Raw genomic sequence first — 56,367 nt, 5'->3', positions numbered from 1 at the left:
GCGGTCTACACCACGAGAGCGGAACCACCGGAGGAATAGTCCGATGGTTCACAGCGTCCTCGCTGTGTTTTTCTTCAAAGGAACCTCGTCCCGATCGTGATGACCGGAGACGGGGTATCAACATATCTGGCGTTGATTTTTGGCACGCTGTTGAGTTCTCAAGGAACGGTCGCTTCCTTTGTACTCACCCTCTCGGGCTTTCCTCCGGGCGCTTCCCTTCGATCTTGCGTTTCCGACTCTATCAGATCTTTTCTCGACCTGATTTCCTCGGTGCTTTCCAGGTTTCCGCTCTCGCGGTTTCCTTTCCGGCGGTTCCGACTTTATCAGAAGTTCTGAGTCGGTTTTCCCGTCCGATCCGGGCACCGGAGTCCAGCGCATGAAGCACTGGGGGTTCCCGCTCGGGCGGAGCCGTAAACGTACTGGAGCGGGGCGCCCCGATGCAAATCGAGGTGCCCCGCTCCCTGTTGGCCTGGTAGAGCGGTCGTGGGACCGTCAGACCTCCACGACCACCGGCAGGATCATCGGCCTGCGGCGATACGTGTCCGAGACCCACTTGCCGAGGGTCCGGCGGATCAGCTGCTGGAGCTGGTGGGGCTCCACGACACCGTCCTGCGCGGAGCGCTCCAGGGCCTCGGTGATCTTCGGGATGACGGCCGCGAAGGCCGAGTCCTCGATGCCGGAACCGCGCGCCTGCATGTGCGGACCGCCGGTGATCTTGCCGGTGGAGGAGTCCACCACCACGAACACCGAGATGATGCCTTCGTCGCCGAGGATCTTGCGGTCCTTCAGGGCCGGCTCGCCGACGTCGCCGACGGACAGGCCGTCGACGTAGACGTAGCCCGCCTGGACCTTGCCGGAGATCTTCGCCTTGCCCTGGACGAGGTCGACGACCACGCCGTCCTCGGCGATCACGATCCGGTCGTGCGGGACACCGGTCAGGGCGCCCAGCTCGGCGTTGGCCCGCAGGTGACGCCATTCGCCGTGGACCGGCATCAGGTTCTTCGGGCGGCAGATGTTGTAGAAGTACAGCAGCTCGCCCGCGGACGCGTGGCCGGAGACGTGCACCTTGGCGTTGCCCTTGTGGACGACGTTGGCGCCCCAGCGGGTCAGGCCGTTGATGACCCGGTACACGGCGTTCTCGTTGCCGGGGATCAGGGACGACGCCAGGATCACCGTGTCGCCGTCGACGATCCGGATCTGGTGGTCGCGGTTCGCCATCCGGGAGAGGGCCGCCATCGGCTCGCCCTGGGAGCCCGTGCAGACCAGGACCACCTCGTGGTCCGGGAGGTCGTCCAGGGTCTTGACGTCCACGACCAGGCCCGGCGGCACCTTCAGGTAGCCGAGGTCCCGCGCGATGCCCATGTTGCGGACCATGGAGCGGCCGACGAAGGCGACCCGGCGGCCGTACTCGTGGGCGGCGTCCAGGATCTGCTGGATGCGGTGGACGTGGCTGGCGAAGCTCGCCACGATGATCCGCTTGCCGGCGGCGGCGAAGACCTGGCGCAGCACGTTGGAGATGTCCCGCTCGTGCGGGGTGAAGCCCGGGACCTCGGCGTTCGTGGAGTCGGAGAGCAGGAGGTCGATGCCCTCCTCGCTCAGCCGGGCGAAGGCGTGCAGGTCGGTGAGACGGCTGTCCAGCGGGAGCTGGTCCATCTTGAAGTCGCCGGTGTGCACGACCATGCCGGCCGGGGTGCGGATGGCGACCGCCAGGGCGTCCGGGATGGAGTGGTTGACCGCGACGAACTCGCAGTCGAAGGGTCCGATGCGCTCGCGGTTCCCCTCGGCCACCTCCAGGGTGTACGGGCGGATGCGGTGCTCCTGGAGCTTGGCCTCGATGAGGGCCAGGGTCAGCTTGGAGCCGATCAGCGGGATGTCCGGCTTCTCGCGGAGCAGGAAGGGGACGCCGCCGATGTGATCCTCGTGGCCGTGGGTGAGGACGATGCCCTCGATGTCGTCCAGCCGGTCACGGATGGACGAGAAGTCCGGCAGGATCAGGTCGATTCCGGGCTGCTCCTCCTCGGGGAAGAGCACCCCGCAGTCGACGATCAGCAGGCGGCCGCCGTACTCGAAGACCGTCATGTTCCGGCCGATCTCGCCGAGACCGCCGAGCGGCGTGACCCGCAGGCCGCCCTCGGGGAGCGGCGGCGGGGAACCGAGTTCAGGATGCGGATGACTCAAAAGACTCTCCTCACCACACACGCCACGTACCGGTGGGCACGTGGCGCGCGTGACGTTCGTGCAGAAGCAGTTGTCGTTGTGGGTGTGGGCACCGGTGGCCCCTGTATGCGGTTGTGGATTCAGTTGTGAAGTCCGGGTGGTGCCAAGTCTGTTGTCAGAGCTCTACCCCGCCGGCGGCAAGATCGATCTTGAGCTGGGCGATCTCCTCGGGCGAGCACTCGACCATGGGGGCGCGCAGCGGCCCGGCGGGCAGTCCGCGCAGGGCGAGCGCGGCCTTGGCGGTCATGACGCCCTGGGTGCGGAACATACCCGTGTACACCGGCAGCAGCTTCTGGTGGATCTCGGTGGCCTTGACGACGTCGCCCGCGGCGTACGCGTCGATGAGCGCGCGCAGGTCGGGGGTGACGAGGTGGCCGACGACCGAGACGAAGCCGACCGCGCCCACGGAGAGCAGGGGCAGGTTCAGCATGTCGTCGCCGGAGTACCAGGCGAGACCGGACTGCGCGATGGCCCAGCTCGCGCGGCCGAGGTCGCCCTTGGCGTCCTTGTTGGCGACGATCCGCGGGTGCTCGGCGAGCCGGACGAGCGTCTCGGTGTTGATCGGGACGCCGCTGCGGCCGGGGATGTCGTAGAGCATGACCGGCAGCCCGGTGGCGTCCGCGACGGCCGTGAAGTGCCGGTACAGGCCCTCCTGAGGGGGCTTGTTGTAGTACGGCGTGACCACCAGCAGGCCGTGCGCGCCGGCGCGCTCCGCCTCACGCGCGAGTTCGATGCTGTGGCGGGTGTCGTTGGTGCCGACTCCGGCCACCACGTGGGCGCGGTCGCCGACCGCCTCCAGTACGGCTCGTACCAGGTCCGATTTCTCCGCGTCGCTGGTCGTGGGCGACTCGCCGGTGGTGCCGTTGACGATCAGGCCGTCGTTGCCTGCGTCCACCAGGTGGGCGGCGAGCCGCTGCGCGCCGTCGAGGTCGAGTGCGCCGTCCGCCGTGAAGGGCGTGACCATGGCGGTGAGGACCCGCCCGAAGGGGGTCTGCGGAGTCGAGGTCGGAGCCATGGGTAACACGCTACTCGGTGCGCCCTGGGTGGTCTGCCCACGGGGGCGGGGAAAGTCAGGACAAAGGGGGGACCCGGCACTGCCTGCTCGGGGGTTCAAGCAGTGCCGGGTCCGTTTGATCAGGCTAGATGAACTTCTCTAAATGCTGCAATACGGACACTTCACCAGGCTGATGCGTACATCCGTTCCGCGTCAGGGGGCGACCCGGCCGTTCGCGTTGAAGGCCGCGTACGTCAGCGGCATGAGCTTCGCCCACTCCGCCTCCATCCTCTCGCCGACCATCTCGATCTCCCGCTGCGGGAAGGACGGCACCTTGGCCAGCTCGTGCTGGGTGCGCAGGCCGAGGAAGTGCATCAGGGAGCGGGCGTTGCAGGTGGCGTACATCGAGGAGAACAGGCCGACGGGCAGGACCGAACGGGCGACCTCGCGGGCGACCCCCTCGGCCAGCAGCTTCTGGTACGCCGCGTACGCCTGCTCGTAGGACTCCTCAAGGGTGCCGCGCACGGCCTCGTGCTGGGCCGGGGTGCCCTCGACGAAGACGTACTTGCCCGGGCGGCCCTGCTGCACGAGCTTGCGGGAGGCGCCGGGGACGTAGAAGACGGGCTCCAGCTCCCGGTAGCGGCCCGACTCCTCGTTGTACGACCAGCCGACCCGGTGCCGCATGAACTCGCGGAAGACGAAGATCGGGGCGCTGATGAAGAACGTCATCGAGTTGTGCTCGAACGGGCTGCCGTGCCGGTCCCGCATCAGGTAGTTGATCAGGCCCTTGGAGCGCTCGGGGTCCTTCTTCAGCTCGTCCAGCGACTGCTCGCCGGCCGTGGAGACGCGGGCGGCGAAGAGGACGTCGGCGTCCGAGGCGCTGGATTTCACCAGCTCGACGGTGACATCGCTGCGGAACGTGAGCGACTCGGGGGTGGTCACGGGGGTCCTTCCCATCACTGCTTGCGGTTCGCGCCCACTGTACGGGGCACCCCTGACAGTCCCGGACAGTGACCTTGCCGCACGATTTTTTCTGACATGGGCACCTTTTGCGCCACTCGAGCGTCTGTATCGGCGAGGCCTGCTCGTTCGACCCGAATGGAGACGTACCCGCGATGTTCGGTCGGCTCAAGTCCGTGCCCTCCGTCCTCCCGGCCGAGGCCGACAGGTTCCCCAGCAATGTCGCTCCCCCGCCCCGGCCGCGGGCGTCCCTGGCCGAGGTGGCCGGGCGCTGGCTGCTGGGCCTGACCCTCGTCGCCGGGCTGGTGGGGTCACTGATCCTCGGCATGCCGGCGCTGTCCACGCCGTCCGGTACGCCGGCCCAGCAGTCCCAGGCCTCGCAGGCGCACCTCCCGGGGCACGCGCAGGGGGCCCGGGGGCACGCGCAGGGCCGCTGACCCTTCCGGACTCCCACGGGTGGTGGGCTCGAACACGGCCGGATAGCCTCACCGGGCACAGCCCGCGCAAGGATTGAGTGAGGACCAGCCGTGCCCCTGCCCTTCCTGACGGCCGACCGCAGCGCCGGGACGGCATCCGAGAGCCCTCTTCCGTACGACGACCGGGACCGCTGGCGGCGTCCCTACCGGCCCGGGCCGTGGCGGGTGGGCGGTGCCGCCCTCGCGCTGCTGCTGGCCTCGTTCGTGCTGTTCGGTACGGTCCTCATCGCCCTGACCGGCTCGCCGGACTCCGCCGTCGTGGTGCTCGCCGTGGCCCTGGCGGTCATCGCGGGGGCGCTGCGGATGCTGCGCATGGGCGTGTGGGTGAGCGCGCGCGGGCTGCGCCAGGTGGGCTTCCTGCTGACGCGCACGGTGCCCTGGCAGCGGGTGGCCGAGGTGCGCACCGCGCAGCAGCCGGTCCGCTGGCTGGGGTGGCCGCGCACGGTGCAGGGGCAGGCGCTGCGGCTGGTGCGCACGGACCGGGCTCCGGCGGACACCCCGCCGCTGCTGACCACGCACGGCCTGGACTTCCTGAACCGTCCCATGGCCTTCGACCGGGCGGCGGACACGGTGGAGGCCTGGGCGGCGGAGTACCGGCGCGGCTGACCGCCGCCGTACGCCGAAGGGGCCGGTCCGCGGGAGTGCGGGCCGGCCCCTTCGGCGTACGGCTCGGTCCGGACGGTACGGCCCGGTCCGGCCGGCTCAGGTCCGGACGGGCCTGCCGTCGTGCAGGGCGATGGCGCGCTGCATGGCCTTGCGGGCGCGCGGGGTGTCGCGGGCGTCGTGGTAGGCGACGGCCAGCCGGAACCAGCTGCGCCAGTCGTCCGGCGCGGCCTCCGTCTCGGCTCGCCGCCTGGCGAACACCTCGTCGGCCGAGTCGCGGTCGACGCGGCCGCTGGGCAGCCGCTTCAGCTCGTCGACGGGCAGGCCGCCCTCGGCGTCGAGTTCGGCGGCGAGCTGGTTGGCGCGGCGGACGAACTGGGTGTTCTTCCACAGGAACCACAGGCCGATGACCGGCAGGATCAGCACCGCCACGCCGAAGGTGACGGTGAGGAGGGTGCCGGCCTGGATGAGCATGACGCCGCGGCTGCCGACCAGGACGAAGTAGAAGACGAGGACGGCGGCCGTGACGAGGTAGGAGATCTTCGCGCGCATCGGGAGGGGTGTCTCAGCTCAGGTCCAGGAAGTGCTCCAGGCCGAAGGTGAGGCCCGGAGTCGACACCACGCGGCGGGCGCCGAGCAGGATGCCCGGCATGAAGCTGCTGTGGTGCAGGGAGTCGTGGCGGATGGTGAGGGTCTCGCCCTCGGCGCCGAGCAGCACCTCCTGGTGGGCCAGCAGGCCGCGCAGCCGGACGGCGTGCACGGGGACGCCGTCGACGTTCGCGCCGCGGGCTCCCCCCAGGGCCGTGACGGTGGCGTCCGGCGCCGGGGCCGTACCGGCGGCGCGGCGGGCCTCGGCGATGAGCTGGGCGGTGCGGGTGGCCGTGCCGCTGGGGGCGTCCACCTTGTTCGGGTGGTGCAGCTCGACGACCTCGACCGACTCGAAGTACGGGGCGGCGATCTGCGCGAACTTCATGGTCAGCACGGCGCCGATGGAGAAGTTCGGCGCGATGAGCACACCGGTCTGCGGGGACTGGGCGAGCCAGCCCTTCAGCTGCGCGAGGCGGTCGTCGGTCCAGCCGGTCGTGCCGACGACGGCGTGGATGCCGTGGCGCACGCAGAAGTCGAGGTTGCCCATGACGGAGGCCGGGGTGGTCAGCTCGACGGCGACCTCGGCCCCGGTCTCCGCCAGCGTCTCCAGCTTGTCGCCCCGGCCGAGGGCGGCCACCAGCTCCATGTCCTCGGCGGCCTCGACCGCCCGTACCGCCTCGGACCCGATGCGGCCCCCGGCACCGAGGACCGCCACGCGCAGCTTGCTCATCTCTTGCTTCCTTACGGGAGGGGATCAGGCGACGGCGTCGTGCAGCCGCGCGGCCTGCTTGTCCTTCAGCGGGCCGATGACCGACAGCGACGGGCGCTGTCCCAGGATGTCGCGGGCGACCGACCGGACCTCGTCCGGGGTGACCGCCGCTATCCGGGCCAGCATGTCGTCGACGGACATCTGCTCGCCCCAGCACAGCTCGCTCTTGCCGATACGGTTCATCAGCGCGCCGGTGTCCTCCAGGCCCAGGACGGTGGAGCCCTGGAGCTGGCCGATGGCGCGGCCGATCTCGTCGTCGGACAGGCCGTCGGCGGCGACCTGGTCGAGTTCGTCCCGGCAGATCCTGAGCACGTCGTGCACCTGGCTCGGCCGGCAGCCGGCGTACACCCCGAACAGGCCGCAGTCGGCGAAGCCGGAGGTGTACGAGTAGACGCTGTAGGCGAGGCCGCGCTTCTCCCGGACCTCCTGGAAGAGGCGGGAGGACATGCCGCCGCCGAGGGCGGTGTTGAGGACGCCCATGGCCCAGCGGCGGTCGTCCGTGCGGGCGAGGCCCGGCAGGCCGAGGACGACGTGCGCCTGCTCGGTCTTGCGGGCCAGCAGCTCGACCTTCCCGGCCGTGCGGATCGCCCGGCTGCCCTCGCGGGGCCCGATGGGCGCGGTGCCGGCGCCGTCGAGGGCGCCCGCCTTCTCGAAGGCGGCGCGGACCTGCCGTACGACCTTGTTGTGGTCGATGTTGCCGGCGCAGGCGACCACGAGGTGGGTCGGGTCGTAGTGCTTCCTGTAGAAGCGGCGGATGCGGTCGGCGGTGAGGGCGTTGACCGTGTCGACCGTGCCGAGGACCGGGCGGCCGAGGGCGGTGTCGCCGAACATGGTGTGCGCGAACAGGTCGTGCACGCAGTCGCCCGGGTCGTCCTCGGTCATCGCGATCTCCTCGAGGATCGCGCCCCGCTCGACGTCGACGTCCTCCTCGAGGATCAGGGAGCCGGTCAGCATGTCGCAGACCACGTCGATGGCGAGCGGCAGGTCGGTGTCGAGCACGCGCGCGTAGTAGCACGTGTACTCCTTCGCCGTGAACGCGTTCATCTCGCCGCCCACCGCGTCGATGGCGGCGGAGATGTCCAGGGCGCTCCGCTGCCGCGTGCCCTTGAAGAGCAGGTGCTCCAGGTAGTGCGTGGCGCCGTTCAGGGCCCGGGTCTCGTCGCGCGAGCCGACGTGGGCCCAGATGCCGAAGGTCGCCGAGCGCACCGAGGGCAGGGTCTCGGTGACGACGCGCAGGCCTCCCGGGAGGGTGGTCTTACGGACCGTGCCGATGCCGTTCTGGCCCTTGATGAGGGTTTGGGTACGGGCGACGGCCCGCGCCTCCGAAGAGGTGCGGGCCGTCGCCTCGGAGCCACGGGACGTCACTGCTCGGCGTCGTCCTTCGTCTCGTCGGTGGAGCCTTCCTCGCCCTCGATCACCGGGATGAGGGAGAGCTTGCCGCGGGAGTCGATCTCGGCGATCTCGACCTGGACCTTGTGGCCCACGCCGAGCACGTCCTCGACGTTCTCCACGCGCTTGCCGCCGGCGAGCTTGCGGATCTGCGAGATGTGCAGCAGACCGTCCTTGCCGGGCAGCAGGGAGACGAACGCGCCGAAGGTGGTCGTCTTCACGACCGTACCCAGGTAGCGCTCGCCGACCTCGGGCATCGTCGGGTTGGCGATGCCGTTGATCGTGGCGCGGGCGGCCTCGGCGGAGGGGCCGTCGGCGGCACCGATGTAGATCGTGCCGTCGTCCTCGATGGTGATCTCGGCGCCGGTGTCCTCCTGGATCTGGTTGATCATCTTGCCCTTGGGGCCGATGACCTCACCGATCTTGTCGACCGGGATCTTGACGGTGATGATCCGCGGGGCGTTCGGGGACATCTCGTCGGGCCGGTCGATGGCCTCCATCATCACGTCGAGGATGTGGAGACGCGCGTCGCGGGCCTGCTTGAGGGCCGCGGCCAGGACGGAGGCCGGGATGCCGTCCAGCTTGGTGTCGAGCTGGAGGGCGGTCACGAACTCCTTGGTGCCGGCGACCTTGAAGTCCATGTCGCCGAAGGCGTCCTCCGCACCGAGGATGTCGGTGAGGGTGACGTAGTGCGTCTCACCGTCGATCTCCTGGGAGATCAGGCCCATGGCGATACCGGCGACCGGGGCCTTGAGCGGCACACCGGCGTTCAGCAGCGACATGGTGGAGGCGCAGACCGAGCCCATGGACGTCGAGCCGTTGGAGCCGAGGGCCTCGGACACCTGGCGGATCGCGTAGGGGAACTCCTCGCGCGCGGGCAGCACCGGCACGAGCGCGCGCTCGGCGAGGGCGCCGTGGCCGATCTCGCGGCGCTTGGGGGAGCCGACGCGGCCGGTCTCGCCGGTGGAGTACGGCGGGAAGTTGTAGTTGTGCATGTAGCGCTTGCGGGTCACCGGGGAGAGGGTGTCCAGCTGCTGCTCCATGCGGAGCATGTTGAGGGTGGTGACGCCCAGGATCTGGGTCTCGCCACGCTCGAACAGCGCGGAGCCGTGCACCCGCGGGATGGCCTCGACCTCGGCGGCCAGGGTGCGGATGTCGGTGACACCGCGGCCGTCGATGCGCTTCTTCTCCTTGATGACGCGCTCGCGGACCAGGGTCTTGGTCAGCGAGCGGTACGCGGCGGAGATCTCCTTCTCGCGGCCCTCGAACTCCGGCAGGAGCTTCTCGGCGGCGAGCGCCTTCACGCGGTCCAGCTCGGCCTCGCGCTCCTGCTTGCCGGCGATGGTGAGCGCCTGCGCGAGCTCGGGCCGCACGGCGGCGGCCAGGGCCTCGAGGACGTCGTCCTGGTGGTCCAGGAAGATCGGGAACTCGCCGGTGGGCTTGGCGGCCTTCGCGGCGAGGTCGGCCTGGGCGCGGCACAGGACCTTGATGAAGGGCTTGGCGGCCTCCAGGCCGGCGGCGACGATCTCCTCGGTCGGCGCCTCGGCGCCGCCCTCGACGAGCTTGATCGTCTTCTCGGTGGCCTCGGCCTCGACCATCATGATCGCGACGTCGCCGTCCTCCAGGACGCGGCCGGCGACCACCATGTCGAAGACGGCGTCCTCGAGCTCGGTGTGCGTCGGGAACGCGACCCACTGACCGCGGATCAGGGCGACGCGGACGCCGCCGATCGGGCCGGAGAAGGGCAGGCCGGCCAGCTGCGTGGACGCGGACGCGGCGTTGATCGCCACGACGTCGTACAGGTGGTCGGGGTTGAGCGCCATGACGGTGCAGACGACCTGGATCTCGTTGCGCAGGCCCTTCTTGAAGGACGGGCGCAGCGGACGGTCGATGAGGCGGCAGGTGAGGATCGCGTCCTCGCTCGGCCGGCCCTCACGGCGGAAGAAGCTGCCGGGGATCTTGCCGGCGGCGTACATCCGCTCCTCGACGTCCACCGTCAGCGGGAAGAAGTCGAGCTGGTCCTTGGGGTTCTTGGAGGCGGTGGTGGCCGACAGCACCATGGTGTCGTCGTCCAGGTACGCCACGGCGGAGCCGGCGGCCTGCTTGGCCAGGCGGCCCGTCTCGAAACGGATGGTGCGGGTGCCGAAGGCGCCGTTGTCGATAACGGCCTCGGCGTAGTGGGTCTCGTTCTCCACTAGCGTTTTCTCCTCGTCCTCGTCCCTCGGCTGCCCGTGTGGCAGGGGGACGGTGGCGGAGAAGCGCGCCGTCTGGTGCGGGCCGGTCTTCGATCGAAGCACCCGGGGCTCGCTTCCCCCCGGGGGCCACTACCGAGGACCGGCGGCGGCGAGGTGCGCTTCTCCTCGTTCTGTGTCGTGCTGTGTCGTGCGTACTGCGTTGTGCTACCACACTACAAAGCGTGTGTGACACTCCGCACGTTTCCGTACGTACGGCAAAGGGAGCGGTCCCCGAGTCCTACCGGGAACCGCTCCCCTCACGGCGTCTTACTTGGCACCGCCGGCCGCACCGCGGCGGATGCCGAGGCGGTCGACCAGCGCACGGAAACGCTGGATGTCCTTCTTCGCCAGGTACTGCAGCAGCCGGCGGCGCTGGCCGACCAGGATCAGCAGACCACGGCGGGAGTGGTGGTCGTGCTTGTGGGTCTTGAGGTGCTCCGTCAGGTCGGAGATCCGACGGGAGAGCAGAGCGACCTGGACCTCGGGGGAGCCGGTGTCACCCTCCTTGGTACCGAACTCGCCGATGATCTGCTTCTTCGTAGCGGCGTCGAGCGACACGCGTACTCCTCATAGTCTGTGATTGCCGCCGAGTGCCCCCGGTCTGCGTCTCGGGAGAGCTTCCTTTACTCGGAAGGCGGGATCCGCTGGGCGCGGCCTCCAGGGCGCGCAGTGCTACCTGCGGGGGCTCCGGGGGTGCGTACACAAACGGCCGTCACTCAGAGTACCAGGGTCGCCGGACGCCCCTCACCAGGCCTCGTCGTTTGCCGTTGCGGCCCTGTGACGGCGGCATCGCGCTTCGTCACCGCCCCGTGTGGGCAAACCGCTGACCAGCGACAACCCCGGCCAGTAGGGTGACTGCGCAGATCGCCGGCCGACAGGGAAGGACCACAGCCGCGATGACCGAGGCCGATGACAGGGAACTCAGGGCGCGCAAGGAGCGGGAGCGGGACGAGCTGTACGCGCTCGACATCTCGGGCGTGGAGTGGCACTGCGCGCCGGGCACGGAGGAGCACGAGGAGCGGGTCGAGATCGCCTACCTACCGGGCGGGGCGGTGGCGATGCGCTCCTCCCTCGACCCGGACACCGTGCTGCGCTACACGGAGGCGGAGTGGCGGGCCTTCGTCCTGGGCGCCCGGGACGGGGAGTTCGACCTGACGCCGATGCCGCACAACGGGGGGTCGGCGGCGGAGTGACGGGGAGTGGGAGCGGGCTGCCTCCGTGCGGCTCCCCCGGCTCCCACCCCTCCCCCTCGCGGAGTGCTCCGGCTCCCGCCGGACGGCCCCGGCTACTTGCTGGTCATCGCTCGGGCCGTCGCGTACACGTCGAAGACGGCCAGGGTCAGGGGGATCAGCGTCAGCAGGACGAAGCCCTCGGAGATCTCCAGGAAGCGGCCCCAGAACGGGGTCAGGCCCCCGCGCGACAGGATCAGGCCCAGGGTCGTGACCAGGGCGGTGGCCGCGGCGATGACCGCGATCAGCCAGACGGTGCGGATGTCCAGGTCGGTGCGGTCGCCGGCCAGCGCCGCGCGCATCACCGACTGCGGCGGGTTGAGCGCGAGGCCGAGACCCAGCAGGACCAGCGCGCCGAGGCCCGCCGCCAGGACGGAGGCCACCTGGGCGGTGTAGCGGAACAGGCCGGCCCGCATCAGCATGCCCACGCCGGTGGCGAGGGCGAGCAGCTGGGCCCAGACGTCGTCGGAGAACCCGAGCACGGCCGCGGCGCCGACCGCCAGGAGCGCGCAGCCGCCGACGAGGCCGACGAGGAGTTCGTGCCCGCGCCGGGCCTGGGCCTCGATGCGCTCGATGTCCACGGGCTCCGGCGCGGCCTCGGTGCCGTAGGCGGAACGCGGCGCGTTGCTCGGGGACTCGAAGCCGATCGGCAGCCGGGCGAACCGCATCGACATGCCCGGCAGGAAGGCGAGCCCGCCGACGGCGATCGGGGCGCACAGGCCGGCCATCTCGGTGGGGGTCCAGTGCACCAGGGTCGCGACGAAGACGACGACCAGGGCGACGGCCGAGGCGAACACGAAGGCGACGAACGGGCCGTCACCGTGCGGGGAGCACAGGGCGAGGACCAGTGCCGCGACGAGGACGGCCGCGCAGGCCAGCAGGAACTGCAGCCTGCCGATGCCCTCGCCGGCGGTCAGCGGCAGCAGCCCGCTGCCCGCGACGCCCACGCCGGGCAGGGCGCCGAGACCGAGGGCGACGGCCGAGGCGCGGTCGTCGTAGACGCGGGCCCGGATCGCGGACAGGACGACCAGCAGGATGCCGGTGACGGCGGCGAGGACGCCGGCCAGGCCGTGCATGTCGTGGCGCGGATCGGCGGTCCAGGCGACGAAGGCGAGGAGAGCCGGCAGCACTCCGCCGCCGACGAGGCCCGCGGCCCGGGTGAGGTCGCCGCTCCACAGCGTGTGCTGCCTGGTGACGGCGGTCGCGACGGCCTCGGCGACGTCGTCGAAGACGGCCGGTGGCAGGGACTCCGCGAAGGGCCGCAGGGTGAGCAGTTCGCCGTCGAGGATGTGCTGGGCGGCGAACGAGCGGGAACTGTCCAGCACGGTGCCGTCGGTGCGGACGAGGTGGTAGCCGACCGGGGCGCCCGACTCGGGGCTCTGCTGGGACAGCCGGAGGATCTCCGGGTAGAGGTCGGCGACCGGGACGTCGTCGGGCAGTGCCACGTCGATGCGACTGTCCGGCGCGACGATGGTGACCCGGCAGAAGCCGAGTCCGGTGCCGGACCCGGAAGGGGCTCCCGTTCCGGATCCGCCGGTGGCGGCGGCCGTCATGCTCACCTGCTGCTCCCCCTCAGTGGTGGTGGTGCGTCTACTTCGTGAAGGTCTCGTGCCGGTGCACTTCCTGCCCCGTCGGCACGGGTGCCGCGCCCCGGGCTCCCGGGGTCCTCCCCTCTCGAAATCGAGGGGTTCGGCCCGGTAGGTCCGGCCTGCTCGGCGTGTGCTCACGCGAACATCCGGCACCCTACCGCTCACCCGCGTCCGGCGAACTCAGTAGGATCGCGCGGCGGCCTGCGCTCGCCGGACACGGGGCGGTGGGCGGAACGCCTGGGTCGGGCAAGGGAATTGGTGAGCTGTGAGCCAGATTGTCGTCAAGCGCCCCCCGCGGGCGCTTCCGTCCGAAGTGCCCACGGAGGAGGTCGCTGTCCAGCCGCCGCCCGAGCTGCCCCGGGGGCACCAGGACAGCGTGCTCATGCAGTTGCTGCCCACGCTGGGCATGGGCGGCTCGGTGGTCTTCTTCTTCACGAACGGTCAGCCGTTCATGAAGATCATGGGCATGATCATGATCGCCTCGACGGTGGCGATGTCCATCGCGATGGTGGTCCGGTTCCGTCGCGGCTCCCAGGGCCAGCTGGCCGACATGCGGCGCGACTACCTCAGCTACCTCTCGCAGACCCGCAAGTCCGCCGTGGCGACGGCGCGGGCGCAGCGCGACGCGCAGTACTACCTGCACCCCTCGCCCGAACAGCTGTGGGCGCTGGTCGCCGAGGGCAGCCGGGTGTGGGAACGGCGCCCCGGCGACGAGGACTTCGCCCACGTCCGCGTCGGCCTCGGCCCGCAGCCGCTGGCCACCCCCCTGGTCCCGCCGGAGACGGGCCCCGTCGAGCAGCTGGAGCCGCTGACCGCGGGCGCGATGCAGCGCTTCCTCGCCACCCACAACACGATCGGCGACCTGCCGATGGCGGTCTCGCTGCGCGCCTTCTACCACGTCACGGTCAGCGGTGAGCCGCAGGCGGTACGGGCCTCGGCGCGGGCGCTGGTCGGTTCGCTCGCCTCGCTGCACTCCCCCGAGGACCTGGTCGTCGCGGTGGCCGCGGGACGGAAGGCGCTGGCGCACTGGGACTGGGCGAAGTGGCTGCCGCACGTGCAGGCGCCCGGCGCCCTGGACGGCGCGGGCACCCGCCGGCTGATCGGCACCGATCCCCGTGAGCTCGAGGACCTGCTGGCCGCCCGGCTGTCCGGCCGGCCGCGCTTCCACCCCGGCGCGGCGCCGCTGCTGGACGAGCCGCACATCGTGCTCGTCCTGGACGACCTGTCGCTGCTGCCCGACTCCGTGCTCGCCAACCCGGAGGGCCTGCAGGGCGTCACCGTGCTCGAGGTGGTGCCGGGCGAGCTGACCGGAGCGGGCGGCGACCTGTCCGTCGTCGTCCAGCCGGGCGCCCTGCGGCTGGAGTCCGGGCACGGCGAGGTCTACGAGGGCACCCCGGACGCCCTGTCCTACGAGTCGGCCGAGGCGCTCGCCCGGCAACTGGCGCCGCTGCGCATGGCGTCGGGCGGCGACGACGACGAACCGCTGCTCGCCAACCTGGAGTTCACCGACCTGCTCGGGCTCGGAGACGCGGCGTCCGTCGACACCAAGCGGACCTGGCGGCCGCGCGCCCTGGCGGAGCGGCTGCGGGTGCCGATCGGCCTGGGCGAGGACGGCCGTCCCGTGATGCTGGACCTCAAGGAGGCCGCCCAGGAGGGCATGGGCCCGCACGGCCTGTGCGTCGGCGCGACCGGTTCCGGCAAGTCGGAGCTGCTGCGCACCCTCGTGCTGGGCCTCGCCGTCACGCACTCCTCCGAGACCCTGAACTTCGTCCTCGCGGACTTCAAGGGCGGCGCGACCTTCGCCGGCATGGCGCAGATGCCGCACGTGGCGGCCGTCATCACCAACCTGGCCGACGACCTCACCCTGGTCGACCGCATGGGCGACTCGATCCGCGGTGAGCTCAACCGCCGCCAGGAGATGCTGCGCGACGCGGGCAACTACGCCAACATCCACGACTACGAGAAGGCGCGCGCGGCCGGCGCCCCCCTGCAGCCGATCCCCTCGCTGGTCCTGGTGATCGACGAGTTCAGCGAACTGCTCACCGCGAAGCCGGACTTCATCGAGATGTTCGTGCAGATCGGCCGCATCGGCCGTTCGCTGGGCGTGCACCTGCTGCTGGCCTCGCAGCGCCTGGAGGAGGGCCGGCTGCGCGGCCTGGAGACGTACCTCTCGTACCGGATCGGTCTGCGGACCTTCTCCGCGGCCGAGTCACGCGCGGCGCTGGGCGTCCCCGACGCGTACGAGCTGCCCAACGTGCCCGGCTCGGGCTTCCTGAAGTTCGGCACGGACGAAATGGTCCGGTTCAAGGCGGCGTACGTCTCCGGCGTCTACCGCTCGGGCTCCCAGCGGGCGGCGCTCGCGGGCGGGCCGCTGCCGGTGGACCGGCGGCCCGTGCTGTTCACGGCGGCGGAGGTGCCGGTGCACTTCACCGCCGTGCCCCAGCAGCGCCAGGAGCCCGCGCAGCGGGTGGACGACGCGCTGGCCGACACCGTCCTGGACGTGATCGTGCGCCGGCTCGAGGCGCAGGGCCCGGCGGCCCACCAGGTGTGGCTGCCGCCGCTGGAGAGCCCGCCGTCCCTCGACGCGCTGCTGCCGGGCCTCGCGGCGGTGCAGGGCCGCGGCCTGACCCAGCCCGGCTACGAGGGTGCCGGCCGGCTGGTCGTGCCGGTCGGCCTGGTCGACAAGCCGTACGAGCAGCGCCGTGACCGCCTGCTGCTCGACTTCTCGGGCGCGGCCGGCCACATGCAGGTCATCGGCGGCCCGCAGTCCGGCAAGTCCACCTTCCTGCGGTCCCTGATCTGCGCCTTCGCGCTCACGCACACACCGCACGAGGTGCAGTTCTACGGCCTGGACTTCGGTGGCGGCGGCATGGCCGCGGTGGACGGGCTGCCGCACGTGGGCGGCATCGCCTCGCGCCTGGACCCGGAGCGGGTGCGCCGCACGGTCTCCGAGGTGTACGGCGTGATGACGCGGCGCGAGGAGTACTTCCGCTCGGCGGGCATCGCGTCCATCGCCGACTTCCGGGCCCGCCGGGCGCGCGGCGACATCTCCGTCACCGACCAGCCCTGGGGTGACGTCTTCCTCGTCATCGACGGCTGGGGCAACTTCAAGACGGACTACGAGGGTCTGGAGCCGGCCGTCCTGGACATCGCCGCGCGCGGCCTCGGCTACGGCATCCACGTGGTCATCACGGCGTCGCGCTCGATGGAGGTCCGCGCCAACCTCAAGGACCACCTGATGAACCGCCTGGAGCTGCGGCTCGGTGACGTGATGGACTCCGAGATCGACCGCAAGGTGGCGGCGAACGTCCCCGCCGGCGTCCCCGGCCGCGGTCTCTCCCCGCAGAAGCTGCACTTCATGGCGGCCGTGCCCCGGATCGACGGCCTGACCTCCGACACCGAGCTCGCCGAGGCCACGGCCGCGCTGACCACCGAGGTCGGCCGGCACTGGCAGGCACCGGGGGCACCGAAGGTGCGGCTGCTGCCGCGCCGGCTGGAGGCGGTGCAACTGCCGCCGGGCGACCGGTTCCCGAAGCGGGGCATCGCCTTCGCGCTGGACGAGGAGAACCTCGAGCCGGTGTTCCTGGACTTCGAACAGGACCCGTTCTTCCTGGTCTTCGGCGAGAGCGAGTCCGGCAAGTCCAACCTGCTGCGACTGCTGATCAAACAGCTCACGCTGCGCTACACCGGCGACGAGGCCAAGTTCTTCGTGGTCGACAACCGCCGTTCCCTGCTGGACGTCACGCCGGCCACCCACCTGGCGGAGTACATCCCGATGTCCAGCCAGATGGACCACCACATGGTGGCGCTGGCCGACCTCATGCAGCGCCGCACCCCGACGGCCGACGTCACCGCCCAGCAGCTGCGGGACCGGAGCTGGTGGCGGGGCCCGCAGGTCTTCGTGGTCATCGACGACTACGACCTCGTCTCCACCTCCAGCGGCAACCCGCTCAGCGGCATCACGGAACTGCTGCCCTTCGCCCGCGACGTCGGCGTCCGCTTCGTCATCGCCCGCTCCTCCGCGGGCGCGGGCCGCGCCTCCTACGAGCCCTTCATGCAGCGCATGAAGGAACTCGGCGCCCAGGGCCTGATCCTCGCCGGCGACCCGGCCGAGGGCGACGTCCTCAACGGCGTCCGGCCCCGTCCGATGCCCGCGGGGCGGGGCGTCTTCGTGTCCCGGAAGCGGGGGAAGCCGTTGGTTCAGACGGGGTTGGTGGACGTGGAGTACTGAGGCCCGCCGGCGGACCGTGCCCGGCTCCGGACAGGGGGCGGGCATACGGTTCGCGAGGCCGCGAAATGGCGGCCGGCGGGACGGGGCGAAGAGTTAAGACGACGCACCCTGGGAGCTGTCGTGCCCTGCTGTCGTCCGCTCGTCGGCAGACGGTGTGAAAGCGGCGGCGCAGCTCGGCAACACTTGCGGGCAAGGCAAGGGGTGGGCACCTCCCGTGCGTGCCCACCCCGGTGCTACGTCCTGCCGGGTCAGCCCGGCAGGTGAGCCTTACATGTAGTAGCTGGCGGCCTTCCGGTCGCCGCCCTGGTAGTCACCGCCGGCCGCGTGCACGACCTTGCCGATGGCCATCAGGGCCTCGTGGATGCCCTGGGCCTCACGGTCCCAGGCCGCCTGCTGCTCGGCGTACGCGGTGTGGGCCTCGCCCTCCCACATGCTGGCGACGCCGGCGACCTTGTGCTTGATGGCCTCGAGGCTGTCCTCGAGCCGCTTGGCGTGGTCGGCGAGCTTGGTGGCGGTGTCGTCGAGACCGGAGTAAGTGACCTCGAGCTCGCCGTTGTTGTTGACGCCCATGATTGCTCCGTTGTTCAGAAGTTGTGGCTGGCCTGGTGGGGATCAGAGGCTGGAGAGCGCCGAGTGGGATCCGCCGAAGTCCACGTCGATGCTCTGGACCTGGGCGCGGACCTCGTCCTCCGTGCCGTCCTTGATCTTCCGGGTGTTGGTCATGGCCTCGATGAACTTGGCCAGGATGTTGCCGATGCGGACCATGCGCTCGTTGATCTCGGTCTGCTTGGCGTTGAACGCGCCGGCGCCGATGCCCTTCCAGTGGCCCTCGAGGCTGTCGATGATGGCCTGCAGTTCCTTCAGCTGGCCCTTGATGCCCTCGAAACGGTGCAGAAGCTCCTTTTCGAGGACGATGATGTCCTTGTCACTTACCTTCTGGCGCTGCGCCATTTCCTTGCCTTTCGTTGTGAACTGACCTTGCCGGGCGCTGAGTCGGGCGTCAGCACTGCTGGCAAGCGGACACCTGATCGTTCGGTGAGCGATCAGGTTTGCGGGGGAAGCGGTCAGGTGTTTCGACGTGCACGCAGCACGGCGATGCCGGCGCCTCCGAGGACGAGTACGGCTGCTGCGGCACCGATGATCACCCAGGTTCGGGTGTTGCTGTCCGAGCCGGCGTCTTTCGCGGCGGCGGAGGTGGGACCGGAAGAGCCGCCGTCCTTCGCCTGCTTGCCGGAAGAAGCCGTGGCCGAGGGTGCGGGGGTGGCCGCGGTGCCGTCGGAGTTCTCGGCGGCAAGCGGGTCGACGTCGGCCGGACCCGGGTCGATGTCCTTGTTGATCAGTACCCGCCGAGGTCGGATGCCGCCGTAGCCGAGGTACGTGCTGGGCTTGTTCTTCGGCCAGGAGCGGCCGGCGGTGTCGATCAGGGTGCGCAAAACCTGGTTGCCCGTCCAGGTGGGGTGAGCGGACCAGACCAGGGCGGCGGAGGCGGAGGCGATGGCGGAGGAGGGGCTGGTGCCCCCGGTGTCGCAGTACGCGGTGAACCTGCTGTCACACCAGGAGGGGATGTCCAGGCCAGGGGCTGCGACGTCCACGTAATCACCGTGGGTGGAGAACTTGGCCACCGTGCCGCTCTTGTCGAGCGCGGCGACACCGATCGCGTAGGGGTAGATAGCCGGGTAAGAGGGCGTGTTTCCGTCATCTCCGTCGTTGCCGATGGAGACGAACATCAACTTTCCCTTGGATGCCGCGTACTTCATGGCAGCCTTGACACCGTCGTCGGGGGCGACACTACCGAAGGACATGTTGATGACCTTGGCATCGCTGTCGGCGGCCGCTCGGATCACCGCGGCTTCGTCGGGTGTTTCCCTCTCCTCCGCACCCTTCAGTCCCTTGAGTGCGATACGAAAAGGAATGACCTTCGCCCCCGGAGCAAGACCCCTGATACCACCGCCGGCACCTGTACCGGCGATGATCTCAGCCATGGAGGTGCCGTGCCCCGTGTAGTCCTGGGTGACATGGTAGGCCACGGATTTGGGCACTTCTCCGACAAGCACTTGGCCCTTGAGGGAGGAGGTTGCCGGGTTGACCCCGGTGTCGATCACGGCAACCTTCACCCCCTTGCCCGTGCTGATCTTCCACATCTCCTGGGCGCCCATCGCGTCCAGGTACCACTCCTTCGGCTGCTCGTCCGCAGCAGCGACTCCCGGAGCAAGCGCGGCCGATGTGACGACCAATGCACCGAGTGCCGAGAACACAGCAGACAGCCGTCTTGTCTTGTGCCTCGACAGGAGGGCGGTTTTCATGCCGCGCCGGCGGGTCCCTGGCTTCATGCCTGTGTACGTCCTCGTTCGGGTTCAGTCGCTCTTCTGTGACGCGTCGCGCCGCTGCTTCTGGGCCCGGCGGCGATGTTCCTTCTCGGTCGACTCGCCGACGCGACCGGAGCCGCCCTCCGGCCCTCGTCGGTCACCGACGACGCCACGGCCGAGGCCGGAGTCGCCGCCGTGGCCCGCAGAACCCTCCAGGGGCGAGGCGGCAGTGCGCGGGGCTCCGATCACGCCTTCCGGGTTGGCCGCAGAGCGCAGCACCTCTTGCGCGTTGCCCGGTTCCGCCTTGGCGGCGGGTGAACCCACGACCCCTCGCCGGCCGGCACTGCCCTTCACCGACGTGGGTGGGACCGGTTCCTCGGCACCGACGACCGTACCGCGCGGCATACGCGAGCCGGGGCCTGCACCGCTCGGACGACCGGTGACAGGCTTGCCTCCCACGACTCCGTTACGCGCCGGACTGCCGGGACCGGTGGCTCCGGTACGCCCGGTCGGCGTGTTGACAGGTCTCGGCGTGCCGCCGGTGACACCGCGGCCGAGGGGCGAGCGCTCCGCCTGCGTCGCCCCCCTCATACCCGGCTGACCGGTCGGAGTCGCGCGCCCTGCGGCACGGGCCGCCTGCCCCATCGGGCCCTGCGGCACTCGTCCACTGGCATTGGCACGTCCGGTCTGCGCTTCAGGCTCCTGAGGCACTCTGCCAGCCCCCTGGGGGAGCCGACCGCTCGAGGTACCGGACGGGCCGGTACGACCCTGCGGGGACAACGGCAGCCTGGTTGCTGGGCCATAACCGGTGGAACGCCCGACGGTCGGCCCGATGGGAGGCGTCACCGGGCCCGGGGGCAGCGGAGGCGTGTGCCCGCTTCCTCCGCCTGTCGTCGGAAGAGTCGGCGTCGGAGTGGCGTGCGGTGCGGGCGTCGGAGGCAGGGTGCCGACCGTGTTGATCTCCGTACCGACGTCGTGACCGTGACTCGTGACGGGGTTGCGCGGCTCTTGGTGCGGCGCTACATGCCCTGTGGCATCTGCGCTGTTCGGTACGACCGTCGTGTGGTGCCCCGTCGGGACGTCTGCGGAGAGTGCGGTTCTGGGTGACGACGGCGATACCGGATCGTACCGCCGATACTTGTCGTAACCGTCCCCCTTCGGCTCGGGAACTCCGACATCCGTGATGGGCTTGAGCGGCTCCGGCTCCTTCTGCTTGCCCAGGTCCGTCGCCGCGACCTTGTAGTACGAGGCCAACCGGTTCATCTGGTTGATGGCCTCTTGGCGGTTCTTCTCGACCTTCACCGCGGCCACGTAGTCCGGGTTGTCGTCGACCTGCTTGGCTTTCGGCAGTTCGGTGGGCTTCTTCTGCTCAGCGGCCGGCCGGGTGTCCCTGGGCGGCATGGAGATGCGGGCGGAGGCGAGTCCTGTGGCCGCCACGGAGAGGTGAGTGCCTGCCTGGTCCGCGTAGCCCGCGAGGTGGTGGGTGTACTGGAGCAGTTGCTGCGTCCAACCGTGGAAGGAGTCGGCGCCCTGGCCCTCCCAGTCGACCTTGAGGTGCTGCTCCAGCTCCGTCGCGGCCTTGCGGATGTCCTTGCCGGCGTCGAACAGAGCCTTGCTGGTCAGCTCGAGGTGTTCTGGGTTGGCATGCTCGACCAGGTCGATCATGTCATTGAGGCGGTGGTCCTCGAAGTTCGTCGATCCGACGAGGTTGATCCGGAAACCGCCGAAGAACGGCATGTTCGCCAGCATGTCCTGCGCGGCCGTGATGGGCTTGACCTGTGTGTCGACCGTCTTGTCGACCTGCTGCACGTCGGACTTGTACTCGGGCTGCTTCTGCCAGTCGTCGCTCACGAGAAGTCCGCTCCCGTCGACTTGTTGTTGCTGCGTGCCGGATGGGGAGTCGCCGGCTTGTCAGCGGTTTCGGCCCTCTCCACTTCCTTCTGGTACTCCGCGTCGAGCTTCGCCCTGATCTCGTAGAACCGGCGCCGGACCTCTTCCTCGGTCATGTCGTAGGTGGTGTCGGCGGCGTGCGATGCGAGCTGCAGGGCCTGGATGTGCAGGCCCAGGGTCCGCGAGAGGTGGACGAGGCGGGAGTGGACGGTTTCGTACGCGGTGTGCAGGTCACCCGCCTCATCGAACTTGGCGTTCGTGCCACCGAACGAGGCGCGGCCGAGCTGCTGCTGCGCGATCCTGGACGGGCCACCGTGCCCGTCGTCGAAGTCGGCCAGCACCGCGTCGAGTTTGCCTTTGAAGTCCTTGAGCGCGTCGATGCCGCGCCTCATGCCCGAGCCGCCACCGCCACTCACCGCGACCCCTTCCCCGTTCCCCGTTGGTACAGCTGCCGAGGGTCGAGCGGTGCTCCGTCCCCCGGATCCATCGCCGACCACTGTAGTCACTGGGCAAATCGCGGCCAACTGAACTCTGCGACAGTTCAGTTGCAATGGTGTCCCGATGCGATCGGCTCCGCGGCGGTCTGTGGCAACAAGGTGGTCGATAAAGACAGAAGCATCCCGACATCTATGCAGAAGATTCACATTCACCCGGCGTGCTGCATACTCCGCGCCCTCGGGACCAGGACTTTGCAACCACAAAACCGGTCGGTGGATGAGCAGCCCTTGATTGCCGAACAGTTCGACCGCCGTCCCGTGCCCCCGGGACCAGTGCTAGCCGGTGCGCTCCAGTGACGTCAGCGATCGGGCCGCGGCGCCGACGCCACCTCCCGTGAATCTTCACAACCAACAGTCGACACAAAGCAGACATGGCACAGTTTTGTGTTGGCCGGGGTTGCTAATTTGACCGACACCGGATCATCCGCGCGGGGGAAGGGGTCCTTCCATGGCATGGGACGAGTGGGAGCAGATCAAGGCCGCCCGGGCGGCCGGACCGAAGTCGCCTCACATGCGCCTCAATCATGTGCCGGCGGATGACGGAGGCGGGGGGTCCGGGGACCTGGTGGTGTACCAGGACGACCTGGGCGCCGTGGGCCACGAGGCCAACCTCCTCTACGACGACGTGAAGAGCCAGGCCGACATCGCCGCGGCCGGGTCCGGCACCGGCTCGACCATGCAGGCCGCCGCTGCTCTGAAGTCGCACGGGTTCCAGACGGGCGGTGCCCTCGAGACCACCGTCGAGATGTGGACCTCGCAGGTCAAGGCCGTGTTGCAGGCGTGCGCGCACATCTCCGACCACCTGAACTACACCAAGAAGCGGCATGCGGAGGACGACGCCGAGATCGGTGCTGTGCTCCGTGGCCGTGACGGCTCAGCCGTGTCCGTGTCGCAGCTCAACGAGTACTTCAAATAGGGGAACCTGCGGTGGCTCTCACATTCACGGACCTCGTCGAGGTCGACCTCGGCAAGCTCGCGACCGCCGTGTCGGACTGGAAGAAGGCCGTCGACGGCCTGAAGAAGTCGGCGGAGAGCGCTCGTACGGGGATGCAGGCCAAGTCGGACTCCGCGCGTTGGGCCGGCGTGAACGCCACGGTGACGCGCGAGTTCGTGGCCAGGACGGCCAAGGAGATCGCCGATCTCCACACCGAGGCCAACAGCGTCTACCAAGTGCTCGAGGACGGACACACCGAGCTGCAGAGTCTGCAGAAGCAGATGATCACGGCCGTCCAGGACGACGCCGCGAAGCTCGGCATCCGGGTGCAGGACATCGGCGAGGGCAAGGTCCGCTGCTTCTTCCCTCACGTGCGCGGGGACACCGACGAGCGCACCCGGGATCAGCTCGACGGCAAACAGGCCTTGGAGGACCGGATCAACCGGATCCTCGCCCATGCCGCCGAGATCGACGCGTCGGTCGCCCGCGCACTGGCCAGGAGCCATGGGAACGACCCCTACAACGCGGGTCACAGCAAGTACGAGTCGCTGAACGACGCGGAGGTCGAGCGCGCCCTGGAATTGGCGCACAAGGGCGACAAGATGTCCGACGCGGAGCTGCGCGAGCTGAACCGGCTTCTGCGCTTCAACTCCGCCGAGAAGGATGGAGAGTTCGCCACCGAGTTCTACCAGGGACTCGGCGGGCCCGAGAAGGCGCTGCAGTTCTACGCGGAGATGTCGATCGACGGCACCGGCGGCGACGCGACGAAGACCCGGCTCGACGCGGTGCGGGACCTGCAGAAGGTCATGGGGTACACACTCGCCAACGCCACGGACCCGGACCACACGCACCATCTGCCCGACAGCTGGGGCGCGGAGTTCCGGCGCCTCGGCACCCAGCAGATCGGGTGGGAACCGGGGCAGTGGAACAAGCCGTACGGCTACCAGGTGCTCGGTGGGCTGCTGCGGTACGGCAACTACGATCCACGCTTCATCAATCCCATCGCGGAGCACATCACCCAGCTCCACAAGAAGGACCCGTACTTCTTCCTGTCGAACAAGCCTGACGGCAGCCCGGACATCTACGGGTTCAACCCCTCCGGCAAGCTCGGCTCCGGGAACGATCCTCTGAACAGCGTGCTGGAGGCGCTGGGGCACAGCCCGGAGGCCTCGGAGAAGTTCTTCACCCAGCCACCGACCGCGTACAACGAGGACGGCACGGTCAAGAAGGACGGCAAGCTGGGCTTCGACTCGTATCTCGACCTGTTGACGGACAAGAAATTCGAGTGGACGGCTGATACCAACAGCGCGAACATCCTTGCCGACGAGGACAGGGCCAAGACAATCATGGGCTACGGCCCTGATGCTCTCGGCCATGCCCTGGAGGCGGCGACCACCGGACTCCCCTACGGAAGCGATGCCGTGTCGCCGCCCCACTCCAAGGAGGCGGCCGACATCTACCACAAGCTCGTCGAGCGGTATGGGGCCAGCCCCGAGGACCTGGACGACTCCCCCATGCGCGACAGCCTTGGAAACATCACCGCCGACTACATGCGGGATGTGCAGGGGGCTTTCATGGGAGACGGCGGGAACGTGGCGGGGACCCACGGGGCCAGCGCGCACCTTGGCAATTTCGATGCCGGGAGCAATCCCGAAGGGCTCTCACCCGGTGTACTCAAGAACTTCCTGGGCGCGGTCGGCAAGGACCCTGACGCCTACGGGGCCATCATCACCTCCCAGGAGTCGGTGACCACGGATCTCGTCAACGACGCGTTCCACCATGCCGACCGGTACAAGGAGTTGGCTCCGGAGATCGCCAACCGGGTCAACGCAGGCGGTGAGATCGCCGGCATCATGGCCGAATCCCGCACACAAGCCGTCGTCGACGAGAAAATCGCTTCGGACGCCGAATTCAACGAAGGGGTCGCCACGGCCGACAAGTGGGCCGGGCGCATCATCGGCATGGGGATCGGAAAGATTCCGGTGGGTGGCGAGGTGGCGGGTTGGGTGGTGGAGGACATCCAGGAGTCGGTCGTGGAGAACTTCACCAGGGATTCCACCCCCGAGGCTCTCAAGGACCGGGATGCCTTCCTGGAGCAGCAACAGGCCAGTTCGGCGCAGGCCATCTACGATGCCACGTACACGGCGGCCAAGGAAGCCGGCTACGACGACGTGAACGCACAGAGTCAGGCCACAGCAGCCAAACGGGAGATCGAGGACTCCTACGGCTTGGGGCGCCAGAGAGCAGGAAGTAGCCACTCGTGAACATGACTGAGAAAGCACGTCGGCGATTCACGATGTGGATCGCGGTGGCCATCGTCGGGGTCCTCGCTGTGGCCGGATTGGTGGCCTGGCGATTCTGGCCGGCCGGGGAGTCCGATGTCGCGGTACCGGCGCGTGTGTGCGACAACGCCCTTCCAAGATCGGATGTCAAAGCACTCCTTCCGGCCAGGGGGAAGCCGTTCTCGGAATGGCACACCGGCGTCTTCAACCCGGATGAGCCGTACGTCAAAAAGGTGCCCGGCACGTGCAAGGTGTACGGCGGCGGCCAGTCGGTGACGATCAAGCACGGCCTTTACTCGGGGGCGGGTTACACCATGCAGGACGTAGCTCGAGACGCACATGCTTCCGGCGCCACCGAGATCACTCTCGGTGAGGCCAAAGGGTTCCATAACGGAGATACCACCTCCCTTTTTGCCGCATGTCCTTCCGAACAGTCGGACGGTAAGACGCTGGTCGAAGTCGATGTCACCTACCGGAAGACGACCGATCAGGCGGTAATCCGGAAGATGGCCTCGCTCGCAGCGGACACGCTCCGGCTCGAGGCCCGGAAACTGTGGGCTTGCGACGGCGCGAACGACCTGCCGAACGGCCGACCCCTTATCGGCTGAAGGCGAGGAAGCACCCGGATGCGCGTCGGTACCCCCGCCGTAGGGCGACATTTCATGGTCGTGGTCGGACTCACTGTGGAGAAGCGTGAGGCCGATGCCTCTGTCCGGGACGTGGCCATGCACGACGTGCGAGGTGGTGCTCTCCGTCGAAAGGGAACGCGTCAGCACCGGGCGCTCCGCCTGGAACATCGCGTCGTACGACCACGGCATCGGTCACGTGAAGACCGGAGACCGCGACGCCGTCGCCTACGCGGATCGGGCAGCGGTTTCCGTCGTTCCCTGTGCCCGAAAGGGTGACCGCGACGAAGCCGTCAGTACGTACGTCATCACGGTGAAGTCAGGACGTGAAGACGAGTCCGCCATGCACAGACTGATCTCCGGTTACACGGCGGCACTCAGGAAGCAGCACCCCTGCTAGGAGGCGAAGCCGGCGTCACACCCCACCCCCCACAACCCGCCGCCTCCGCCGCGCGTCCCGGAGGGCCACCGCTCCGCCGCTCAGGGTCGCCACCAGGGCGGTCACGCCGATGGCGACGTAGGTGGCCAGGCGGGCGTTGTGTTCGGCGGGGGTTTCGCCGAGGGTCAGCTTGGCGGGGGTGGGGGGCTCCGCGTGGGTGAGGCCCTCGTCGGGGTGGGGGGACTCGATCGGGTGATCGTCCTCCGTGAGGGCGCGGACCGGGTCCACCACGCCCCAGCCGACCCGGGGGTCGTGGCCGGTGATGGAGCGCTCCGCCGTCTGCTCGATCTGGGCGACGACCTCGCGGGGCGTCCACCGGGGGTGCTTGGCCTTGACGAGTGCGGCCACCGCGGCCACGTACGGGGCCGAGAAGCTCGTGCCGTTGTCGGAGCAGTGGCCGCCCTTGGGGACGGTGGAGACCATGTCGACGCCGGGGGCGGCTACGCCGACGAAGTCGCCGGACTGGGAGAAGGCCGCGCGCTCGTTGTTGCGGTCGGAGGCGGCCACGGCGAGGACGCCGGGGTAGGAGGCGGGGTACGTGGGCTTGACGTTGCCACCCATGCCGCCGTTGCCCGCCGAGGCGACGACCACGACGCCGGCCGCCAGGGCCTCGTCGACCGCCCGGTGCAGGTACTCCGCCGGTGCAACGGCGTTGGCGGTGTCCTGGGAGATGTTGATGACCTGGGCCTTGGCCTTGACGGCGTACCGGATCGCCTCGGCTAGGGTGGCGGCCGTGCCGTGGCCCTCCGCGTCGTTCTGCTTGATCGGGATGATGGTGGCCTCGGGGGCCAGGCCGACGAAGCCGGTGCCCTTCTCCGGGCGGGCGGCGATGATGCCGGCCACCCGGGTGCCGTGGCCGACCGTGTCCGTCGTGCCGTTGGCCTTTCCGCGCTCGAGGGGCTGGCCCTTGCCGTCCTTCTTGGGCAGGAGGTTGGTGCCCGAGGAGGCGTCCACGGCCTGCGTCAGCTGCGGGTTGGCGGTGTCGACGCCGGTGTCGATGACGGCCACCCGGACCTTCTCGCCCTTCGACTGGCTCCACAGCTCGTCCAGGTTGACGCGCTGCAGGGCCCAGGGGGTGCCGGTGTATTTGTGGTTGGTCCGCGAGAACGTGCACTGGTCGGAGCCGGAGTCGGCCGCGGCCGCGGGGGCCGCGAGCAGGGTGGCCGTCGTGGCCAGCACCGTCGCCAGGGTCGTGCGGGCGAGTGTCGTGCGGGGGCGGGGCCGCTGCGGCATCGGCACCCCTCTCACGAGCCCTGCGGCTGGCGTGCCGCCGAGGTCGACAGGCGGGGGCCCGTCGGCAGGAACTTCGACCAGGCGAGGGGAATGGGCGCGGGGGCCACGTCGGCGTAGCCGAGGCGGGTCTGCGCCAGCTTGGCCTCCTGCTGCAGCTGCTGCCGCTGCTTCGGTGTGATGCCGACGCCCTTGTCGTCCTCGGTGGCGCTGTCGTCGTTGGACTGCAGGGCGTAGCGCAGGCCGGTGTCGGTGACCAGGAAGACCGGGCCGGCCTGGGTCTCCCTGCCCTGGAACTGGCGGTAGAGCTGGCCGGAGCCGGCGGTGACGTACGCGCTGGAGGAGCCGGTGGGCAGGACCTCGGGGAACGCGGTGCCCGCCCAGGTGCTCAGGGTCGTGCCGCCGTTGCCGGAGTCGACGTGGAGCAGGAAGTTGCAGACGGTGTTGCGGCTGCCGGCGGCGGTGGAGGCCTGGTTGACCGCGCTGGGCTTCCGGGTGGGCCACCGGTACTGGGCGGCGAACGGCTCGCCGGCGTCGAGGGCGCCCGCGCTGACCTCCTGGGGGTGCCCGGCCTGGCCGAGCTTCACCAGGTCCTTGCTGGCGAGGAGCAGCTGGGCCACGAAGTCGGAGATCGGGGCGACCCGGCCGGGCAGGACGACGTAGGACTTCTCCTTGTTGCCGACGGGCGCCCTCAGGACCATGCCGACGCGGTCGGCCCGGTCGTCCAGCTGGCCGCCGGCGTGCGCCGGGGCGCCCGGGACGCCGGTGACCGACGGGAAGCGGATCGGGTCGCCCTGGTGCAGGGTGTCGATCCACTCCTGGGTGACCTGCTGCGGCTTGGGGTCGGTGCCCACGAGGGTCTGCAGCAGCAGGCTGTCGGTGGCGTCCACCGGGTAGGCGCGGCCGTACGCGTCGACGACGTACTGCTTCCCGTCCGGCGTGGCCACGTGGAGGAGCTGGCCGCCGCGCAGTGTCCGGTCGGAGCCCTTGAGCTTGTCCCGGTCGCGCTTCGCCAGGACGAACGCGGCCTTCTGGATGGAGCTGCCGCTGCCGCTGGGGCGTTCGCAGACGGCCCACTGCTTGGCCTCGCCGGCCTCCTTGCCGGAGGGCAGCCGGTCGGGGGCGTAGGGGATGCCGATGGTGACGCCGTGCGGGATCTTGCCGTTGTCGAGGATCGACTCGTCGACGGTGACGACGTCGACGTCGCTCTGGCCGTCGAGGACGAGTTTGGCGGAGGCCATGTTGAGCACCGGGTGGAGCTGGGCCTTGCCGTTGGTCTTCAGCACCACGTACCGGGTGGTCGACTTGCTGGCGATGATCACCTTCTGGCCGGGGGCGTCCCAGCCCTGCGGGGCCGTCGGCTTGAACATGCCCCAGGCCCCGAAGGCCGCGAGGACGACCACGCCGACGATCGCGCCGGGCAGGACGGCGCGCAGCGGCCGGGGCGCCCCCTCGTCGGAGGCATCCGGTGACGACTGGACGAAGGACGCGAGCATGCGGCGCTTCGCGAAGGTGTAGGCGTTGAGTTGGTCCCGCCGAGATGCCATCTGTGCCCGTTTCTCCCCGTGTCTCACGCGCAGGGCGCCCGGGGAAACCCGCTCCCCCGCCCTCCGTTGTCGGACCCGGCCCCTACTATGCCTGGTACGGGACGGGTCCTGTGGAGCGGGTAGGGTACCGGGGCCTTCCAGGGTCGGGTGCAGGCGCGTGGTTCCAGCGAGTTGTGAGCAAATCGGGGGGATGGAGTGATGGCTTCGGGAACGCGGACCCGTTCGCGCGGCCGGGCGGCGGCGCAGGGCCGGGCGGAGGCGCCGGCGGCGGCCCCGCGTGGGGCGTCCGAGCGGCGTTCGGCGCCGCGGCAGCCGGTCGCGCCCGGGCTCCGGTCCCGGCCGGGGCAGGCCGGTTCGTTCCGTCTGCAACGGCTCGTGCTGGTGGAGATCGCGGCCGCCGCGCTGCTCGTCGGATGGGCCGTCGGGCCGATGGCCCTGATACCGGCCGCGGTCCTCGCCGTCGCCCTGCTCCTGGTCGCCTTCGTCCGGCGGCGGGGCCGGACGCTGCCCGAATGGCTGTCCACCGCACGCGAGTTGAAGGCGCGCACGCGCCGGGCCGCGGCCACCCCGATCCCGCCGGGGACAGAACCGGCCCTGGTGCCCGCCCTGGAGTGCGAGCCCGCGCTGCGGACGTACTCGTACGGGGCGCGGGACCGGCGGCCGGTCGGGATCGTCGGGGACGGCACCTTCGTGACCGCCCTGCTGCAGGTGGAGGCCGACGCGACGGCGCTGCGGGCCGAGCGGAGCCGGCAGCCGCTGCCGCTGGGGCTGGTGCGGGACGCGCTCGAGGTGGACGGTGTCCGGCTGGAGTCGGCGCAGATCGTGCTGCACACGCAGCCGGCGCCCGCGCTGCACCTGCCGCAGCAGTCGGTGGCGGTCGCCAACTACGTGCCGCTGCAGGAGCAGACGGGCGCGCCCGCGGTGCGCATCACCTGGATCGCGCTGAAGCTCGACCCCGAGCTGTGCGCGGAGGCAGTGGCGGCGCGCGGGGGCGGGCTGACGGGGGCGCAGAAATGCGTCGTGCGGGCGGCGGACCATCTCGCGAGCCGGCTGACCGGGGCGGGGTTCCGCGCCCGGGTGCTGGACGAGGAGGAGCTGATCGCCGCGCTCGCCACCTCGGCCTGCGCCAATCCGCTGGTCACCGCCGAGGCGGGGCGCAGCGAGACGCGGGAGCGGCGCACGGAGGAGTCCGGGCGCAGCTGGCGGTGCGACAACCGGCGGCACACGACGTACTGGGTCCGGCGCTGGCCCCAACTGGGCGGCGAGCGAGGCGAGTCGCTGCCGCAGTTCGTCGCCCGGGTCACGGCGATACCGGCGCTGGCCACCACCTTCAGCCTCACCCTGGCGCGCGGCGAGCGGCACGAGGTGTCGCTGTGCGGGCATCTGCGGGTGACCGGCCGCAGCGACGACGAACTGGTGGCCGCGCGCCGGGCGCTGGAGTCCGCGGCGCGGCAGGCCGGGGCCGGGCTGGCCCGGCTCGACCGTGAGCAGCTGCCCGGCATGCTGGCCACGTTGCCCCTCGGAGGTGCGCGGTGACGACCCTGTCCACGACGACGCCGGCTTCGGCCGCTGCGCGCCCGGCGGGCGGCTCCGCGCTGCGGCGGGCCGGTGAGCGGCTGCGGAACGGGCTCGGGCTGATCGGCCCCCGGCACGGACGGCACGGGCTGCCCGTGCAGCAACTGGACGCCCTCGCCCTGCCCATCGGGGACGACGGGGTGGTGGCCGGGGTGGACGCCGAGGGCCAGCCGGCCGTGCTCGGCATCAACCGGCCCACACCGTACGACGTCGTGCTCATCGGCGGCCTGTGGACGGCGCAGGTGCTGGCGCTGCGTACGGCGGCCACGGGGGCGCGGGTCGCCGTGGAGACCGGCCGGCCGCAGGCCTGGATGCAGATGGTGCACGCGATGGGTGGCGGGCAGAACGGGCTGGCCGTGTACGACGTGGGCCGGGTGCCGCCGCAGGGCGCGTCGGCCGGTACCCCGATCCTGGTGGTGCGCGACTGCGGCATGCGGCCGCCGCGCGGGCGCACGGTGTCGGGGCCCTGGCAGTCCGTGCTGACCCTGCTGCCGTACCTCAGCCCGGTCGCTCCCCGGCTGCTGCGCCAGGCGCGGCTGGCCGGCATCCAGCGGGTCTCGCCGGACGAGGCCGCCGAACTGGGGCGCACGATGGGGCTGTCCCGGGCCGAGGTGGAGTCGTTGCCCACGCTGCCCGACGGCGTCACCCTGTGGTGCACCGACCGCGACCGGCAGTACGTGATGACCCAACCCACGGACGCCGAGATCGGATTGCTGGGCACGCCCCGGCGAATGGACTGAACCGCCCCTTGCCGTCCGCTTTGTTCGGCGCCCGCCCGTCACCCGGACGTGGTTCGTGCCGGGTTGGGTCACGTGTCGTGCCGCTGGGCGCGAACGGAGAGGCGGGCGGGCCTGCCGAGGTGTGCCTCGTGGTGATTAGGCTGGGTGCGGGCGCGATGCCACTGCCCGTGGACCAGGCGTCGTCGTCCAGGGGGAGGACCGGTGGACCGGACCGCCTCGCACGACCACGGACGACGTGAACGACACGACATGGTCGCCCCGGCACGGTGAGGGTGCTCGACCACATCAGGAGGAACTGTGAGCAGCGATCGGGACGGGATCCGCGGGGGCTGGGCGACACCCGGCGATGACCAGCCCGACGCGGAGTCGGCCATCGAGACCACCGGCGAGTTCACCATCGACTACGCCCCGCCCGCCTGGTACACGCAGAACGCGAACGGGACGTCGAGCGGCTCGGGAGCGGTGGTGGGCCAGGACTCCTCCGGCGCCGACGGTGCGGCCGCCGGCCCCGACGGGCGCGGTACGCCGGGTGGTCCGGGGGCTTCCGGTGCCTCGCCGTTCCCGCCGTTCCCCCCGTTCCCCCAGGGGGCGCCCGCTCCGGGGCCGACCCCGCCGCCGCAGACCACGCCGGCTGCCGGTACGGCGACGCCGGGGGCTCCGTTCGGCGCGCCTCCGGCCGTGCCGCCGACGCCCGCTCCCCCGGCGCCCGCGCCGGGCACGCCGTTCGCTCCGCCCGCGCCGCCGACCGGGAGCCCGGTTCCGGTGCCGGGGCTGCCCCAGGGCTTCGAGCCTCAGGAGCAGGCGTCGGCGTCGGCCGAGCCGTCCCGGCAGGAGGCCCCGGCTGCGTCCGCCGCCGTACCGGAGCCGGAGTCGGGCAACGGGGACCTGGAGAGCGGGGCGACCATGCGGTTCTCCGCCGTCGCCCTGAAGCGCGAGATGGCCGAGATCGCGGAGCGCGAGGCTGCCGCCGAGAAGGGTGCCGAGTCCGAGGGCGCGGGTACCGGCTCGCCGGCGGGTGCGGATTCCGGCTCGTCCGACGGTGAGGACCAAGGCGTGGCCGCCACTGCCGGGGACGCCCCGGCGGACGAGGCGGAGGAGGCTCCGGCGGCGGACGGCTCCGGGGAAGCCGGGTCCGTGGACGCCGCGGCTGCGGAGGCCGAGGGTACGGACGCCGGTACGACGGTGTCCTCCGAGGCTGCCGAGGAGGTGGCCGGGGCCGAGGTGGACGACGCCGAGGAGGACGAGCGCGAGGTCGGCAGCGCTGCCGAGGCCGAGGGACCGGCGCAGGCCGAGGCGGACGCCGCGGCACAGGACGGCGCGCCGCGGAACGCGGCCCCGGCCGCGCCCGCGAACCCCCAGGACGCGTCTCCGCCCGCCTGGACTCCCCCGCCCGCCCCGCAGCACGGGCTTCCGCCGCTGCCCCCCTCCTACCAGCCCGCCGCCCCCGCTCCCGCGGCCCAGTGGCCCGGGCAGCCGCAGCAGCAGCCTCCCGCCGTGCCCGGCCCCGTGGGCGGGCCCGGGCAGCAGCCGCCGTTCCAGCCGCAGGCACCGCAGCCCGCGCCCGCCGCCTGGAACCAGCCCGGGGTGCCGGGCCAGCCCGGCCAGCCCGGCCAGCCCGGCCAGCCGCAGCCTCCGGTAGGCCCCGGCGTGCCGGGTCCCGCGACCGGGCAGCCCACGCCTCCGGCCCCGGCGCAGCAGCCCTACCCCAACGCCCCGATGCCGCAGAGCGGTTACGGCTTCCCGCCGGGCAACCCGGCCGGCCCCGGCCCCCAGCCCGGCGGATACGGATTCCCGCAGCCGGGCCCGCAGCCGGCACAGCAGCCGGGCCAGCAGCCGCACGCCAACGGCCCGACGACGCCGGGTGGTTACGGCTTCCCGCCGGGTGCCCCAGGCGCTCCGGGCACTCCGGGCAACCCGCCCGTCCCCGGCCCGCAGCCCAGCGGATACGGATTCCCGCAGCCGGGCCCGCAGCCGGTTCAGGAGCCGGGCCAGCCGTCAGGCCACCAGGTGGGCCGGCAGCCCGCCCCGACCTCCCCGGCCGCGCCCGGTGGTTACGGCTTCCCGCAGCAGCCGGTGCAGCAGCCGCCGGCTCCGCAGCAGCCGGAGGGTGGTCCGGGCGGCCAGATGCCGCCGGCCGCCGTCGATCCGCGGGCCGGTGCCGCCTGGCCGCAGCCCATACAGCACGACCAGCGGCAGCCGACCAACCCGGGGGCCGCGCCGCTCGGTTACACGGCGGCCGTGGAGCTGTCCTCGGATCGGCTGCTCAACAACAAGCGGCAGAAGGCGAAGAGCGGCCGGCCCGCCGCCGCCGGGTCCCGGTTCAAGCTGGGCGGGAAGAAGGAGGAGGCCGAGCGGCAGCGGAAGCTGGAGCTGATCCGCACGCCGGTGCTGTCGTGCTACCGGATCGCGGTGATCAGCCTCAAGGGCGGCGTCGGCAAGACGACGACCACCACCGCGCTCGGCTCCACCCTCGCCTCCGAGCGGCAGGACAAGATCCTCGCCATCGACGCGAACCCGGACGCCGGCACCCTCGGGCGCCGGGTGCGCCGGGAGACCGGGGCGACCATCCGCGACCTCGTCCAGGCGATCCCGTACCTCAACTCGTACATGGACATCCGGCGGTTCACCTCGCAGGCGGCCTCGGGTCTGGAGATCATCGCCAACGACGTCGACCCGGCCGTGTCCACCACGTTCAACGACGAGGACTACCGGCGCGCCATCGACGTGCTCGGCAGGCAGTACCCGGTCATCCTCACCGACTCGGGTACGGGCCTGCTGTACAGCGCCATGCGCGGCGTGCTCGACCTCGCCGACCAGCTCATCATCGTCTCCACGCCGTCGGTCGACGGCGCGAGCAGCGCCAGCACGACGCTGGACTGGCTGTCCGCGCACGGGTACGCCGACCTCGTCTCACGGTCTCTCACGGTGATCTCCGGGGTGCGCGAGACCGGCAAGATGATCAAGGTCGAGGACATCGTGTCCCACTTCGAGACCCGCTGCCGCGGGGTCGTCGTGGTGCCGTTCGACGAGCACCTGGCCGCCGGTGCCGAGGTCGACCTCGACATGATGCGGCCGAAGGTCCGCGAGGCGTACTTCAACCTCGCGGCCATGGTCGCCGAGGACTTCGTACGGCACCAGCAGTCGCACGGCCTGTGGACCAGCGACGGCAACCCGCCGCCGGTCGCCGCCCCGCCGATGCCGGGCCAGCCGTACTCGCAGCAGGGACAGCCCTACCCGGCTCAGGCCCCGCAGCCCTACCCGCCCCAGCAGGGCCAGCCGTACCCGTACCCGCAGGGTCCGGGTCAGCAGGGTCCGGGGCAGCCGGGTCCGGGGCAGCAGCTGTACGGCCAGGGGCAGCAGCCGTACCCGCCGCAGCAGCCCTACCCGCAGGGCGCTCCCGCTCAGCAGCCCTACCCGCCGCAGCAGGGGCAGCCCCCGCAGGCTCCGCAGCCCCCGCAGGCTCCGCCCCAGCAGTAGGACGGACGGCACGACGAAGGGCGGCCGGTGCTCCTCGCACCGGCCGCCCTCGCGCGTCCTCGCTCCGGGTGGGTGGCGGAAGGACCTAGTCCTCCGTCGCCACGATCTCCCGGCACCGCTTGACGTCCTCGGCCATCTGCTCCAGCAGGGCCGCGAGCGTGTCGAACTTCGCCTGGCCGCGTACGAAGGCCAGGAAGTCGACGGCCACGTGCAGGCCGTACAGGTCGAGGCCGACGCGGTCGATCGCGTACGCCTCCACCGTGCGCTCGGTGCCGTCGAACTGGGGGTTGGTGCCGACGGAGATCGCCGCCGGCATGGCCTCGCCCTGCGCGTGCAGGTAGCCGGCGTAGACGCCGTCGGCGGGGATCGCGGTGTGCGGGAGCGTCTCGACGTTGGCCGTCGGGAAGCCCATCTCGCGTCCGCGCTGGGCGCCGCGGACGACCACGCCCTCCACCCGGTGCGGGCGGCCCAGGATCTCGCGCGCCCCGGCCACGTCGCCCTCGGCGACCAGACGGCGGGTCAGGGTCGAGGAGAAGGGCTCGCCGCCGCCCGCCTCACCGGTGACGTACAGGTCGACGACCTCGACCTCGAAGTCGTAGATCTTGCCCTGCTCGGCGAGGAACTCCACGTTCCCGGCCGCCTTGTGGCCGAAGCGGAAGTTCGGCCCCTCCACGACCGCCTTGGCGTGCAGCTTGTCGACCAGCACCTTGACGACGAAGTCGGCCGGCGACAGCTTGGAGAACTCGGTGGTGAAGGGCAGGACGAGGACCGCGTCGACGCCCAGGCCGGCCATCAGCTCGGCGCGGCGGTGGTGCGGCGCGAGCAGGGGCGGGTGGCTGCCGGGGCGGACGACCTCGCTGGGGTGCGGGTCGAACGTCACGACGACGACCGGGACGCCCAGCTCGCGGGCGCGGTCCACGGCGTGCGCGATGATCAGCTGGTGGCCGCGGTGGACGCCGTCGTAGGAACCGATGGTGACGACGCTGCGCCCCCAGTCCTGGGGGATGTCCTCCAAGCCACGCCAGCGCTGCACTGTGACCGCTCCTCGAACCCGTGTCCGTGTCTACCGTTGACCTCTTGTGCAGGTCTAAGGGTGCCATGCCGGGTGCGCCGGGCCCGCATCGGCACCGTCGTGGGGGCTGTGACCGGGCGCACGTCCCGGCTGCCGGGGCGGCTCAGGCGGGTACGCGGGGCCCCGCCAGGTTCTCGATCATGCGGCGGGCGCTGGGGCCCACCACCGCCGCCCACCCCTCCGGGTCCCCGGTCAGCCAGCGGGTCACCCGGGCGGCGAAGCGGGGCACGTGCCGGGCCAGGTCGACGAGGGCCCAGTCGAAGCGGGTGGCGCCCTCGGGGGTGCGGACCAGGAGGAGTCCGGTGCGGTGCACCAGGTCGCGGAGACCGGCCTCCCGGTCGTCCGCCGGCTCGTCTCCCTCCTCCTGCCGCACCGCCGTGCGCAGGACCGTGTCCAGGACGGCCGGGTCCTGCTCGTGGCTGAGGAGGAAGTCCAGCAGCTCGCGGCGCAGCGGGCGGGACACCGGGGCGCCCGGGGCGGCCAGGACCTCGGCGAGGGCCGCCCGGACCTCTTCCGGACCGCCGTCGAGGAGGCCGGTCACCAGGGGCTGGAGGACGGCGCGGGCGGTGGGGCCCTGGTCGAGGCGGCGGTCGGCGTACGCGGCCACATGACCGGCGATGTCCGGCCGCAGCACCACCACCTCCCGGACGAGGGCGGCGATGCGGCAGGCGAGGGCCGGCCCGGTGATCCCGGCGAGCGTGCGCAGCGCCTCGCCGGCGTCCGGGCCGCCGGCGAGCAGGCGGGCACGGAAGGCGTCCAGGACCGGGTCGGGGTGGGTGGCCAGCGCCGGTACGAGGGCGTCGGACGGGAAGCGCGGGTCGCCGGTGCGGAAGTGGTGCAGGGCCTCGATGAGGTACCGGTCGCGGGTGTTCGGGTCCCGGACCAGCAGGGCGAGGGCGCCGCCGTGCAGGCTCCGGTCGGCGGGGCGGGCGAGCAGGGTGAGGGCGGCGTAGCGCAGCAGTTCGCGGTCGGCCGCCGAGCGGACGTGCGGGGCCGCGCGCAGGCCGGACGTCACGGCGGCCACCCGGCGGGCGGGCCGCTCGTCGTGCGCCCAGCGGTCGACGGCCCGGCACACGGCCGGCGGCTCGTCCTCGGCGAGGACGGCGAGCAGTTCGTCGGCCCTCGGGTGCCCGCTCTGGACGAGCGCCTCGGTGAGGTCGTCCAGCGCGCCGTGCCGGTGTGTGTGCAGCAGCGCCTGGGCTGCGGTCGCCACGGTGGCGTTCGGGGTCGCCGGCAACGGCCGCTCGTCGTCGAACCAGCGGATGAGGTGCGGCTGTACGGCACCGGGCGCGCCGGCGAGCAGCCGGGCCACGGCGTCCAGGTACCGGCCACCACCGGGGGCGGTCTCCGCGGGACGGGCGGACGCACATGTGAGGGTGCCCGCGCCCGCGCCGACACCGGCGCTGGCCGGTTCGCCCGGGCGCGCGAACGGTTCGCCGGTCCGGTCGACGGCCGCTACGCAAGCCGGCCTCACGTCAGCGACCCGGCCGACGGGTGCCCCAGCGGCCAGACCCGCGTCATCGCCCGGACCGCGCGGTGCTCCCACCACCGGACCCGTGTCGCCGCCCGGGCCGCGGGGCGCTCCCTCCACGAGACCCGCGTCATCGCCCGGGCCGCGGGGCGCTCCCACCACCAGACCCACGTCATCGCCCGGACCGCGGGGCGCTCCCACCACCAGACCCACGTCATCGCCCGGGCCGCGGGGCGCTCCCACAGCCACCTGCATGCCATCGGCCCCGCCTCGGGGTGCCCCCACAGCCACGTACACGCCATCGACCGGGACCCGGGGTGCTCCCACGGCCACGTGCACGCCATCGACCGGACCCCGGGGTGCCCCCACAGCCGCCTCCACGCCACCGCCGCCCCGCTCGCCGGACCCCACGGCAGCCTGGTCCACGTCCCGGCCCGAGCGCCCGGCACCCCCGCCGCCCCCCGCCGCGGCCGTCTCCGCCGGTGCGCCGTCCGCCAGGACCAGCTCTCGCAGCAGATCGAAGCGGTCCGTCTCCGGGACGGGGAGTGCCAGCCAGAAGGAGGGGCCGAACTCGGCGGGTACGGGGCGCCCGCCGCGGCGCCAGGTGACGACCTGGTCGGCGAGGAGGCGCAGCACCTGGGTGTACGGCGTCGCGTCCGGGAGCTGGAGGAGGGTTCCGGTGACGAGGCGGGCGGCCCACCAGGAGGTGGGGTCCTGGTCCAGGGCGTCCACCAACTCGCGCAGGTGGGCGCCGAGTCGGTGGGGGCCGTGCTGGCGGGCGAGGAGGAGCAGGGACTGGACGACCGGGCCGGCGCGGTGGTGCGGGACGGGGAGCGGGTCGGCTTCCCGGGCGGTGACGGGCCGGTGGACGAGGGCGTGCAGGGCCTCGTCCAGGTCGAGGTGCGTGCCCTGGATCCAGTCGGCCAGTTCCTCGTGCGCGAACCGGTACCCGGAGCCCGCCTTGACCAGCAGGCCTTCGGCGAGGACGGCCGAGGCCCAGCCGGAGCCGCCGCCGAGCCGGGCCGGGGCGGCCCCCGGTGGGAACACCGCCTCGAAGGACTCCCGGTCCAGCTCGCCCTGCCCGGGACCGAGGCTGCGCCGCGCGGCCTCGTGCACCTGTCCGGCCACACGGGCGGCGAGCCGCCGTACCGCCGTGCCGCGCTGTCCGCTCCCCTCCGCGAGGCGGTGCGCGACGCGCAGGCACATCAGGTCGAGGTGGGCGGCGAGGACCTCGTGCCGGTCGACGGGGCCGGTGAGGGCGTCGTCCGGGAGGGCGGCGCGGACCTCGGCGAGGAGGCGCAGGGTGAGCGGGTGCCGGGCGTCGTGGCCGGTGAGGATGTGGTCGGGGATGGAGTAGGCGGCGCGGGCCCGGTGGGCCTCCTCGGGGGTGAGGCCGTCCAGCCGCACGCACGGCGGGAGGGCGCCGGCGGTGTCCGCCGGGGTGTGGAGGAGGTCCGCGGGGAACGCGGCGCCGGCCCGCTCCCAGTACTCCTCGCGGCAGGCCACCACCAGCCGTGCCCCGGTCTCCCGCAGCCACCGGGCGGTTCCCGCGGTCCACTCGGGCAGCCGGTGGCCGAGGGCCGGCGGCATCGCCTCGGGGCCGTCGAGCAGGATCAGCAGCGGGCGGCCGGCGCGCCGGGCGAGGCCGGCCACCCGCTCGGGGGTGACGTCCCCGAGGTCGGCGGGGTGCACGGAGCGGGAGGCGGCGACACCGCGGGCGGCGTCTCGCAGGGCGCGCCGGACGGCGTCGGCCACGCAGGCGTCGGCCTCGCACAGGTCCGCGCCGCGCAGCCACAGGGTGGGGGCGGGGCGCTCGGCGCGGAGGCGCCGGGCGGCGAGGGCCGCGAGTTCCGTCGTACGGCCGCTGCCGGGGGCGCCGACGAGGCCGAGCACGCCGCGGTCCCCCTCGGTGAAGGCGGTCAGCTCCGCGACGACGCGGACCCGTTCGACGGGCTCCACGGGGCGGGCTCCGACGGTGCCGGCCTGCCCGGTCAGGGCGCCGGGCGGGCCGTAGCGGCCCACGGAGGCCGTGGTGAGCTCCAGGACGCCGGCCGGGTTGAGGTCGGCGCCGTACGCGGGCACGGTGGCCGCGTTGCGGGCGAGCAGGTCGGCCAGCGGGCCGTCGGCCGGGCGCAGGGGCACCGCGAAGCCGGCGTCGCGCCGGGCGGTGTGCAGGGCCGTGCCGAGGATGCCGAGGACGGCGCCGGTGCGGGCGTCCAGCACCGGTCCCCCGGCCGCCCCGCCGCCGAGCCTGAGCGCGTCCTGGCCCGCCGTGCCGATGGCCAGTTCCAGGGCGTCCTCGACGAGGTGGAAGCCATCGGTGGCGGTGTACGTGACCTGGGTGGCGGCCAGCACCCGGGCCTCGCGCCAGCAGCCCGCCGCGAGCCGGACGTAGCTGCCGGCCTCGACGCGGTCCCGGACGGTCAGCGGCAGGGGCGGCAGGCCGAGGCCGTCGGTGCGGACCAGGGCCAGGTCGTGCGCGGGCAGCGGCGTGACGGCGTCGGCGCCGACCACGCAGGTGCGGTCCCCCGCGGCGTGCAGCACCAGCCGGGCGAGCCCGTCGACGGCCTCGTGGCTGGTGAGGAGGGTGCCGTGGTGATCGGCGAGGAAACCGACACCGCGGGGGCGTCCGGCCAGGTCGCGGATCTGGACGAGGACGTCGGCGCGGGCGGGATCACCGGCGGGGGGCTGCGGGCCGGTGGGAGCGGGAGCGGTGGGGCGGCGGGTGGCGTGCGGTGCGGTGAGGTCGCCGAAGACCGACCGGGTGCGGCCGAAGACGCCGGTACGCCCTGCCTCGCCGCTCCGTTCCGCCATTGGCCGTACCTCCCGCCCGTGCCCACTGCCCTCACGTCCGACGGTAGGGGCGTGATGATCAGCCGGACAGCGAGCGGGGCGAAAGCGCCCCCTTCCGCTCCCCCGGTTCACTCCGAGCGCCTGCCCGGTCGGGTGAATAGGCGGGGGCGGCTGGATACACCCTAGGGGTGGGGGAACCGAGGGGGGACCGTGGAGCGGCGGACAGCGGCAGTACCCCGTGGCCGCCGCTCCACGGGCAGGGCCGGGGGCGCCGTGGCGAGCGGGTGCGGTTCCCGGTCAGCCGAAGACGGCCAGGCTCTTCGCCTTGCCCTTGTGCTGCTCGACCAGCGCGAGGAAGCGGCCCTCGGGGCCGAACACGGCGACGGGGCCGGAGCCCGCGTACTCGTCGGGCATCTCCAGCCGCACGCCGTTGAGGAGCAGCCGGGCGCGCCGGTCGTCCACGTCCCAGCGGGGGAACGCGGCCGCGGCCGCGTCGGCGAGCGGCATCACCGTCAGGTCCTGCTGCAGCTGGTCCAGCGTCCTCGCGGAGTCCAGCTTGTACGGCCCGACGCGCGTCCGGCGCAGCGCGGTGAGGTGGCCGCCGACGCCAAGGCCTGCGCCCAGGTCGCGGGCGAGGGCGCGGATGTAGGTGCCGGAGGAGCAGACCACCGAGACGACGATGTCGAGCACGGCGGTGCCGTCCTCGGCGACGGCGTCCCGGACGTCGTACACGGCGAAGGAGGAGACGGTGACCGGCCGGGCCGGGATCTCGAAGTCCTCGCCGTCACGGGCCCGCTTGTAGGACCGGACGCCGTTGATCTTGATGGCGCTGACCTTGGACGGCACCTGCATGATGTCGCCGGTCAGCTTGGCGATGCCGGCGTCGATGGCGTCCCGGGTCACCTGGGAGGCGTCGGTGGAGGAGGTGACCTCCCCCTCGGCGTCGTCGGTGACGGTGTTCTGGCCCAGGCGGACGGTGCCCAGGTACTCCTTCTCGGTCAGGGCCAGGTGCCCGAGGAGTTTCGTGGCCCTCTCCACGCCGAGGACGAGGACGCCGGTCGCCATCGGGTCCAGCGTGCCGGCGTGGCCGACGCGGCGGGTGCGGGCGATGCCGCGCATCTTGGCGACCACGTCGTGCGAGGTGAAGCCCGACGGCTTGTCGACGATGACGAGGCCGTCGGGCGTGGTGTGCTTCTGGGTCATGCGGTGGCGTCGCCGTCCGTCTCGGTCGTGTCGTCCGCCTCGTCGTCGGCAGGCTTGCGGTACGGGTCGGCGCCGCCCGCGTACGTCGCCCCCGCGGAGGTCTCGCGGACCTTCGCGTCGGACTGCCGTGCCTTGTCGAGGAGGTCCTCGATGGTCCGGGCGGTGTCCGGGAGGGCGTCCGCGACGAAGGTGAGGGTCGGCGTGAACTTCACGCCGGCCGCGCGGCCGACCTCCGAGCGCAGGATGCCCTTGGCGCTCTCCAGGCCCGCCGCCGCGGCCTTACGCTCCTCGTCGTCGCCGTAGACCGTGTAGAAGACGGTCGCCTCCCGCAGGTCACCCGTGACCCGGGTGTCCGTGATGGTGACGTGCGAGCCGAGCCGCGGGTCCTTGATCCCGCGCTGCAGCTTCTGGGCCACCACCTCCCGGATGAGGTCCGCCAGCCTTTTCGCCCGCGCGTTGTCGGCCACTGGTCCGTCTCCCGTTCTTTCTTCTTCTTGCGTTCTGTGGTCAGTCGTCGTCGCCGTGGAAGCGCCGCCTCACGGACAGCAGCTCCACCTCGGGGCGGCCGGCGACCAGCCGTTCGCACCGGTCCAGTACGTCGCTGAGGTGCGCCGCGTCGCCGGAGACCAGCGCGAGCCCGATGCCGGCCCGGCGATGGAGGTCCATGTGGTCCACCTCCGCCGCGCTCACCGCGTACTTCCGCTGGAGTTCGGCGACGATCGGGCGGACGAGGGAGCGCTTCTCCTTCAGCGAGTGGACGTCGCCGAGGAGGAGGTCGAAGGACAGAGTCCCCACATACATGTGTGCAACCGGTTCACCCGCCGGTTCGGGATCGATGGCCCCGGGTCCGTGTGGCCGGGGACATCAAGAACGGTACCGCGTACCCGCCTGGCACTCGACAGGGTTTCGGTGCCGTGGGCCCGGGGCCGAGGCCCCGGGAACGGCGCGCCGGCCGACGGGAGCGGAGTCCCGTCGGCCGGCGCGAACCGTGGGCGTCACGCCCGCGGCTTCTCCCGCATCTCGTACGTCGCGATGACGTCGTCGACCTTGATGTCGTTGAAGTTTCCGAGGTTGATACCACCCTCGTAGCCTTCGCGGATCTCGGTGACGTCGTCCTTGAAGCGACGCAGGCCCTCGATGTTGAGGTTCTCCGCGATGACCTTGCCGTCGCGGATGAGGCGCGCCTTGGTGTTGCGGCGGACCTCGCCGGAGCGGATGAGCACACCCGCGATGTTGCCCAGCTTGGACGAACGGAAGACCTCGCGGATCTCCGCCGTGCCGAGCTCGACCTCCTCGTACTCCGGCTTCAGCATGCCCTTCAGGGCCGCCTCGATCTCCTCGATCGCCTGGTAGATGACCGAGTAGTACCGGACGTCCACACCCTCGCGCTCGGCCATCTGCGCCGCGCGGCCGGCCGCGCGGACGTTGAAGCCGATCACGATGGCGTCGGAGCCCATCGCCAGGTCGATGTCGGACTCCGTGACCGCACCGACGCCGCGGTGCAGGACGCGGATGTCGACCTCTTCGCCGACGTCCAGCTGGAGCAGCGAGGACTCGAGGGCCTCGACGGAACCAGAGGCGTCACCCTTGATGATCAGGTTCAGCTGCTGGACCTCGCCGGCCTTGAGCACCTTGTCCAGGTCCTCCAGCGACACGCGGCGCGTGCGCTTGGCGAACGCGGCGTTGCGCTCACGGGCGGCGCGCTTCTCGGCGATCTGACGGGCCGTACGGTCCTCGTCCACCACCAGGAAGTTGTCGCCCGCACCCGGGACGTTGGTCAGGCCCAGGACCTGGACCGGCGTCGACGGGCCGGCCTCGGCGACGTTGTTGCCGTTGTCGTCGAGCATGGCGCGCACCCGGCCGTAGGCGTCGCCCACGACCATCGTGTCGCCGACCCGCAGCGTGCCTCGCTGGACGAGGACCGTCGCCACGGCACCGCGGCCGCGGTCGAGACGGGACTCGATCGAGATGCCCTGCGCGTCCTGGTTCGGGTTGGCCCGCAGGTCGAGCGAGGCGTCGGCCGTGAGGATCACGGCCTCCAGCAGCGAGTCGATGTGCAGACCCTGCTTGGCGGAGATGTCGACGAACATGGTGTCGCCGCCGTACTCCTCGGCCACCAGGCCGTACTCGGTCAGCTGACCGCGCACCTTGGTCGGGTCGGCACCCTCGACGTCGATCTTGTTGACCGCGACCACGATCGGCACGTCGGCCGCCTTGGCGTGGTTGAGCGCCTCGACCGTCTGCGGCATGACGCCGTCGTTGGCCGCGACGACCAGGATCGCGATGTCGGTCGACTTCGCACCGCGGGCACGCATGGCGGTGAACGCCTCGTGACCCGGGGTGTCGATGAAGGTGATCTTGCGCTCTTCGTCGTTGACCTCGGTCGCGACCTGGTAGGCACCGATGTGCTGGGTGATGCCGCCGGCCTCGCCCGCGATGACGTTCGTCTTGCGGATGGCGTCGAGCAGTCGGGTCTTGCCGTGGTCGACGTGACCCATGACGGTGACCACCGGCGGACGGACGACCAGGTCCTCCTCGGAGCCCTCGTCCTCGCCGAACTCGATGTCGAAGGACTCGAGCAGCTCGCGGTCCTCCTCCTCGGGGCTGACGATCTGAACCGTGTAGTTCATCTCGTCGGCGAGGAGCTGCAGCGTCTCGTCGGAGACGGACTGCGTGGCCGTGACCATCTCGCCGAGGTTCATCATGACCGCGACGAGCGACGCCGGGTTGGCGTTGATCTTCTCGGCGAAGTCCGTGAGCGACGCGCCGCGGGAGAGACGGATGGTCTCGCCGTTGCCGCGCGGCAGCATCACGCCGCCGACGCTCGGGGCCTGCATGGCCTCGTACTCCTGGCGCCTCTGCCGCTTCGACTTGCGGCCGCGACGCGCGGGACCACCGGGACGGCCGAAGGCGCCCTGCGTGCCACCGCGGCCACCGGGACCGCCGGGACGGCCGCCGAAGCCGGGACGGCCACCGCCGCCACCGCCGGGACCACCCGGACGGCCGGCGAAGCCACCGCCGCCGCCACCGGGACCACCGGGACGGCCGGCGAAGCCGCCACCGCCACCGGGACGGCCGGCGAAGCCGCCGCCACCCGGACGACCGCCGCCGCCACCGGGACGACCGCCGGCACCGGGACCGCGGCCGCCGGGGCCACCGCCACCGGGACGCGGGCCGGCAGCGGGACGCTGCGGCATCATGCCGGGGTTAGGACGCGGACCGGCCGGGCCGGGACGCGGACCGCCCTGCGGGCGGGGCATGCCGGCCGGCGACGGACGGGGACCGCCGGGAGCCTGCGGACGCGGACCGCCGCCCTGGGCGCCGGGCGCCTGCGGACGGGGACCGCCGCCGGGAGCACCGGGGCCGCCGGGACGCGGGCCGCCCTGCGGGCGCGGGGCCTGCGGACGGGCCATGCCGGTGGAGCCACCGGAGGTGAAGGGGTTGTTGCCCGGACGGGGACCGGCCGGACGTCCACCGGGACGCGGGGCCTGGCCACCGGCACGCGGGCCGCCCTGGCCCGGACGGGCCTGGCCCTGACCGGGAGCCGGACGGCCACCGGGCTTCGGGGCACCCGGACGGGCGCCGGGACGCGGACCCTGCGCGGCCGGGGCCTGCGGGGTCTGGGCGGCCGGAGCGGCCGGCGGAGCGGTGAACTCCGGGGCGGCCGGAGCCGGGCGCGGCGCGGGCTTCGGGCCCGGGACCGGACGCGGACCCGGGGTCGGCGCGGGCGCCGAGGGAGCCGACGAGGCGGCGGGCTGCGGGGCAGCGGGCGCCGTCGGAGGCTTGGGGGCCGGCGGCCTCGGGGCAGCCGGACGAGCCGCCTGCGCCGGGGAGGGCGCGGCGGGCCTGGGGGAAGCCTTGCGCGGGGCGGGACGGCCGGCGGACCTGCCGTTGCCACCGCCCTGGAAGGCGTCGGTCAGCTTGCGTACTACGGGCGCCTCGATCGTCGAAGACGCCGATCGGACGAATTCACCGAGTTCCTGGAGCTTGGCCATGACGACCTTGCTCTCGACACCGAACTCCTTGGCGAGTTCGTAGACCCGGACCTTAGCCACTTCGCTCCTTTGAGGTCCGGGTTGAAGCCGGACCGTCGCTAGTTCATGGGCGTACTCATCGCGTACTCATCGAGTGCTCATCGCAATCTCGACCTGCTTTCGACTCGCGAGGTACCAGGGCCGCACGGTGTTCCGTACGGCACGTCTTACGGTGTTGCCTGCTCGACAACTGTTGTCTGCTCGACGTATCGGCGCAACGCCTTTGTGTCGAGCGCTCCCGGGACGCGCAGTGCCCGCGGGAACGCCCGGCGGCGTACCGCCTGGTCGAGACAGACCAGGGCGGGGTGCACGTACGCACCCCGGCCGGGCAGCGTACCGCGAGGATCGGGGACGCACGCGTCCCCGCTCTTCACGATCCGCAGGAGATCGTCCTTGGCCGCCCGCTCCCGGCACCCCACACAGGTGCGTTCAGGGCATGCTCGGGCTTGCGTCCGGCCAGACACGGTTAAGTCTACCTCCCCGCACCGACCTCACCCCTTCGGGGCAAAGATCGAACGGCTGTTGTCGTAATCCAAGCGGCCTGCGGCCTGGATCTATTCCCCGGCCCGCCCACCGGCCGGCCGGGGCTCCGGCTGGTCGGCCTGCTCGGTGTCCGGGCGGATGTCGATGCGCCAGCCGGTGAGCCGGGCCGCGAGGCGGGCGTTCTGTCCCTCCTTGCCGATGGCCAGCGACAACTGGTAGTCCGGCACCGTCACCCGGGCGGAGCGGGCCGCCAGGTCCACGACCTCGACCTTGTTCACCCGGGCGGGTGACAGTGCGTTCGCCACCATCTCGGCCGGGTCGTCCGACCAGTCGACGATGTCGATCTTCTCGCCGTTCAGCTCGCCCATGACGTTGCGCACTCGGCCGCCCATGGGGCCGATGCAGGCGCCCTTGGCGTTCAGGCCCGAACGGGTGGACCGCACGGCGATCTTGGTGCGGTGACCGGCCTCACGGGCGATCGCCGCGATCTCGACCGATCCGTCGGCGATCTCCGGCACCTCTAGGGCGAACAGCTTCTTCACCAGGTTGGGGTGCGTGCGCGAGAGGGTCACGGAGGGGCCGCGGACGCCCTTGGCGACGCGGACGACGTACGACCGCAGGCGCATGCCGTGCGGGTAGGTCTCGCCGGGGACCTGCTCCTGCACCGGCAGGATGGCCTCGAGCTTGCCGATGTCGACGAGCACGTTCTTCGGGTCGCGGCCCTGCTGGACCACGCCGGTGACGATGTCGCCCTCGCGGCCGGCGTACTCGCCGAGCGTGGCGTCGTCCTCGGCGTCGCGCAGCCGCTGCAGGATGACCTGCTTGGCGGTGGTGGCGGCGATCCGGCCGAAGCCGGACGGGGTGTCGTCGAACTCGCGGGCCTCCTGGCCCTCCTCGAGGTCCTCGGGGTCCTCCTTCGCCCACACGGTCACGTGCCCGGTCTCCCGGTTGAGCTCCACGCGCGCGTGCCGGCGGCTTCCCTCGGTGCGGTGGTACGCGATGAGGAGGGCCGACTCGATCGCCTCGACCAGCAGGTCGAAGGAGATCTCCTTCTCCCGGACCAAGCCCCGCAGGGCGCTCATGTCGATGTCCACGGCTACGCCTCCTCCTCTTCCTTCATGTCCTTCTTGCTGTCCTTGCGGCTGAACTCGACCTGCACGCGCGCTTTGGCGATCTCCGGGAAGCCGAGTCTGCGGGTCGTCGCCTTGCGGCCCTTGACCCCGGGGACCTCGACGTCGAGGCCCTCCTCGTCGACCGCCAGGATCCGGGCGACCAGGTCGCCGTCCTCGGCCAGCTGGAACTTCACCAGCCGGTCGGTGGCGCGCACGAAGTGCCGGTGCTCGGTGAGGAGGCGCTCCGCGCCGGGGGTCCCGACCTCCAGGTCGTACGCGGCGTCACCCATCGCTTCGGTCTCGTCGAGCTTCGCCGAGAGCGCGCGGCTCACATCGGCGATCGCGTCCAGGTCGGCTCCGGCGTCGGAGTCGACCACCACCCGCAGCACCCGCTTGCGTCCGACCGAGTCGACGGCGATCTCCTCGAGATCCAGCCCCTGGGAGGTGACGAGCGGTTCCAGCAGCTCTCGCAGCCTCTCGCTCTGGGTGGTGCTCATCCGGGTGACTCCTCGGCCGCGTGTGCTGTTGTGGGATGGGTCGCGTGTCTGATCAAAGGGTATCCGGTCGCGGGGAGTGTTGCCGTCCACCTGTGTTCGCGCGGTGCCGGTGAGTGGCGTGGGGACGGGGCGCGGGTACGGTGATCACGGGCTGCCCGCCCTTCCTTTCGTACGAGTGCCCCGAGGACGTCCGCAGTGCCGTACCCCCCGCCGCCCGGCCCTCCGGGGCCGCGCAGAAGAACCCTGCTCGCCTCCGCCGTCGGGGCCGCCCTGCTGGCGGGCTGCTCGGCCGGACCGGACTCCGGGGGCAGCGGCGCCGGCCCGTCGGCGACGGCGCGGGCACGCGCGCGTGCGGCCCGAGACAGCTCCGGTCTGCTGGCGCGGTACGACGCCGTGCTGGCCGCCCATCCGTCGCTCGCGCAGCGGCTGCGCCCGCTGCGGGCGCAGGTCGCGGCCCATGTGGCGGCGTTCGGCGGCCGGCCGGCCACGGCGTCGCCGTCCGCGGCGGCGCGGGTCTCCACCACCGGGCCGTCCTCGTGGGCCACGACCCCGCCCGCCGGATCGATGCCGTCGGTGACGGATCCGCCCGCCGGGTCGTCCTCGCCGGTCCCGGCCGCGGCCACCGAGAAGGACGCGCTGGCCTCCCTGGCCGCGGCCGAACGATCCCTCGCCGACCGGAGGGCCGAGGCCCTGCTGGACGTGCCGGGCGAGCTGGCCCGGCTGCTGGCATCCGTCGCGGCGGCCGGGGCCGCGCACGCCTACCTGCTGACCGAGGGGGCGCGGTGAGCGCGGGGAAGACGGCCGAGGCGGAACTGACCGCACTGCAGGCGGCGCTGGCGGCGGAGCACGCGGCGGTGTACGGGTACGGGGTCGTCGGCGGGCGGATCGACGAGCGCCGGCGGGCCGCGGCGCGGGCGGCCTACGACGCCCACCGGGCGCGGCGGGACGCCCTGGCCCGCCAGGTGCGCGACCTGGGCGGCGAGCCGGTCGCCGCGAGCGCCGCGTACGCGCTGCCGTTCCCGGTGCGCGACGCCGACACCGCGGTGCGGCTGGCCGCCGAGCTCGAGGAGCGGGTGGCCGGGGTGTACTCGGACCTGGTGCGGGCGGTGACCGGCGCGCGGCGCGGTGCGGCCGCGGCGGCGCTGCGCGAGGCCGCGGTCCGGGCGGTGCGCTGGAGCGGGGAGAGCGTAGCCTTCCCAGGGCTCGCCGAGCGGGCGGGCGACGAAACGGGCGCGGCCGGGCCGGGCGTCTCGGCGACCCCGGCCCCGTGACCGCGCGGGCCTGCCGCACGGCAGGCCCGCGACGCGATGGAACGGCACGTCCAGGGCCGGGAAGAAGGGAACGACTCGCGCATGGCTTTCGAACCGCCCCAGCGGCTGGTGCGGGCGCTCGGTGAGACGGCGCCGGCCGGCGACGACTGGCTGGCGCGGCTGTCCGAGACGGCCGAACGAACCGTCGCCCGGCGCGAGTTGACCGTGGAGCGGGTCCAGGTCCCGGGCGGCCGCAGCAGCCTGGTGGTGCTGGTCCGGCGGGCCGACGGCACCCCGGCGGTCCTGAAGCTGGCCCCGCCCCGGGCCCGGCCCGAGAGCGAGCGGGCGGCGCTGGCGCACTGGGACGGACGGGGCGCCGTGCACCTGCTGGACGCGGACGCGGAGGAAGCGGAGGAGGGGGTGCTGCTGCTGGAGCGGCTGCACCCCGACGTGTCGGTGCGCTCGCTTCCGGAGGCGAAGGCGCTGCTGGAGGCGGCGGGGACGCTGCGGCGGCTGTGGGTCGAGCCGCCCGCCGGGCACGCCTTCGAGACGGTGGCCGAGCGGACCGGGCGGCAGGCCGGGGCGATGCGGGCGGGCGCGCTGGCGGAGCCCGGGACGGCGCCCCTGGTGGAGGCGGCGCTGACGGCCCGCGAGGAGCTGCTGGCCGCACCGCCCGAGCACCGGCTGCTGCACGGCACGTTCCGGCAGAGCAAGGTGCTCGCCGGGGAGCGGATGCCGTGGCTGGCGGTGGGCCCGGACCCGGTGGTCGGGGAGAGCGCCTTCGACCTGGCGCGGCTGGTGCGGGACCGGGTGGAGGACCTGATCGCGGCGCCGTCCGGGGCGTCGATCACACGGCGGCGGATCAAGCGGCTGGCCGACTCGCTCGAGGTGGACCTGGAGCGGCTGCGGGGGTGGACGCTGTTCCGGGCGGTGGAGTCGGGAGTGCGGGCGCTGCGCGTGGGCCGGGACAAAGACGCGGAACTGCTGCTGGAGTTCGCCGGGTGGCTGTGAGCGGGTGACCGCCGTGTGCGCGTGATCGCCGAACAGGCTCGACGGCCGTCGCTACGATCGCCCGCATGACCGCCGATGAGCGAATAGAGCAGGCCGACCACCTCTACCAGCGCGCCGTCTTCGGGGGCGACGGCGGCGCGCTGAAGCCCGCGCACGAGGGCCTCGACGCGGTCGAGGCCGACCTCGCCCTGGCCCGTGGCCGGCTGATCCACGCCCGCTTCCTGGAGGACCGGGTCGAGGAGCCGCGGGAGCTGGAGCTGTTCGCGCGCGCGGCGGAGCTGTACGGCGGGCTCGGCGACGTCCGGGGCGAGGGCGAGGCCCTGTTCTGGGTGGGGACCTACCACCAGGTGGTCCGGGACGACACGGAGGCGGCGCTGCCCGCCTTGACCCGCGCCCTCGACCTCGCCACGCGGGCGGGGGACCGGCTGACCATGTCCTACGCCCTGCGGCACCTGGGCTTCGCGGACCACATGGCCGGACGGCTCGCCGAGGCCCGCGAGCGCTTCGAGGAGTCCACCCGGCTGCGCCGGGAGCTGGGCTTCCGGCCGGGTGTGGCCGCGAACCTGATCGGGCTCGCCCACCTCGCCGCACAGCAGGACCGGCGGGACGACGCGGCGGCGCTGCTCACCGAGGCGGCGGCGCTGGCCGAGAGCAGCGGGGCGCACGGTGTGCTGCGCTGGGTGGCCGGCGCCCGTGCGGAACTCGGGCTGCCGCACACCGAGGCCCGGTAGGGCGCGCGGGCCGCCCCCTCGGGGAACGGCCCGCGCCGCTGCGCGGACCCCGTCAGGCGGTCAGGCGGGCGATCGCTTCCTCGATCGTCAGCTCCTCGCGCTCACCGGTCCTGCGGTCCTTCAGCTCCAGCACGCCCTCGCCGGAGCGGCGGCCGGCCACCAGGATCTTGGGGACGCCGATCAGCTCGGAGTCGGTGAACTTCACGCCCGGGGAGACGCCGGCCCGGTCGTCGACCAGGACGCGGACACCGGCGGCCGCCAGCTTCTCGGAGACGTCGAGCGCCACCTCGGTCTGCAGGGCCTTGCCGGCGGCCACGACGTGCACGTCGGCCGGGGCGACCTCCGCGGGCCAGCACAGGCCCTGCTCGTCGGCGGTCTGCTCGGCGAGGGCCGCGACCGCGCGGGAGACGCCGATGCCGTAGGAGCCCATGGTGACGCGGACCGGCTTGCCGTTCTGGCCGAGGACGTCGAGCTTGAGGGCGTCGGCGTACTTGCGGCCGAGCTGGAAGATGTGGCCGATCTCGATGGCGCGGTCCAGCTTCAGGCCGGTGCCGCACTTCGGGCAGGGGTCGCCCTCCTGGACGACCACCACGTCGACGTACGCGTCGACCTCGAAGTCACGGCCCGCGACGACGTTCTTCGCGTGCATGCCGTCCTTGTTGGCGCCGGTGATCCAGGAGGTTCCGGGGGCCACGCGCGGGTCGGCGATGTACGTCACCTTCTCGCCCAGGCCCTGCGGGCCGACGTAGCCGCGGACCAGGTCGGGGCGGCCGACGAAGTCCTCGGCGGTGACCAGCTCGACGGCGGCCGGGGCGAAGTGCGCCTCGACCTTGTCCAGGTCGACCTCGCGGTCGCCGGGCACGCCCACGGCGACGATCTCGCCGTCCACCTTGACCAGCAGGTTCTTCAGCGTGGCGGAGGCCGGGACGCCGAGGGAGGCGGCGAGGGTCTCGATGGTCGGGGTGTCGGGGGTAGGGATCTCCTCGAGCGCGGGGACCGCGGAGCCGTCGACCGGCTCGAGCTCGTAGGTGATCGCCTCGGTGTTGGCGGCGAAGTCGCAGTTCGGACAGTCGGCGAAGACGTCCTCGCCGGCCTCGGCCGGGGCCAGGAACTCCTCGGAGCGGGAGCCGCCCATGGCGCCCGCGGTGGCCGCGCAGATGCGGTAGTCGAGGCCGAGGCGCTCGAAGACGCGCTGGTAGGCCTGGCGGTGCAGGGCGTAGGACTTCGCGAGGCCGTCGTCGTCCAGGTCGAAGGAGTAGGAGTCCTTCATCAGGAACTCGCGGCCGCGCAGGATGCCCGCCCGGGGGCGGGCCTCGTCGCGGAACTTGGACTGGATCTGGTAGAGGATCACCGGCAGGTCCTTGTAGGACGTGCACTGGTCCTTGACCAGGAGGGTGAAGATCTCCTCGTGGGTGGGGCCGAGGAGGTAGTCGCCGCCCTTGCGGTCCTTCAGCCGGAACAGCTCCTGGCCGTACTCGTCCCAGCGGCCGGTGGCCTCGTAGGGCTCGCGCGGCAGCAGGGCGGGCAGGGAGACCTCCTGGGCGCCGACGGCGTCCATCTCCTCGCGGACGATCCGCTCCACGTTGGCGAGGACCTTCTTGCCGAGGGGCAGCCACGACCAGATGCCGGCGGCGGTGCGGCGGACGTAGCCGGCGCGGACGAGGAGCTTGTGGCTGAGGACCTCGGCGTCCGCCGGGTCGTCGCGCAGCGTCTTCACCATCAACTGGGACATGCGCTGGACCGGTGCGTTCGCCATGGCTCGTACTCCTGCCGGGAATGGTGTGATGGCTAGGAGGTTAGCCGGGCGGGTGGGGGCGGCGGAAATCGGTTGTGCGACGCGGCGGCCCCCCACGCGGCTACTTGCGGCGCAGCGGTAGGGGGGCGCCCATCACGGCGTACGGCAGCTGGGCGCTCGGGAAGTGGACCCGGCGGGCGAGGTCGACGTAGCCGAGGGAGTGGTAGAGGCCGCGGGCCGGGCTGTCGACGTCGATGGCGGAGAGGATCGAGCGGGGCTCGTCGGCGCCGTCGGTGATGCCGGTGATCAGGGCGCGGCCGATGCCCCGGTTCTGGTGGTCGGGGTGGACGTGCAGCTCGGTGATGACGAAGGAGTCGTCCAGCCAGGAGTCGTTGCCGTTGGCGCGCAGGTACGGCTCGACGACGGTCGACCACCAGTGGGTGCGGCTGTTGGGCATGCCGTAGACGAAGCCGGCGAGCCGGCCGTCGGGGGTGGTGGCGCCCAGGGCGCGCGCGCCGGGGTACTGCATGTGGCGCTGGACGATCTGCCGGCGTACGGCCACCTCTTCCGGGCCGAGTCCGAAGGCGACGGCTTGGACGGCGAGGGCCTCGTCGACGTGGGCCGACAAGTCCAGGGGGCCGATCACGAGGTCCATGCGGGGAGCGTACAGGGGCCTCAGAAGAGGATGCTCATGAAGGCGCCGACCTCCTGGAACCCCACCCTGTGGTACGTCCTGCGCGCCGCCGTGTTGAAGTCGTTCACGTACAGGCTGACGACCGGCGCCACGTCGGCCAGGGCGTAGCGCAGCACCGCCGCCATGCCGGGTGCCGCCAGACCCCTGCCCCGGTACTCGGGGGCCACCCACACGCCCTGGATCTGGCAGGCCTGGCTGGTGGCGGCGCCGATCTCCGCCTTGAAGACCACCTTGCCGCGCTCGTCGAGGCGGGCGAAGGAGCGGCCGGAGCCGACCAGTTCGGCGACCCTGGCCTGGTACAGCAGCCCGCCGTCGCCCGCCAGCGGCGAGACGCCCACCTCCTCGGTGAACATCGCCACGCACGCCGGCATGATCGTCTCCATCTCGTCCTTGCGGATGCGGCGGACGTACGGGTCCGGGGTGACGTCGGCGGGCATGCGGTCGGTGACCATGAGCGGCTGGTGGGCGCGGACCTCGCGGGCCGGTCCCCAGTGGGGTTCGAGCAGCCGCCACAGGGCGGCGGTCGGCTCGGCGGGCCCGACGACGGACGAGCAGCGGCGCCCGGCCCTGCGCGCCCGGTCCGCGAAGGCGCGGACGGCCCGCGGGGTGGCACAGATCGGCACGAGGTTGGCGCCCGCGTAGCACAGGGACGTGAGCATGCCGTCCTCGTACCAGCCCCACATCTCGCCGCCGAGCCGCCACGGGTCGAGGCCGGCCACCTGGACCCGGGAGGTCACGAAGGCGTTCGCGACCGGCTCGCGGTCGAGGACGGCGAGCGCGGCGTCAAGGTCGCTCGGTTCGAGCACCCGTGAGGTGGTCTGGGTCAACACTGCGGGGGCCTCACGCTGGGGTTCTGCTGATCTCCGCACTGTACCCGCGGAAATCCGGCCGCGCCGCCCCCGGTGCCGGGCTCCGGCCGGAAGGGGGCGGGCGGCGGTGCGCCGCGCGGACGACCGGGCGCCCGGTAAAGGTGACAATGTCAGGAGAAGTCATTTTTCCGGCGGCCCCGGGAAAACGCTGTGGTGCGCGGCAGGCGCACCGGAGGGCCGTCCGGTACGAGGACGAGGGCGTGAGGCATGAGCGGGTCGGGCGCGGGCCGGGAGCCGGAGTTCCCGCACGCGATCCTGCGCGACCTGGGCACCGGCGTCCTCGCCGTCGACCTCGCGGGGCGCATCACCTATGTCAACCCGTGGGCCGAGGAGTTGCTGGGCCGGCGGGCCGGCGACATGCTCGGCCGGGACTCGCACGACCTGCTGCACCGTCGCCCGGACGGTGGTCCGGTGCCGCGCGAGGAGTGCCGGATGCGGGCCCCGCTGCGGGACAACCGGTCCCTGCAGCAGGGCAGCGAGGAGTACTTCCTGCGCGCCGACGGCACCACCGTGCCGATCATCTGGTCGACCACTCCCCTGCGTCTGGCGGATCGCCCGGCGGGGCTGGTGATCGTCTTCAGCGACTTCAGTCTGCACCGGGAGGCCGAGCGCCGGGCGGCCGCGCGCACGGCCGCCCTGGAGGCGATGACGGCCCGGCTGAACCTGGTCGCGGACGTCTCCGGGGTGCTGATGTCGGGGCTGAACCCCGTCAGCCAGTTGCGGCGGCTGCTGCGGATGCTGGTCCCGGAGCTGGGCGACTGGGCCTCAGTGGCCCTGCGCTCCGAGCGGACCGGGGCGCTGGAGCGGGTCGCCGTCCGCTGTCCGGCGAGCCCGCACCGGGCGCGCCGGCTGCAGGGACCGCTGCCGCCGCTGCCGTCCCGGCTCCGCCCGGCGGTGGCGAAGGCGATGGGCGGCGACCGGCCCCTGCTGCTGACCGCCGAGGCGCTCAGCGACCCGCAGGCACCGCTCGCCGCGACCCACGGCATGCTGTTCGAGCGGCTGGGCGGCCACTCGGCGGTGGTGGCGCCGCTGAGCGCGCGCCGGCACCACTACGGGATGCTGACCGTGGGCCGCACGGTGGACTCCCCGCCGTTCACCGACGCCGAGATCCGGCTGCTGTCGGACATCGGCCGGCGGGTGGCGCTGGTGCTGGACAACGCCCGGCTCTACGAGGAGCAGCACAACGTGGCCGCGACCATGCAGCGCCAGCTGCTGGCCCCGCTGCCCCAGGTGGACCACCTTCGGATGGCGGCCCGCTACCTGCCCGCGCAGAGCGCGATGGAGGTCGGCGGGGACTGGTACGACGCCTTCCTGCTGGGCGACGGGATGCTGGCCCTGGTGATCGGGGACGTGGTGGGCCACGACCTGAAGGCCGCCGCGCACATGGCCGAGGTCCGCAACATGCTGCGCGGGCTGGCCTGGGTGCACCGGGAGCCGCCCAGTGTGATCATGCGCCGGCTGGACGAGGCGGTGACGAACACCAGCGACGCCCCGATGGCCACGGTCCTGTTCGCCCGGATCGAGGGTCCCGAGGGCGGCCCGTGGCGGCTGCACTGGGTGAACGCCGGGCATCCGCCGCCGCTGCTGGTGACCCGTGAGGGGGAGGCCCGGTTCCTGACCGGCGGACACGGTCCGCTGATCGGCATGAGCGCCACCCTGCACCTCGGCCTGACCTGGCCGGACGCGTACGCGGAGCTGCCCGCCGAGGGCACCCTGCTGCTGTACACCGACGGCCTGGTGGAGAGCCGGGACCGCCCGATCGACCTGGGCATGGCCACGCTGCGCCACCATGCGGCCGTGCTGGCGCGGCGGCCGGGCGAGACGACGGTGGACGACTTCTGCGACGAGTTGCTGAAGCGCATCGCGCCGAGCGGTGACGACGTGGCGCTGCTGGCCGTGCGCCTGCCGGAGGCGGGCCGGGGCGCCCCCGGCGACCACAGCCCGCCGATGCCCCCGCAGTCCAGCTACAGCCCGGCCGCCCCGGACCGAGCGGCCCCCGGCTCCCTCCAGGAGGACGCCCCGGTGACGGACCCCACGCGCGGCATACGGGAGGAGTGAGCCCGGCGGGAGGTCGGCGGCCGGGCGGGCGCGGGCGTGGTCGCGCGTCAGGAAGCGTGCGATGGCCGGGCACGAGAACACCCCTGCCGGGCCGCCCATGGAGGAGCACCGGTCGCTGAGACGAGTCCCGCCACCCGCCCGGGCAGCGGGCCCCCGGGGCCACGGCCGGAGTTCCCCGGCAGACGTGCTCGCGAGAGGCAGGGCCGCGCCGGCTGGGGCGCTCACGCGGAAGAGGAGTGAGGGTGGAGGCGGGTCCGCCAGGGGCTGACCGCAGCGCCGCCGCCCGAGCAGGGCCCACGGCGGCGGTCCGTGGCGCCCACGCGGGCATGCTCGCGCCTGAGGAAGCGCGCGATCGCGGGATCCCAGGACCACCCTTGCCGGGGAACCCCGCGGGAGCGGGAAACTAAGGGCCAGGCGTGGCGGGCCGGGGGCCTGCGGACAGGCGGAGGGGACGTCCGGCCCGCCCGGGTGCCTCAGCCCGTGACCGACACCGACGGCTCGCCGGAGGCGGTGCCCTCGGCCTCCATCCGGG

Annotated in this window: 44 protein-coding genes; 16 read left to right on the top strand and 28 right to left on the bottom strand. The window is 72.3% G+C overall.

Translation table 11 applies throughout. The features are described 5' to 3' along the window. Positions 1 to 492 precede the first annotated feature (492 nt). From AQJ66_RS35380 to thyX, 3 genes are all read right to left on the bottom strand, one after another. Complete coding sequence (locus AQJ66_RS35380; RefSeq protein WP_061930636.1) at positions 493 to 2,178, bottom strand: ribonuclease J; 1,686 nt, start codon at positions 2,176 to 2,178, stop codon at positions 493 to 495. Between the two features lie 154 nt (positions 2,179 to 2,332). Further along, positions 2,333 to 3,232: a 4-hydroxy-tetrahydrodipicolinate synthase gene (dapA, locus tag AQJ66_RS35375; protein ID WP_061930633.1), complete on the bottom strand. Its 900-nt coding sequence runs from the start codon at positions 3,230 to 3,232 to the stop codon at positions 2,333 to 2,335. Positions 3,233 to 3,424: 192 nt separating this feature from the next. Continuing rightward, positions 3,425 to 4,168: an FAD-dependent thymidylate synthase gene (gene thyX / locus AQJ66_RS35370; RefSeq protein ID WP_061930630.1), complete on the bottom strand. Its 744-nt coding sequence runs from the start codon at positions 4,166 to 4,168 to the stop codon at positions 3,425 to 3,427. Positions 4,169 to 4,326: 158 nt separating this feature from the next. Between thyX and AQJ66_RS35365 the strand changes: the two genes are divergently transcribed. Both AQJ66_RS35365 and AQJ66_RS35360 read left to right on the top strand, forming a co-directional pair. Next, on the top strand, positions 4,327 to 4,608 hold the full coding sequence (locus tag AQJ66_RS35365) for a hypothetical protein (protein ID WP_061930626.1): 282 nt from the start codon (positions 4,327 to 4,329) through the stop codon (positions 4,606 to 4,608). A gap of 90 nt (positions 4,609 to 4,698) precedes the next feature. Further along, entirely contained in the window at positions 4,699 to 5,253 is a 555-nt protein-coding gene (locus tag AQJ66_RS35360; RefSeq protein WP_061930623.1) for a hypothetical protein, read from the top strand. Positions 5,254 to 5,349: 96 nt separating this feature from the next. Here the strand turns inward: AQJ66_RS35360 and AQJ66_RS35355 are convergent, their stop codons facing one another. The 5 genes from AQJ66_RS35355 to rpsO form a co-directional block, all read right to left on the bottom strand. Then, positions 5,350 to 5,802, bottom strand: coding sequence for a tetratricopeptide repeat protein (locus tag AQJ66_RS35355; RefSeq protein WP_061930620.1), 453 nt, complete (start codon positions 5,800 to 5,802; stop codon positions 5,350 to 5,352). Positions 5,803 to 5,815: 13 nt separating this feature from the next. Beyond that, positions 5,816 to 6,568, bottom strand: coding sequence for a 4-hydroxy-tetrahydrodipicolinate reductase (gene dapB / locus AQJ66_RS35350; RefSeq protein ID WP_061930617.1), 753 nt, complete (start codon positions 6,566 to 6,568; stop codon positions 5,816 to 5,818). Between the two features lie 24 nt (positions 6,569 to 6,592). Continuing rightward, complete coding sequence (locus AQJ66_RS35345; protein ID WP_061930614.1) at positions 6,593 to 7,972, bottom strand: M16 family metallopeptidase; 1,380 nt, start codon at positions 7,970 to 7,972, stop codon at positions 6,593 to 6,595. Next, the gene (locus AQJ66_RS35340) at positions 7,969 to 10,191 is read right to left on the bottom strand and encodes a polyribonucleotide nucleotidyltransferase (RefSeq protein ID WP_061930611.1); all 2,223 of its coding nucleotides are present in this window, start codon (positions 10,189 to 10,191) and stop codon (positions 7,969 to 7,971) included. The genes AQJ66_RS35345 and AQJ66_RS35340 overlap by 4 nt, the downstream gene beginning before the upstream one ends. Positions 10,192 to 10,497: 306 nt before the next feature. Further along, positions 10,498 to 10,788, bottom strand: a complete 291-nt coding sequence (rpsO, locus tag AQJ66_RS35335) for a 30S ribosomal protein S15 (RefSeq protein WP_061930608.1) — start codon at positions 10,786 to 10,788, stop codon at positions 10,498 to 10,500. Positions 10,789 to 11,126: 338 nt separating this feature from the next. On the opposite strand from rpsO, the gene AQJ66_RS35330 reads away from it, so the two are divergent. Next, the gene (locus tag AQJ66_RS35330; protein ID WP_061930605.1) at positions 11,127 to 11,423 is read left to right on the top strand and encodes a DUF397 domain-containing protein; all 297 of its coding nucleotides are present in this window, start codon (positions 11,127 to 11,129) and stop codon (positions 11,421 to 11,423) included. A gap of 92 nt (positions 11,424 to 11,515) precedes the next feature. Here the strand turns inward: AQJ66_RS35330 and eccD are convergent, their stop codons facing one another. Next, positions 11,516 to 13,012 (bottom strand): type VII secretion integral membrane protein EccD, encoded by a 1,497-nt coding sequence (eccD, locus tag AQJ66_RS35325; protein ID WP_061930649.1) that lies wholly within the window; start codon positions 13,010 to 13,012, stop codon positions 11,516 to 11,518. Between the two features lie 301 nt (positions 13,013 to 13,313). On the opposite strand from eccD, the gene eccCa reads away from it, so the two are divergent. Continuing rightward, positions 13,314 to 17,279, top strand: a complete 3,966-nt coding sequence (gene eccCa / locus AQJ66_RS35320; RefSeq protein ID WP_079060606.1) for a type VII secretion protein EccCa — start codon at positions 13,314 to 13,316, stop codon at positions 17,277 to 17,279. Positions 17,280 to 17,546: 267 nt separating this feature from the next. On the opposite strand, the gene AQJ66_RS35315 is transcribed toward eccCa, so the two are convergent. The 5 genes from AQJ66_RS35315 to AQJ66_RS35295 all read right to left on the bottom strand — a co-directional run bounded on the left by AQJ66_RS35315 (position 17,547) and on the right by AQJ66_RS35295 (position 21,891). After that, positions 17,547 to 17,849 carry a WXG100 family type VII secretion target gene (locus AQJ66_RS35315; protein ID WP_061930602.1) on the bottom strand — a complete coding sequence of 101 codons (303 nt, stop codon included), beginning with the start codon at positions 17,847 to 17,849 and terminating at the stop codon, positions 17,547 to 17,549. 42 nt (positions 17,850 to 17,891) lie between these two features. Then, the gene (locus AQJ66_RS35310; protein ID WP_061930599.1) at positions 17,892 to 18,230 is read right to left on the bottom strand and encodes a WXG100 family type VII secretion target; all 339 of its coding nucleotides are present in this window, start codon (positions 18,228 to 18,230) and stop codon (positions 17,892 to 17,894) included. 113 nt (positions 18,231 to 18,343) lie between these two features. Then, complete coding sequence (locus tag AQJ66_RS35305; protein WP_079060605.1) at positions 18,344 to 19,582, bottom strand: S8 family serine peptidase; 1,239 nt, start codon at positions 19,580 to 19,582, stop codon at positions 18,344 to 18,346. A gap of 51 nt (positions 19,583 to 19,633) precedes the next feature. Beyond that, the gene (locus tag AQJ66_RS35300; protein WP_061930593.1) at positions 19,634 to 21,436 is read right to left on the bottom strand and encodes a collagen-like domain-containing protein; all 1,803 of its coding nucleotides are present in this window, start codon (positions 21,434 to 21,436) and stop codon (positions 19,634 to 19,636) included. Next, on the bottom strand, positions 21,433 to 21,891 hold the full coding sequence (locus AQJ66_RS35295; RefSeq protein ID WP_061930590.1) for a hypothetical protein: 459 nt from the start codon (positions 21,889 to 21,891) through the stop codon (positions 21,433 to 21,435). Before AQJ66_RS35295 ends, AQJ66_RS35300 begins: the two co-directional genes overlap by 4 nt. Positions 21,892 to 22,420: 529 nt before the next feature. Here AQJ66_RS35295 and AQJ66_RS35290 point away from each other — a divergent pair. The 4 genes from AQJ66_RS35290 (at position 22,421) to AQJ66_RS35275 (ending at position 26,214) form a co-directional block, all read left to right on the top strand. Beyond that, positions 22,421 to 22,888: a hypothetical protein gene (locus tag AQJ66_RS35290; RefSeq protein WP_061930587.1), complete on the top strand. Its 468-nt coding sequence runs from the start codon at positions 22,421 to 22,423 to the stop codon at positions 22,886 to 22,888. Positions 22,889 to 22,899: 11 nt separating this feature from the next. Beyond that, positions 22,900 to 25,170, top strand: coding sequence for a hypothetical protein (locus AQJ66_RS35285; protein WP_061930584.1), 2,271 nt, complete (start codon positions 22,900 to 22,902; stop codon positions 25,168 to 25,170). Next, positions 25,167 to 25,796, top strand: coding sequence for a type II secretion system protein (locus tag AQJ66_RS35280; protein WP_159052691.1), 630 nt, complete (start codon positions 25,167 to 25,169; stop codon positions 25,794 to 25,796). Before AQJ66_RS35285 ends, AQJ66_RS35280 begins: the two co-directional genes overlap by 4 nt. 133 nt (positions 25,797 to 25,929) lie before the next feature. After that, complete coding sequence (locus AQJ66_RS35275; protein WP_061930578.1) at positions 25,930 to 26,214, top strand: hypothetical protein; 285 nt, start codon at positions 25,930 to 25,932, stop codon at positions 26,212 to 26,214. A gap of 15 nt (positions 26,215 to 26,229) precedes the next feature. Here AQJ66_RS35275 and mycP read toward each other — a convergent pair whose 3' ends face one another. Beyond that, a complete protein-coding gene (mycP, locus tag AQJ66_RS35270; protein WP_061930575.1) occupies positions 26,230 to 27,486 on the bottom strand; it encodes a type VII secretion-associated serine protease mycosin in 1,257 nt (418 codons plus the stop codon). A gap of 11 nt (positions 27,487 to 27,497) precedes the next feature. Next, the gene (gene eccB / locus AQJ66_RS35265; RefSeq protein ID WP_061930571.1) at positions 27,498 to 29,030 is read right to left on the bottom strand and encodes a type VII secretion protein EccB; all 1,533 of its coding nucleotides are present in this window, start codon (positions 29,028 to 29,030) and stop codon (positions 27,498 to 27,500) included. Positions 29,031 to 29,228: 198 nt separating this feature from the next. Between eccB and eccE the strand changes: the two genes are divergently transcribed. The 3 genes from eccE to AQJ66_RS35250 all read left to right on the top strand — a co-directional run bounded on the left by eccE (position 29,229) and on the right by AQJ66_RS35250 (position 34,822). Then, positions 29,229 to 30,566: a type VII secretion protein EccE gene (gene eccE / locus AQJ66_RS35260; RefSeq protein ID WP_079060604.1), complete on the top strand. Its 1,338-nt coding sequence runs from the start codon at positions 29,229 to 29,231 to the stop codon at positions 30,564 to 30,566. Beyond that, positions 30,563 to 31,345, top strand: a complete 783-nt coding sequence (locus AQJ66_RS35255) for a hypothetical protein (RefSeq protein WP_425264329.1) — start codon at positions 30,563 to 30,565, stop codon at positions 31,343 to 31,345. The genes eccE and AQJ66_RS35255 overlap by 4 nt, the downstream gene beginning before the upstream one ends. Before the next feature lie 297 nt (positions 31,346 to 31,642). Further along, on the top strand, positions 31,643 to 34,822 hold the full coding sequence (locus AQJ66_RS35250; RefSeq protein WP_061930568.1) for an SCO5717 family growth-regulating ATPase: 3,180 nt from the start codon (positions 31,643 to 31,645) through the stop codon (positions 34,820 to 34,822). An 85-nt stretch (positions 34,823 to 34,907) separates the two neighbouring features. Here AQJ66_RS35250 and AQJ66_RS35245 read toward each other — a convergent pair whose 3' ends face one another. From AQJ66_RS35245 to rimP, 9 genes are all read right to left on the bottom strand, one after another. Beyond that, entirely contained in the window at positions 34,908 to 35,855 is a 948-nt protein-coding gene (locus tag AQJ66_RS35245; RefSeq protein WP_061930566.1) for a bifunctional riboflavin kinase/FAD synthetase, read from the bottom strand. A 142-nt stretch (positions 35,856 to 35,997) separates the two neighbouring features. Next, positions 35,998 to 40,179 (bottom strand): serine protease, encoded by a 4,182-nt coding sequence (locus AQJ66_RS36730; RefSeq protein ID WP_244163029.1) that lies wholly within the window; start codon positions 40,177 to 40,179, stop codon positions 35,998 to 36,000. A 276-nt stretch (positions 40,180 to 40,455) separates the two neighbouring features. Then, positions 40,456 to 41,361, bottom strand: coding sequence for a tRNA pseudouridine(55) synthase TruB (gene truB, locus AQJ66_RS35230; protein ID WP_061930564.1), 906 nt, complete (start codon positions 41,359 to 41,361; stop codon positions 40,456 to 40,458). Then, a complete protein-coding gene (gene rbfA / locus AQJ66_RS35225) occupies positions 41,358 to 41,828 on the bottom strand; it encodes a 30S ribosome-binding factor RbfA (RefSeq protein WP_061930560.1) in 471 nt (156 codons plus the stop codon). The genes truB and rbfA overlap by 4 nt, the downstream gene beginning before the upstream one ends. Before the next feature lie 40 nt (positions 41,829 to 41,868). Further along, positions 41,869 to 42,162, bottom strand: coding sequence for a DUF503 domain-containing protein (locus AQJ66_RS35220; protein WP_061930557.1), 294 nt, complete (start codon positions 42,160 to 42,162; stop codon positions 41,869 to 41,871). Positions 42,163 to 42,356: 194 nt separating this feature from the next. Continuing rightward, entirely contained in the window at positions 42,357 to 45,416 is a 3,060-nt protein-coding gene (gene infB, locus AQJ66_RS38020; protein ID WP_079060603.1) for a translation initiation factor IF-2, read from the bottom strand. A gap of 146 nt (positions 45,417 to 45,562) precedes the next feature. After that, the gene (locus AQJ66_RS38015; RefSeq protein ID WP_079060602.1) at positions 45,563 to 45,859 is read right to left on the bottom strand and encodes a YlxR family protein; all 297 of its coding nucleotides are present in this window, start codon (positions 45,857 to 45,859) and stop codon (positions 45,563 to 45,565) included. Between the two features lie 90 nt (positions 45,860 to 45,949). Next, positions 45,950 to 46,972: a transcription termination factor NusA gene (gene nusA, locus AQJ66_RS35210; protein WP_061930552.1), complete on the bottom strand. Its 1,023-nt coding sequence runs from the start codon at positions 46,970 to 46,972 to the stop codon at positions 45,950 to 45,952. A gap of 2 nt (positions 46,973 to 46,974) precedes the next feature. Further along, positions 46,975 to 47,487 carry a ribosome maturation factor RimP gene (gene rimP, locus AQJ66_RS35205; protein ID WP_061930550.1) on the bottom strand — a complete coding sequence of 171 codons (513 nt, stop codon included), beginning with the start codon at positions 47,485 to 47,487 and terminating at the stop codon, positions 46,975 to 46,977. A 195-nt stretch (positions 47,488 to 47,682) separates the two neighbouring features. On the opposite strand from rimP, the gene AQJ66_RS35200 reads away from it, so the two are divergent. From AQJ66_RS35200 to AQJ66_RS35185, 4 genes are all read left to right on the top strand, one after another. Next, complete coding sequence (locus tag AQJ66_RS35200) at positions 47,683 to 48,273, top strand: hypothetical protein (RefSeq protein ID WP_061930548.1); 591 nt, start codon at positions 47,683 to 47,685, stop codon at positions 48,271 to 48,273. After that, positions 48,270 to 48,758 (top strand): DUF4439 domain-containing protein, encoded by a 489-nt coding sequence (locus tag AQJ66_RS35195; protein ID WP_061930546.1) that lies wholly within the window; start codon positions 48,270 to 48,272, stop codon positions 48,756 to 48,758. Before AQJ66_RS35200 ends, AQJ66_RS35195 begins: the two co-directional genes overlap by 4 nt. 81 nt (positions 48,759 to 48,839) lie before the next feature. Further along, positions 48,840 to 49,748 (top strand): aminoglycoside phosphotransferase family protein, encoded by a 909-nt coding sequence (locus AQJ66_RS35190; RefSeq protein WP_061930543.1) that lies wholly within the window; start codon positions 48,840 to 48,842, stop codon positions 49,746 to 49,748. Between the two features lie 65 nt (positions 49,749 to 49,813). After that, a complete protein-coding gene (locus AQJ66_RS35185; RefSeq protein WP_061930540.1) occupies positions 49,814 to 50,479 on the top strand; it encodes a tetratricopeptide repeat protein in 666 nt (221 codons plus the stop codon). 52 nt (positions 50,480 to 50,531) lie between these two features. On the opposite strand, the gene AQJ66_RS35180 is transcribed toward AQJ66_RS35185, so the two are convergent. The 3 genes from AQJ66_RS35180 to AQJ66_RS35170 all read right to left on the bottom strand — a co-directional run bounded on the left by AQJ66_RS35180 (position 50,532) and on the right by AQJ66_RS35170 (position 53,738). Further along, positions 50,532 to 52,235, bottom strand: a complete 1,704-nt coding sequence (locus AQJ66_RS35180) for a proline--tRNA ligase (RefSeq protein ID WP_061930537.1) — start codon at positions 52,233 to 52,235, stop codon at positions 50,532 to 50,534. Between the two features lie 100 nt (positions 52,236 to 52,335). Then, on the bottom strand, positions 52,336 to 52,869 hold the full coding sequence (locus AQJ66_RS35175) for a GNAT family N-acetyltransferase (protein WP_061930534.1): 534 nt from the start codon (positions 52,867 to 52,869) through the stop codon (positions 52,336 to 52,338). A 20-nt stretch (positions 52,870 to 52,889) separates the two neighbouring features. Then, complete coding sequence (locus tag AQJ66_RS35170) at positions 52,890 to 53,738, bottom strand: GNAT family N-acetyltransferase (protein WP_061930531.1); 849 nt, start codon at positions 53,736 to 53,738, stop codon at positions 52,890 to 52,892. Positions 53,739 to 53,984: 246 nt separating this feature from the next. Here AQJ66_RS35170 and AQJ66_RS35165 point away from each other — a divergent pair, with 246 nt between their 5' ends. Continuing rightward, positions 53,985 to 55,835: a SpoIIE family protein phosphatase gene (locus tag AQJ66_RS35165; RefSeq protein ID WP_061930528.1), complete on the top strand. Its 1,851-nt coding sequence runs from the start codon at positions 53,985 to 53,987 to the stop codon at positions 55,833 to 55,835. Positions 55,836 to 56,367 lie beyond the last annotated feature (532 nt).

It is taken from the genome of Streptomyces bungoensis (genome assembly GCF_001514215.1).
GTDB lineage: Bacteria > Actinomycetota > Actinomycetes > Streptomycetales > Streptomycetaceae > Streptomyces > Streptomyces bungoensis.
This window is presented reverse-complemented; position numbering and strand designations above follow the sequence as displayed.

Bases quoted from the DNA above. Each gene is read 5' to 3' on its own strand.
- dapA (WP_061930633.1), bottom strand. From the start codon at position 3,232: ATGGCTCCGACCTCGACTCCGCAGACCCCCTTCGGGCGGGTCCTCACC.
- thyX (WP_061930630.1), bottom strand. From the start codon at position 4,168: ATGGGAAGGACCCCCGTGACCACCCCCGAGTCGCTCACGTTCCGCAGC.
- AQJ66_RS35365 (WP_061930626.1), top strand. From the start codon at position 4,327: ATGTTCGGTCGGCTCAAGTCCGTGCCCTCCGTCCTCCCGGCCGAGGCC.
- AQJ66_RS35355 (WP_061930620.1), bottom strand. From the start codon at position 5,802: ATGCGCGCGAAGATCTCCTACCTCGTCACGGCCGCCGTCCTCGTCTTC.
- dapB (WP_061930617.1), bottom strand. From the start codon at position 6,568: ATGAGCAAGCTGCGCGTGGCGGTCCTCGGTGCCGGGGGCCGCATCGGG.
- AQJ66_RS35330 (WP_061930605.1), top strand. From the start codon at position 11,127: ATGACCGAGGCCGATGACAGGGAACTCAGGGCGCGCAAGGAGCGGGAG.
- eccD (WP_061930649.1), bottom strand. From the start codon at position 13,012: ATGACGGCCGCCGCCACCGGCGGATCCGGAACGGGAGCCCCTTCCGGG.
- AQJ66_RS35315 (WP_061930602.1), bottom strand. From the start codon at position 17,849: ATGGGCGTCAACAACAACGGCGAGCTCGAGGTCACTTACTCCGGTCTC.
- AQJ66_RS35310 (WP_061930599.1), bottom strand. From the start codon at position 18,230: ATGGCGCAGCGCCAGAAGGTAAGTGACAAGGACATCATCGTCCTCGAA.
- AQJ66_RS35305 (WP_079060605.1), bottom strand. From the start codon at position 19,582: ATGAAAACCGCCCTCCTGTCGAGGCACAAGACAAGACGGCTGTCTGCT.
- AQJ66_RS35290 (WP_061930587.1), top strand. From the start codon at position 22,421: ATGGCATGGGACGAGTGGGAGCAGATCAAGGCCGCCCGGGCGGCCGGA.
- mycP (WP_061930575.1), bottom strand. From the start codon at position 27,486: ATGCCGCAGCGGCCCCGCCCCCGCACGACACTCGCCCGCACGACCCTG.
- eccB (WP_061930571.1), bottom strand. From the start codon at position 29,030: ATGGCATCTCGGCGGGACCAACTCAACGCCTACACCTTCGCGAAGCGC.
- eccE (WP_079060604.1), top strand. From the start codon at position 29,229: ATGGCTTCGGGAACGCGGACCCGTTCGCGCGGCCGGGCGGCGGCGCAG.
- AQJ66_RS36730 (WP_244163029.1), bottom strand. From the start codon at position 40,179: ATGGCGGAACGGAGCGGCGAGGCAGGGCGTACCGGCGTCTTCGGCCGC.
- truB (WP_061930564.1), bottom strand. From the start codon at position 41,361: ATGACCCAGAAGCACACCACGCCCGACGGCCTCGTCATCGTCGACAAG.
- AQJ66_RS35220 (WP_061930557.1), bottom strand. From the start codon at position 42,162: ATGTATGTGGGGACTCTGTCCTTCGACCTCCTCCTCGGCGACGTCCAC.
- rimP (WP_061930550.1), bottom strand. From the start codon at position 47,487: ATGAGCACCACCCAGAGCGAGAGGCTGCGAGAGCTGCTGGAACCGCTC.
- AQJ66_RS35190 (WP_061930543.1), top strand. From the start codon at position 48,840: ATGGCTTTCGAACCGCCCCAGCGGCTGGTGCGGGCGCTCGGTGAGACG.
- AQJ66_RS35185 (WP_061930540.1), top strand. From the start codon at position 49,814: ATGACCGCCGATGAGCGAATAGAGCAGGCCGACCACCTCTACCAGCGC.
- AQJ66_RS35180 (WP_061930537.1), bottom strand. From the start codon at position 52,235: ATGGCGAACGCACCGGTCCAGCGCATGTCCCAGTTGATGGTGAAGACG.
- AQJ66_RS35175 (WP_061930534.1), bottom strand. From the start codon at position 52,869: ATGGACCTCGTGATCGGCCCCCTGGACTTGTCGGCCCACGTCGACGAG.
- AQJ66_RS35165 (WP_061930528.1), top strand. From the start codon at position 53,985: ATGAGCGGGTCGGGCGCGGGCCGGGAGCCGGAGTTCCCGCACGCGATC.